General features: G+C 63.1%; 51 protein-coding genes, 1 tRNA gene, 1 pseudogene and 1 riboswitch (2 of these 54 running past the window's edge). Of the genes and pseudogenes, 29 read left to right on the plus strand and 24 right to left on the minus strand.

The window, feature by feature from the left end; translation table 11 throughout:
- The 3 genes from HJC04_RS09570 to HJC04_RS09580 all read left to right on the plus strand — a co-directional run.
- A protein-coding gene (locus HJC04_RS09570; protein WP_221145885.1) for an aspartate aminotransferase family protein crosses the window boundary here: on the plus strand, nt 1–450 show its 3' end. Its footprint begins 750 nt before the window's first position; 450 of the gene's 1,200 nt are visible here — the last part of the coding sequence; its start codon lies beyond the left edge, outside the window; it ends in the stop codon at nt 448–450.
- Between the two features lie 37 nt (nt 451–487).
- A complete protein-coding gene (argF, locus tag HJC04_RS09575) occupies nt 488–1,402 on the plus strand; it encodes an ornithine carbamoyltransferase (RefSeq protein WP_210629324.1) in 915 nt (304 codons plus the stop codon).
- Nucleotides 1,403–1,495: 93 nt separating this feature from the next.
- The gene (locus HJC04_RS09580; protein WP_221102936.1) at nt 1,496–2,488 is read left to right on the plus strand and encodes an Hsp33 family molecular chaperone; all 993 of its coding nucleotides are present in this window, start codon (nt 1,496–1,498) and stop codon (nt 2,486–2,488) included.
- A 183-nt stretch (nt 2,489–2,671) separates the two neighbouring features.
- On the opposite strand, the gene apaG is transcribed toward HJC04_RS09580, so the two are convergent.
- Both apaG and HJC04_RS09590 read right to left on the minus strand, forming a co-directional pair.
- Nucleotides 2,672–3,064: a Co2+/Mg2+ efflux protein ApaG gene (gene apaG, locus HJC04_RS09585; RefSeq protein ID WP_009988717.1), complete on the minus strand. Its 393-nt coding sequence runs from the start codon at nt 3,062–3,064 to the stop codon at nt 2,672–2,674.
- Between the two features lie 223 nt (nt 3,065–3,287).
- On the minus strand, nt 3,288–4,472 hold the full coding sequence (locus HJC04_RS09590; protein WP_221145887.1) for an O-succinylhomoserine sulfhydrylase: 1,185 nt from the start codon (nt 4,470–4,472) through the stop codon (nt 3,288–3,290).
- A 44-nt stretch (nt 4,473–4,516) separates the two neighbouring features.
- Nucleotides 4,517–4,595, minus strand: a riboswitch (SAM riboswitch).
- Between the two features lie 77 nt (nt 4,596–4,672).
- Between HJC04_RS09590 and HJC04_RS09595 the strand changes: the two genes are divergently transcribed.
- Together HJC04_RS09595 and HJC04_RS09600 are read left to right on the plus strand one after the other, a co-directional pair.
- Entirely contained in the window at nt 4,673–5,764 is a 1,092-nt protein-coding gene (locus tag HJC04_RS09595) for a 2'-deoxycytidine 5'-triphosphate deaminase (RefSeq protein ID WP_020920313.1), read from the plus strand.
- A 61-nt stretch (nt 5,765–5,825) separates the two neighbouring features.
- Nucleotides 5,826–5,899: transfer RNA gene (locus HJC04_RS09600), tRNA-Gly, on the plus strand.
- Between the two features lie 24 nt (nt 5,900–5,923).
- Here HJC04_RS09600 and HJC04_RS09605 read toward each other — a convergent pair.
- Complete coding sequence (locus tag HJC04_RS09605) at nt 5,924–6,202, minus strand: hypothetical protein (protein ID WP_210629321.1); 279 nt, start codon at nt 6,200–6,202, stop codon at nt 5,924–5,926.
- A 60-nt stretch (nt 6,203–6,262) separates the two neighbouring features.
- Between HJC04_RS09605 and HJC04_RS32220 the strand changes: the two are divergent.
- A pseudogene (locus HJC04_RS32220) lies at nt 6,263–6,343 on the plus strand (VOC family protein); the annotation flags it as partial.
- A 209-nt stretch (nt 6,344–6,552) separates the two neighbouring features.
- Here the strand turns inward: HJC04_RS32220 and HJC04_RS09610 are convergent.
- Entirely contained in the window at nt 6,553–8,571 is a 2,019-nt protein-coding gene (locus HJC04_RS09610) for a methyl-accepting chemotaxis protein (RefSeq protein ID WP_221145889.1), read from the minus strand.
- A 335-nt stretch (nt 8,572–8,906) separates the two neighbouring features.
- Between HJC04_RS09610 and HJC04_RS09615 the strand changes: the two genes are divergently transcribed.
- Complete coding sequence (locus tag HJC04_RS09615; RefSeq protein WP_210629319.1) at nt 8,907–9,782, plus strand: transporter substrate-binding domain-containing protein; 876 nt, start codon at nt 8,907–8,909, stop codon at nt 9,780–9,782.
- A gap of 9 nt (nt 9,783–9,791) precedes the next feature.
- Here HJC04_RS09615 and HJC04_RS09620 read toward each other — a convergent pair whose 3' ends face one another.
- The 5 genes from HJC04_RS09620 to HJC04_RS09640 form a co-directional block, all read right to left on the minus strand.
- On the minus strand, nt 9,792–10,205 hold the full coding sequence (locus HJC04_RS09620; RefSeq protein ID WP_210629318.1) for a tellurite resistance TerB family protein: 414 nt from the start codon (nt 10,203–10,205) through the stop codon (nt 9,792–9,794).
- An 88-nt stretch (nt 10,206–10,293) separates the two neighbouring features.
- Entirely contained in the window at nt 10,294–10,998 is a 705-nt protein-coding gene (locus HJC04_RS09625) for a thermonuclease family protein (protein ID WP_221145891.1), read from the minus strand.
- A gap of 11 nt (nt 10,999–11,009) precedes the next feature.
- Nucleotides 11,010–11,681, minus strand: a complete 672-nt coding sequence (locus HJC04_RS09630; RefSeq protein WP_221145892.1) for a helix-turn-helix transcriptional regulator — start codon at nt 11,679–11,681, stop codon at nt 11,010–11,012.
- 327 nt (nt 11,682–12,008) lie between these two features.
- A complete protein-coding gene (locus HJC04_RS09635; protein ID WP_221145894.1) occupies nt 12,009–12,656 on the minus strand; it encodes a response regulator transcription factor in 648 nt (215 codons plus the stop codon).
- An 89-nt stretch (nt 12,657–12,745) separates the two neighbouring features.
- A complete protein-coding gene (locus HJC04_RS09640) occupies nt 12,746–13,144 on the minus strand; it encodes a hypothetical protein (RefSeq protein ID WP_210629314.1) in 399 nt (132 codons plus the stop codon).
- Nucleotides 13,145–13,264: 120 nt separating this feature from the next.
- On the opposite strand from HJC04_RS09640, the gene HJC04_RS09645 reads away from it, so the two are divergent.
- Both HJC04_RS09645 and HJC04_RS09650 read left to right on the plus strand, forming a co-directional pair.
- Nucleotides 13,265–13,618: a DUF952 domain-containing protein gene (locus HJC04_RS09645; RefSeq protein ID WP_221145896.1), complete on the plus strand. Its 354-nt coding sequence runs from the start codon at nt 13,265–13,267 to the stop codon at nt 13,616–13,618.
- Nucleotides 13,615–14,703 carry a quinone-dependent dihydroorotate dehydrogenase gene (locus HJC04_RS09650; protein ID WP_221145897.1) on the plus strand — a complete coding sequence of 363 codons (1,089 nt, stop codon included), beginning with the start codon at nt 13,615–13,617 and terminating at the stop codon, nt 14,701–14,703. Before HJC04_RS09645 ends, HJC04_RS09650 begins: the two co-directional genes overlap by 4 nt.
- Here HJC04_RS09650 and HJC04_RS09655 read toward each other — a convergent pair.
- From HJC04_RS09655 to HJC04_RS09665, 3 genes are read right to left on the minus strand one after another with little or no spacing between them, the layout of a single operon-like run.
- Nucleotides 14,679–16,022, minus strand: a complete 1,344-nt coding sequence (locus HJC04_RS09655; protein WP_210629311.1) for an MATE family efflux transporter — start codon at nt 16,020–16,022, stop codon at nt 14,679–14,681. The genes HJC04_RS09650 and HJC04_RS09655 overlap by 25 nt on opposite strands.
- A gap of 8 nt (nt 16,023–16,030) precedes the next feature.
- Nucleotides 16,031–16,546 (minus strand): CAP domain-containing protein, encoded by a 516-nt coding sequence (locus HJC04_RS09660; RefSeq protein WP_221145898.1) that lies wholly within the window; start codon nt 16,544–16,546, stop codon nt 16,031–16,033.
- Nucleotides 16,547–16,548: 2 nt separating this feature from the next.
- Nucleotides 16,549–16,815 carry a DUF6460 domain-containing protein gene (locus tag HJC04_RS09665; RefSeq protein WP_064800579.1) on the minus strand — a complete coding sequence of 89 codons (267 nt, stop codon included), beginning with the start codon at nt 16,813–16,815 and terminating at the stop codon, nt 16,549–16,551.
- 143 nt (nt 16,816–16,958) lie between these two features.
- Here HJC04_RS09665 and HJC04_RS09670 point away from each other — a divergent pair, with 143 nt between their 5' ends.
- The 3 genes from HJC04_RS09670 (at nt 16,959) to HJC04_RS09680 (ending at nt 19,199) form a co-directional block, all read left to right on the plus strand.
- Complete coding sequence (locus tag HJC04_RS09670) at nt 16,959–17,891, plus strand: class I SAM-dependent methyltransferase (RefSeq protein ID WP_221145900.1); 933 nt, start codon at nt 16,959–16,961, stop codon at nt 17,889–17,891.
- A 210-nt stretch (nt 17,892–18,101) separates the two neighbouring features.
- Nucleotides 18,102–18,737, plus strand: a complete 636-nt coding sequence (locus HJC04_RS09675) for a YitT family protein (protein WP_221145902.1) — start codon at nt 18,102–18,104, stop codon at nt 18,735–18,737.
- 294 nt (nt 18,738–19,031) lie between these two features.
- Nucleotides 19,032–19,199 carry a hypothetical protein gene (locus HJC04_RS09680; RefSeq protein WP_210631717.1) on the plus strand — a complete coding sequence of 56 codons (168 nt, stop codon included), beginning with the start codon at nt 19,032–19,034 and terminating at the stop codon, nt 19,197–19,199.
- Nucleotides 19,200–19,250: 51 nt separating this feature from the next.
- Here HJC04_RS09680 and HJC04_RS09685 read toward each other — a convergent pair whose 3' ends face one another.
- Nucleotides 19,251–19,712: a carboxymuconolactone decarboxylase family protein gene (locus HJC04_RS09685; RefSeq protein ID WP_221145912.1), complete on the minus strand. Its 462-nt coding sequence runs from the start codon at nt 19,710–19,712 to the stop codon at nt 19,251–19,253.
- A 21-nt stretch (nt 19,713–19,733) separates the two neighbouring features.
- The gene (locus HJC04_RS09690; protein WP_210629306.1) at nt 19,734–20,234 is read right to left on the minus strand and encodes an Rrf2 family transcriptional regulator; all 501 of its coding nucleotides are present in this window, start codon (nt 20,232–20,234) and stop codon (nt 19,734–19,736) included.
- Between the two features lie 126 nt (nt 20,235–20,360).
- On the opposite strand from HJC04_RS09690, the gene HJC04_RS09695 reads away from it, so the two are divergent.
- From HJC04_RS09695 to pdeM, 3 genes are read left to right on the plus strand one after another with little or no spacing between them, the layout of a single operon-like run.
- Nucleotides 20,361–20,993, plus strand: coding sequence for a YitT family protein (locus tag HJC04_RS09695; protein ID WP_210629305.1), 633 nt, complete (start codon nt 20,361–20,363; stop codon nt 20,991–20,993).
- A 49-nt stretch (nt 20,994–21,042) separates the two neighbouring features.
- Nucleotides 21,043–23,562, plus strand: coding sequence for a ligase-associated DNA damage response DEXH box helicase (locus HJC04_RS09700; protein ID WP_221145914.1), 2,520 nt, complete (start codon nt 21,043–21,045; stop codon nt 23,560–23,562).
- Between the two features lie 23 nt (nt 23,563–23,585).
- On the plus strand, nt 23,586–24,311 hold the full coding sequence (gene pdeM / locus HJC04_RS09705) for a ligase-associated DNA damage response endonuclease PdeM (protein WP_210631697.1): 726 nt from the start codon (nt 23,586–23,588) through the stop codon (nt 24,309–24,311).
- 38 nt (nt 24,312–24,349) lie between these two features.
- Here pdeM and HJC04_RS09710 read toward each other — a convergent pair whose 3' ends face one another.
- Nucleotides 24,350–24,931, minus strand: a complete 582-nt coding sequence (locus HJC04_RS09710) for a transglycosylase SLT domain-containing protein (RefSeq protein ID WP_221145916.1) — start codon at nt 24,929–24,931, stop codon at nt 24,350–24,352.
- A 287-nt stretch (nt 24,932–25,218) separates the two neighbouring features.
- Nucleotides 25,219–25,776 carry a dihydrofolate reductase family protein gene (locus HJC04_RS09715; RefSeq protein WP_221145918.1) on the minus strand — a complete coding sequence of 186 codons (558 nt, stop codon included), beginning with the start codon at nt 25,774–25,776 and terminating at the stop codon, nt 25,219–25,221.
- 194 nt (nt 25,777–25,970) lie between these two features.
- On the opposite strand from HJC04_RS09715, the gene HJC04_RS09720 reads away from it, so the two are divergent.
- Both HJC04_RS09720 and HJC04_RS09725 read left to right on the plus strand, forming a co-directional pair.
- On the plus strand, nt 25,971–26,579 hold the full coding sequence (locus HJC04_RS09720) for a TetR/AcrR family transcriptional regulator (RefSeq protein ID WP_221145920.1): 609 nt from the start codon (nt 25,971–25,973) through the stop codon (nt 26,577–26,579).
- Between the two features lie 12 nt (nt 26,580–26,591).
- Nucleotides 26,592–26,879 carry a YciI family protein gene (locus HJC04_RS09725; protein WP_221145922.1) on the plus strand — a complete coding sequence of 96 codons (288 nt, stop codon included), beginning with the start codon at nt 26,592–26,594 and terminating at the stop codon, nt 26,877–26,879.
- A gap of 35 nt (nt 26,880–26,914) precedes the next feature.
- On the opposite strand, the gene HJC04_RS09730 is transcribed toward HJC04_RS09725, so the two are convergent.
- The 4 genes from HJC04_RS09730 to HJC04_RS09745 all read right to left on the minus strand — a co-directional run bounded on the left by HJC04_RS09730 (nt 26,915) and on the right by HJC04_RS09745 (nt 33,725).
- Nucleotides 26,915–27,715, minus strand: coding sequence for a TIGR02186 family protein (locus HJC04_RS09730; RefSeq protein WP_221145923.1), 801 nt, complete (start codon nt 27,713–27,715; stop codon nt 26,915–26,917).
- Nucleotides 27,715–28,638 carry a sulfite exporter TauE/SafE family protein gene (locus HJC04_RS09735; RefSeq protein ID WP_210629298.1) on the minus strand — a complete coding sequence of 308 codons (924 nt, stop codon included), beginning with the start codon at nt 28,636–28,638 and terminating at the stop codon, nt 27,715–27,717. Before HJC04_RS09735 ends, HJC04_RS09730 begins: the two co-directional genes overlap by 1 nt.
- Before the next feature lie 312 nt (nt 28,639–28,950).
- Entirely contained in the window at nt 28,951–32,703 is a 3,753-nt protein-coding gene (locus HJC04_RS09740) for a peptidoglycan-binding protein (RefSeq protein WP_221145925.1), read from the minus strand.
- Nucleotides 32,704–33,041: 338 nt separating this feature from the next.
- On the minus strand, nt 33,042–33,725 hold the full coding sequence (locus HJC04_RS09745; RefSeq protein ID WP_221145927.1) for a DNA-3-methyladenine glycosylase I: 684 nt from the start codon (nt 33,723–33,725) through the stop codon (nt 33,042–33,044).
- 241 nt (nt 33,726–33,966) lie between these two features.
- Here HJC04_RS09745 and HJC04_RS09750 point away from each other — a divergent pair, with 241 nt between their 5' ends.
- The 3 genes from HJC04_RS09750 to HJC04_RS09760 all read left to right on the plus strand — a co-directional run bounded on the left by HJC04_RS09750 (nt 33,967) and on the right by HJC04_RS09760 (nt 39,419).
- Complete coding sequence (locus tag HJC04_RS09750; RefSeq protein ID WP_221145929.1) at nt 33,967–35,763, plus strand: acyl-CoA dehydrogenase C-terminal domain-containing protein; 1,797 nt, start codon at nt 33,967–33,969, stop codon at nt 35,761–35,763.
- Nucleotides 35,764–35,934: 171 nt separating this feature from the next.
- Nucleotides 35,935–37,143 (plus strand): acetyl-CoA C-acetyltransferase, encoded by a 1,209-nt coding sequence (locus HJC04_RS09755; RefSeq protein ID WP_210629294.1) that lies wholly within the window; start codon nt 35,935–35,937, stop codon nt 37,141–37,143.
- 68 nt (nt 37,144–37,211) lie between these two features.
- A complete protein-coding gene (locus HJC04_RS09760; protein ID WP_221145931.1) occupies nt 37,212–39,419 on the plus strand; it encodes a 3-hydroxyacyl-CoA dehydrogenase NAD-binding domain-containing protein in 2,208 nt (735 codons plus the stop codon).
- Between the two features lie 314 nt (nt 39,420–39,733).
- Here HJC04_RS09760 and HJC04_RS09765 read toward each other — a convergent pair whose 3' ends face one another.
- The gene (locus HJC04_RS09765) at nt 39,734–40,234 is read right to left on the minus strand and encodes a MarR family winged helix-turn-helix transcriptional regulator (RefSeq protein ID WP_210629293.1); all 501 of its coding nucleotides are present in this window, start codon (nt 40,232–40,234) and stop codon (nt 39,734–39,736) included.
- A 58-nt stretch (nt 40,235–40,292) separates the two neighbouring features.
- Here HJC04_RS09765 and HJC04_RS09770 point away from each other — a divergent pair, with 58 nt between their 5' ends.
- Nucleotides 40,293–40,697 (plus strand): GFA family protein, encoded by a 405-nt coding sequence (locus HJC04_RS09770; RefSeq protein ID WP_221145933.1) that lies wholly within the window; start codon nt 40,293–40,295, stop codon nt 40,695–40,697.
- A 101-nt stretch (nt 40,698–40,798) separates the two neighbouring features.
- Entirely contained in the window at nt 40,799–41,242 is a 444-nt protein-coding gene (locus HJC04_RS09775; protein WP_221122733.1) for a nuclear transport factor 2 family protein, read from the plus strand.
- A gap of 15 nt (nt 41,243–41,257) precedes the next feature.
- On the opposite strand, the gene HJC04_RS09780 is transcribed toward HJC04_RS09775, so the two are convergent.
- The gene (locus HJC04_RS09780; RefSeq protein WP_221145935.1) at nt 41,258–42,454 is read right to left on the minus strand and encodes an MFS transporter; all 1,197 of its coding nucleotides are present in this window, start codon (nt 42,452–42,454) and stop codon (nt 41,258–41,260) included.
- A gap of 135 nt (nt 42,455–42,589) precedes the next feature.
- Here HJC04_RS09780 and HJC04_RS09785 point away from each other — a divergent pair, with 135 nt between their 5' ends.
- Nucleotides 42,590–43,147 carry a TetR/AcrR family transcriptional regulator gene (locus HJC04_RS09785; protein ID WP_210629290.1) on the plus strand — a complete coding sequence of 186 codons (558 nt, stop codon included), beginning with the start codon at nt 42,590–42,592 and terminating at the stop codon, nt 43,145–43,147.
- Nucleotides 43,148–43,156: 9 nt separating this feature from the next.
- Here the strand turns inward: HJC04_RS09785 and HJC04_RS09790 are convergent, their stop codons facing one another.
- On the minus strand, nt 43,157–46,660 hold the full coding sequence (locus HJC04_RS09790) for a PAS domain-containing hybrid sensor histidine kinase/response regulator (protein ID WP_210629289.1): 3,504 nt from the start codon (nt 46,658–46,660) through the stop codon (nt 43,157–43,159).
- Between the two features lie 222 nt (nt 46,661–46,882).
- On the opposite strand from HJC04_RS09790, the gene mscL reads away from it, so the two are divergent.
- The 6 genes from mscL (at nt 46,883) to HJC04_RS09820 (ending at nt 54,335) form a co-directional block, all read left to right on the plus strand.
- On the plus strand, nt 46,883–47,320 hold the full coding sequence (gene mscL / locus HJC04_RS09795; RefSeq protein WP_037143248.1) for a large conductance mechanosensitive channel protein MscL: 438 nt from the start codon (nt 46,883–46,885) through the stop codon (nt 47,318–47,320).
- Nucleotides 47,321–47,506: 186 nt separating this feature from the next.
- On the plus strand, nt 47,507–48,673 hold the full coding sequence (locus HJC04_RS09800) for a pyridoxal phosphate-dependent aminotransferase (RefSeq protein ID WP_221145944.1): 1,167 nt from the start codon (nt 47,507–47,509) through the stop codon (nt 48,671–48,673).
- A 202-nt stretch (nt 48,674–48,875) separates the two neighbouring features.
- Nucleotides 48,876–49,910: a UDP-glucose 4-epimerase GalE gene (gene galE / locus HJC04_RS09805; RefSeq protein ID WP_210629287.1), complete on the plus strand. Its 1,035-nt coding sequence runs from the start codon at nt 48,876–48,878 to the stop codon at nt 49,908–49,910.
- Nucleotides 49,911–50,026: 116 nt separating this feature from the next.
- On the plus strand, nt 50,027–51,988 hold the full coding sequence (locus HJC04_RS09810; RefSeq protein WP_221145947.1) for a bifunctional diguanylate cyclase/phosphodiesterase: 1,962 nt from the start codon (nt 50,027–50,029) through the stop codon (nt 51,986–51,988).
- An 83-nt stretch (nt 51,989–52,071) separates the two neighbouring features.
- Nucleotides 52,072–53,124, plus strand: coding sequence for an enoyl-CoA hydratase/isomerase family protein (locus tag HJC04_RS09815; RefSeq protein ID WP_221122735.1), 1,053 nt, complete (start codon nt 52,072–52,074; stop codon nt 53,122–53,124).
- A gap of 242 nt (nt 53,125–53,366) precedes the next feature.
- The gene (locus tag HJC04_RS09820; protein WP_221122736.1) at nt 53,367–54,335 is read left to right on the plus strand and encodes an MBL fold metallo-hydrolase; all 969 of its coding nucleotides are present in this window, start codon (nt 53,367–53,369) and stop codon (nt 54,333–54,335) included.
- Nucleotides 54,336–54,382: 47 nt separating this feature from the next.
- Here HJC04_RS09820 and HJC04_RS09825 read toward each other — a convergent pair whose 3' ends face one another.
- A protein-coding gene (locus tag HJC04_RS09825; protein ID WP_221122737.1) for an ATP-dependent helicase crosses the window boundary here: on the minus strand, nt 54,383–55,968 show its 3' portion. Its footprint extends 475 nt past the window's final position; 1,586 of the gene's 2,061 nt are visible here — the last part of the coding sequence; its start codon lies off the right edge, out of view; it ends in the stop codon at nt 54,383–54,385.

Raw genomic sequence — 55,968 nt, forward strand, 5'->3', positions numbered from 1 at the left:
TTCCCGCTCGGCGCCTGCCTTGCAACCGCCGAGGCCGCTTCCGGCATGAAGGCCGGCACGCATGGTTCGACCTATGGCGGCAATCCGCTGGCCATGGCGGTCGGCAGCGCCGTGCTCGACGTCATCCTCGCCGATGGCTTCCTTGAGCATGTGCGCGACGTCGCGCTCGTCTTCCGCCAGGGACTGGCCTCGCTCAAGGATCGTTATCCCGATGTGATCGAGGATATCCGAGGCGAAGGGCTTCTTCTCGGTGTCAAGGCTGCGGTTCCCTCGGCCGAATTGCTGCAGGCGATCCGCGCCGCGCATCTGCTCGGCGTGCCGGCCGGCGACAACGTCATCCGCCTTCTTCCGCCGCTGGTGGTCACTGCCGAGGAAGCCCGCGAAGGGCTTGTGCGCCTCGAGCGCGCCGCCGAGAGCATCCGCGCCGCCAAGATCAAGAAGACGGCTTGAAGGGATCGCCGCCTTCGGGCGCACGACAGGTAAGAACATGGCTCCTAAACATTTCCTCGATCTTTCGGCCGTCACATCGGCCGACCTCAGAACCATCATGAACGACGCGCTCGCCCGCAAGCAGGCCTTCAAGGCCGGCAAGGGCGACAAGCCGCTCGCCGGCAAGATGCTGGCGATGATCTTCGAGAAGCCGTCGACGCGCACCCGCGTCTCTTTCGACGTGGGCATGCGCCAGCTCGGCGGGGAAACGCTGTTCCTCTCTGGCACCGAAATGCAGCTCGGCCGCGCCGAGACGATCGGCGACACCGCCAAGGTGCTGTCGCGTTATGTCGATGCGATCATGATCCGCACCACCGAGCACTCGCGCCTGCTGGAGCTTGCCGAACATGCGACCGTGCCTGTCATCAACGCGCTGACGGACGATACCCATCCCTGCCAGATCATGGCCGATATCATGACCTTCGAGGAGCATCGCGGCCCGATCAAGGGCAAGACCATCGCCTGGACCGGCGACGGCAACAATGTGCTGCATTCGCTGGTCGAAGGGGCGGCGCGCTTCGGCTACCGCATGAACATGGCCGTCCCCCTTGGTTCGGAGCCCAAGGATCACTATCTGAACTGGGCCCGCAATGAGGGCGCCGAAATCATGCTCTGCCATGATGCCGACCGTGCGGTCGAAGGCGTCGATTGCGTGGTGACCGATACCTGGGTCTCCATGAATCAGGAACATCGGGCCCGGGGTCACAACGTCTTCCAGCCTTATCAGGTCAATGCGGCCTTGATGGCCAAGGCCGGCAGCGATGCATTGTTCATGCATTGCCTGCCCGCGCATCGCGGTGAGGAAGTGACGGACGAGGTGATCGACGGCCCGCAATCCGTGGTCTTCGATGAAGCGGAAAACCGTCTTCATGCGCAGAAATCGATTCTTGCTTGGTGCCTGGGCGCGATCTGAACCATAATCGGATGTTGCGAGTCATAAGCTTGCGGCCCGACTGCGCGAGCGCCGGACACTTTGGCCGCCGCTCCCGAAACTAGGAGTAAAGCCATGGCAGAAGCTGCAGCCGCCCTCGGCCAGTTCGATTTCGCCGGCGATGATCATGTCGTCCCCTTTCAGGTGGAGGGTCTGGATGTGCGCGGCCGCGCCGTCCAGCTCGGCCCCATGCTCGATGCCATCCTCGAGCGCCATCATTATCCCGCGCCCGTTGCCCGGCTGCTTGCCGAAGTCGTCGTGCTGACGGTGCTGCTCGGCACCTCGCTGAAGTTCGACGGCAAGTTCACCGTGCAGACCAAGGGCGACGGCCCGGTCGATCTGCTCGTCGCCGATTTCTCGACGCCGGAGAACGTGCGCGCCTACGCCCGTTTCGATCGGGCGCTGCTCGACCAGGCGATTGCCTCAGGCGAGACCGAGCCGGAGCAACTGCTCGGCAAGGGCGTGCTCGCCTTCACCATCGATCAGGGCAAGTTCGCCCAGCCCTATCAGGGTATTGTCGCGCTCGACGGCACCTCGCTCGAGGAGATCGCCGGCGTCTATTTCCGCCAGTCGGAGCAGATCCCGACGCGGGTGCGCCTGGCTGCGGCCGAACTCTTCGACCGTGACGATGCCGGCAAGCCGCGCCACCGCTGGCGGGCAGGCGGCCTCGTTGCCCAGTTCCTGCCGGAGGCGCCGGAGCGCATGCGCCAGCCCGATCTCCACGGCGGCGACGGCGATAACGGCGACCGTCCGCATGGCGAGGATGACGCCTGGACCGAAGCCCGCTCGCTGGTCGAGACCATCGATGCCGACGAGTTGACCGATCCGCAGGTCGGCACCGAACGCCTCTTGTTCCGCCTGTTCCACGAGCGCGGCGTGCGCGTCTTCGAGCCCCGCGCCGTCTTCGACCGCTGCAGCTGTTCGCGGGAAAAGATCGGCAACGTGCTGAAGGGTTTCACCGCCGAGGAGATCGAGGCCAGCCAGGAAAACGGCGAGATATCCGTCACCTGCGAATTCTGCTCGACCACCTACCGCTTCCAAGCAGCCGAGCTTCAGCCGGCGGAATAGGCTCAGTTAGCATTGAGAGCTGCCCCTCTCCCCGTAAATGGGGCGAGGGGACGTGCCCTGCGAGAGGTCGGCGGGGACAGATCGATCGCGGCATGGTCCCTTCGCCCCGTTTACGGGGAGAAGGTGCCGGCAGGCGAATGAGGGGCGGGTCTCGGCAATCTCTTGAGCGGGAGGAACTTGCCCTCAATTCAGCACGCGCAGCAGCCCCGGCGAGTCAAGCGAGAAGGCGGGGATGTCGACGTCGAACAGCTCGCCTTCATCCGTTTCCATTTGATAGTGGCCGAACATCAGGCCTGAGGGCGTGTCGAGCGGGCAGCCGGAGGAATATTCGTAGGTGTCGCCCGGGCTGAGCCGCGGCTGCTCGCCGACGACGCCGGGGCCGGTCACTTCGTCCACCTGTCCGTTCTGATCGGTGATGTTCCAGTAGCGGTTGATGAGGCGAACGGCGACGCCGGAATTGTTGCTGATGACAATCCGGTAACCCCAGACATAGCGGTCGTCCTCCGGATCGGATTGCTCCTCCAGATAGAACGGTTCGACCACGACTTCGATATCTCTTGTGAGGGCGCGATACATGCCTTGCACCATAGTCAAGATATGTTACCCGTATCTTATAAGAGGCCCGGTCCGTCAAGAAACGGAACGTTGATCAGCGGTCAAATAGTGATGATCATATGGTTTTCGATCATTAAGCCTAATCGTCAGCCTTAATTTTACTTCGCAACGCCGGCGCGGCTGACCTTGTTCCCGCGGATCGGCGGCCGGCTCCACATTGAAGTCCGGCCGCTATTCCAGTCGATCAAGCCGATACCTTGGAAAGCGCCTGCGCGAAATCCTCGATCAGGTCGTCCGTGTCCTCGATGCCGGCCGAAAGCCGCACCGTACCCGGAGAAATGCCGAGTTCGGCGCGCGCCTCTTCCGTCAGGTTCTTGTGCGTGGTCGTTGCCGGATGTGTGATCAGGCTTTTGCTGTCGCCGAGATTGTTGGAGATCTTGATGATCTCAAGCGCATTCTGCAATGCGAAGGCCGCCTCCTTGCCGCCCTTCAGCTCGAAGCAGACGAGCGTCGAGCCGCCGGTCATCTGCTTGGCGATGATGTCGGCCTGCGGATGATCCTTGCGGCCGGGATAGATCACCTTGGCGACCTTGCCTTGCTCGGCCAGGAAATCGGCGATCTTCGCCGCATTCTCGGTCTGCTGGCGCACGCGCAGCGGCAGCGTCTCGATCCCCTTCAGCAGCGTCCAGGCATTGAACGGCGACATGGCCGGGCCGGTATGGCGGAAATAGTCGTGCAGGTTCTCGTCGATCCATGCCTTGTCGGCGAGCACCACGCCGCCGAGACAGCGGCCCTGGCCGTCAATATGCTTGGTGGCGGAATAGACGACGATATGGGCGCCGAGCTCCAAGGGCTTCTGGAAGAGCGGGGTCGCAAAGACGTTGTCGACGATCAGCTTGGCGCCGACCTGGTTGGCGAGCCTGGCGACGCCTGCAATATCGACCACTTCGAGCGTCGGATTGGTCGGGCTTTCCAGGAAGAACACCTTGGTGTTCGGGCGGATCGCCTTTTCCCAGTTGGCGAGATCTCGGCCGTCGACCAGCGTGCACTCGACGCCGTATTTCGGCGCCAGCGTTTCTACGACCCAGCGGCAGGAGCCGAACAGGGCGCGGGCGGCGACGATATGGTCGCCTGCCTTGACCTGGCAGAGGACGGCGGCAGTGACGGCCGCCATGCCGGAGGCGGTGGCGCGGGCATCTTCGGCGCCTTCCAATGCGCACATGCGCTTTTCGAACATGTCGTTCGTCGGGCTGCCGTAGCGGGCGTAGATGAAGCCGTCCGTTTCGCCCTTGAAGCGGGCTTCGGCCGCTTCCGACGTGTCATAGACGAAACCCTGGGTGAGATAGATTGCTTCCGACGTTTCGCCATATTGCGAACGCAGCGTGCCGCCATGGACGAGTTGGGTTGCCGGGCGCCAGGTCTTGCTCATGCCATCACCTTCACATAACAAAAAAACCGGCCGCAAAAGCAGACCGGTTTCATAACCCGGTCTTTTTAGCCACTTGTTTAACGTGGCTGCAAGCCGACCGGCCAAATCACCACGGGATAATTCTGCAATACTGCTGTTGGCGGCTTGCGTCAATTCCCCGAGTTTGGTTTTGTCGGCGGCAAAATGATGGATGGGGCACGATGGCTCGCGAAACTGGAATTCTGGCGGATCGCGCGATTGCGGCGCTGTTCGAAACGGGGCGTCTGAACTCCGAGCGGGAGCTCGACCGCGATCAGATCCAGCCGGCAAGTCTCGACCTGCGCTTGGGAAGCAAGGCGTTTCGTGTGCGTGCCTCCTTCATGCCCGGTCCCTCGCATCTGGTCTCGGACAAGCTCGATCGGCTGAGCCTGCACGTGATCGACCTGTCCCAGGGCGCGGTGCTCGAAACCGGCTGCGTCTATATCGTGCCGCTGATGGAAAGCCTGGCGCTGCCGGCCGACATGTCGGCCTCGGCCAATCCGAAGAGCTCGACCGGCAGGCTCGATATATTCACCCGCGTCATCACCGACTACGCCCAGGAATTCGACAAGATCCCGGCAGGTTATTCCGGCCCGCTCTATCTCGAAATCAGCCCGCGCACCTTCCCGATCGTCGTGCGCCGCGGCTCGCGTCTGTCGCAGATCCGCTTCCGCGTCGGCCAGTCCGTGCTCGGGGAGCCGGAACTTTTGAAGCTGCATGAAAGCGAGACGCTGGTTGCCAGCAAGCAGCCGAACGTGTCGGGCGGCGGCATCGCGCTGTCGATCGATCTCACCGGCGACAAGGACGGCCTGATCGGCTATCGCGGCAAACACCACACCGCCGTCGTCGATGTCGACGAGAAGGATCAGCACGACATCTTCGATTTCTGGGAGCCGCTCTATAGCCGCGGCCGCAACGAGCTGATCCTTGATCCCGACGAATTCTATATCCTTGTCTCGCGTGAGGCCGTGCATGTGCCGCCGGATTATGCCGCCGAAATGACTCCCTTCGATCCGCTGGTCGGCGAATTCCGTGTCCACTATGCCGGCTTCTTCGATCCGGGCTTCGGCCATGCGCCGGCAGGCGGGCGCGGCAGCCGCGCCGTACTCGAAGTGCGCAGCCACGAAGTGCCCTTCATCCTCGAAGACGGCCAGATCGTTGGCCGCCTGGTCTACGAGCACATGCAGGAAAAACCGGCCAGCCTCTACGGCTCCGGCCTCGGCTCCAACTACCAGGCCCAGGGCCTCAAGCTTTCCAAACATTTCCGCATCTGACGCCGGCCTGACGGGCGGCGACTTGACAGCGGCCCCCATCTGTTGGAAATCTCAGCGCATCGCGGGTGTAGCTCAATGGTAGAGCAGCAGCTTCCCAAGCTGAATACGAGGGTTCGATTCCCTTCACCCGCTCCACTTCCCTCAGTGGCGCTGTGAAACTTAGTCCCGGAAAAACCGGATCGGCTTGTATCGCCGGTGCGCGATGATCAGGCTTCGGTCAGGCTGGATGATGTAGGTCTCCTCCACCTGCTGGCCATACTGGTCGATGAAATCATGCGGGAAGCTCGATCCGGGCGGGGATTTGGTGAGCTTGGTGCGCGGCTGGCCGGTATAGGTGATGCTGCCCGGGATGGGCTCCAGCCCCGGGCCGGTGTATGTCGTGGTGTTGCACCCCCCAAGAGCGAGAGTGCCGATGAGGCCGATGATCGCGGATTTCATGTCTATCCCCTCCGAAGCTCCGAACGTTCCAATCTTACTCTGGATTGGCTCCAACTCATTGCGCAAACGCGCGGCGGCTGGTCGTTTTAGTGCACGGCGCCTGGAAACATTCTTGTCGAGGCCGGCTGGCGGCCGGACTAGACGGCCCCGCAAAAAGTAAGGATGGCCGCTGCTTGCGTCTACCCGCCTGCCGGTCATCTCCGCGTTCTGAGCGGAGAAGGGGAGGTGCCGCACCCTCTCCGTCCCCGCTCATCGCAGGACACGTTCCCCGCGAGCGGGAGAGGGATAGGATGAGTGGTAGGCGTCAGTTCCACAGGCGTCAGTCTTGCTAGAGGTCGCGGAGCTTCTGCTTAGAATTCCGTCCAATCGCCATCCTGGCTCTTCGGCGTGCTGCCTGCGCCGAAGGCGTTGGCGAGTGTCTGGCCGAGCGCGCGCGCCGGTGAGGCGGCCGGCCGGGCGGTGCCTTCGCCAGCGATGCGGATCGATGTCTTGGCTGCCGTGCGTACCGTGGCTCGCGGTGCAGCGGAGTGCGGTGCTGCAGTCGGTGGTCGGGACGATGTCATCGGTGCTGCTGCGGCAAAGGCGCCGGTGCCGGTCAGACGGAACTGGCCGAGCAGCATGTTGAGCGCCGATGCTTCGCTGGCGAGGCTGTGGCTGGCGGCCGTCGATTGCTCGACCATTGCCGCATTCTGCTGCGTGCCCTGATCCATGGTATTGACGGCGGTATTGATCTCCTGCAGCCCGATCGACTGCTCGCGCGAGGCTTCGGCGATCGCGTGGACGTGCTGGTTGATTTCCTGCACTTCGGTGACGATCACGTCGAGCGCCTTGCCGGTCTCGCCGACCAGCGTGACGCCGGTCTGCACATGCATGCCGGAATTGGTGATCAGCGACTTGATCTCCTTGGCGGCATTGGCCGAGCGCTGGGCGAGCTCGCGCACTTCCTGAGCGACGACGGCAAAACCCTTGCCCGCCTCACCGGCGCGTGCCGCCTCGACGCCTGCATTCAGCGCCAAGAGGTTGGTCTGGAAGGCGATGTCGTCGATGACGCCGATGATGTTGGAAATTTCGCCAGAGGACTTTTCGATCTCATGCATGGCGGAGACGGCCTTGCGGACGATCTCGCCGGATCTTTCGGCGCCGAGGCGCGTGCGGGTGACGAGCTGGCTCGCCTCCTCGGCGCGCTTGGCGGCGTCGCGCACCGTCGTGGTGATCTCTTCCAGCGCCGCGGCGGTTTCTTCGACCGAGGCCGATTGCTGTTCCGTTCGCCGGGAAAGCTCGTCGGCGGAGGAACGAATCTCGTTGGCGCCGGCGCCGATCGCCCGGGCATTGGCCCCGACCGCCTGCATGGTCTCGTTGAGCTTCTCGATCGAGTGGTTGAAATCCTGGCGCAGCGCATCGAGATGGGCGACGAAGGGCTCGCCGATATCAGAGGCGAGATCGCCGGCGGCAAGGCGGCGCAGGCCATCGCCAAGAGCTGCGACGGCGCGTTCGAGTTCGGCTGCCTCGCGGGCTTTCTGGGCCTCGCGTTCGCGGCGCTCGCCGTCGCTGACGCTGCGGTCTGCCTCGGCGCGCGCCTGGATTTGACGACGCTCGATCGCGTTGTCGCGGAAGATCGAAACCGCCTTTGCCATGTGGCCGACTTCGTCGCGGCGATCGAGACCGCTGATATCGCTGTTGGTGTCGCCCTCGGCAAGCCGCGTCATGCGCAGGCTGAGATTCGTCATCGGGCCGGCAATGCCTTTTTGCGCCACGGCGACGGCGAAGCCGATCGCGGTGAGAACAGCGATGCCGATCAGGACGAAACAGAAGGTGATCCGGCCGTTGACGGACGCCGAAAGCGCGCCGCCGCCGTCGTTGAGCAATGCCATCATCGCATCGTTGTTGGCAATCATCTTCGGCGTCAGCGCATCGAGCTTGGCATTGATCAGCGCGACATTCGCGAGCGCACCGGTGCTGTCCCCGGCCCTGCTCTGTTCGATGATCTTGTTCGCCAGAGCTTCGATTTCATCGATGCCGGCCTCGATCTCGTCGATCGCTGCCTTACGGCTCGGGACCAGTGCGAGGGCCTGTTTCATCCGGTCGCGGGCCTGTGGCAGCTTGCTCGGTGTGGCAAGCGCCGTCTGGAAAGCCGGCGTATCGGGTTTCATGTCAGCCAGCAGGGTGACCTGCAGCACCGAGGCCACCACCGATGCGCTGGCGCGCGCGCTCAGCATCGATGCCTGCGCCTCATGATCGATAAAGGCGCTATAGGCGGCGTCGGCCTGGCGGAATTCGGAGATGACATAGGCCAGCCCCGCCATCGTGATAAGCCCGAGCAGCGCCACGACCGATATAATTTTGGTGCGGATTTTCAGATGCTTCAACATGGAAATGTCACCCGATCTGGCCGGGCGCGCCGCGCGTCCGGTGTTTGAAAATTGAATTTGTAAAGAGCGCTGCCTGAGTGTCGCGGCGCCGGAAAGGAAACTGACGCATGCATCATGCAATCGGCTGGCGGGGTCCGTATCGTCGCGACAAATAGAGGCGATATTCTTTAATTCCGCGCTAACGCGCAGGCGCAGGCGCACTCCTAATTTTGAGGGCAGGAGGTGCGCGCTATCGCTCAAGAGAGCCTCATCCGCTCCCCTCACTCCCATGGATATTCCCCGCCGGCCATGACTCTGTTACATCTCGGCGACCCCAACCCCGAAACTGGATCACCATGATTGAATTCCAGCAGGCATCCCCGACTCTCAGGGCTTTTCTGGCGATCGGCCTGTTTCTGGCAGCGCTGTTTTCGAGCTTTGAGGCATTCGCCCAGCAAGCTGCGCCCTCGCTGCCGTTGCTCTTCGATGCCCGCGAGCGTCTCGCCAGGCCGGATCTCTCCTCGCTGGTCCGCCTGCGCTTTCTGACGTCGGTCGATTTCCCGCCGTTTAATTTCACCGATCAGAACGGCAAGCTTTCCGGTTTCAACGTCGATCTCGCCCGCGAAATCTGCAGCGAGTTGGAGATTTCCGACAAGTGCCAGATCCAGGCAATGCCTTTTGCCGATCTCAAGGATGCGCTCGCCGCCTCGCAGGGCGATGCCGTCATTGCCGGCCTTGCGGTCACCCCGGAGCTGCGCCGGCAATTTCTCTTCTCCCGGCCATATCTGATGCTGCCGGCGCGCTTCGTGCGCAATCTTGGCGCCCCGCTCGATGGAAAGACCGCCGCCGCGCTCTCGAACCATCCGGTCGGCGTCGTCAAAGACACGGTGCACGAGGCGATGCTGGCAGCCTTTTTCCCGGCGCTGAAAGCGCAGGCTTTCGACACGAAGGACGCCCTGCTTGCGGCGCTGAAGGAGCGAAAGGTCGATGCCGCCTTCGCCGATGCGCTGCAGCTTTCCTTCTGGGTCTCTTCGGCGGCCTCCGACAAATGCTGCGCGCTGTTCGACGGCCCCTACCTCTCCGAACAATTCCTCGGCGAGGGCATGACGATCATGCTGCGGCAGAAGGACAGTGTGCTGACTTCGGCCATCGACCATGCGCTTGCGACGCTGTCGCGCAACGGCCGTCTTCAGGAAATCTATCTGCGCTATTTTCCTTACGGGCTCTATTGAAACTTGGGCTCAGCCCTTGCGGAAGCGGGCGATCGCGCTGCGCTCGATCGCCGCGCAGGTGAGCTTGTCGAGGCCGAGCCGGTCCCGCAGCAGGCTGAGCAGCCGCAGTTCCTCCGCCTTGACCGAGAGATCGGCGGAGGCCACTTCGACGGCAAGCGCATAGGCCGTGTCGTAGAGTTTTGCCGGCAGGGTGTCTCGTACGGTTTCGAGAACGACATCGAGGCCCTCGGGCCCGGCCAGCAGCGCGGCGCAGTCGCGTGCTATCGGAATGAGCTTGTCGTCATCGAAATCCTTGAAAACCGGCAGGAAGCCGATCAACTGGCCGATCCTTTCCATCTCCCTGTCGTTCATGGTGCTGTCGACGGCCGACGCCATCACCATCACGTAGATCAGCGCATCATGGGCGGAAAGCGGCTTGTTCATCTCTGATTCCTTGTTGATCAGCCCAGATTAGGAACTGGCGGCGGGCATTACAAGAGATCGGCAGCATCTCGCCCCGGCGGTCGGCTTGTCACTTGCGGCGCGGATCGCCGCCGTAAATACCTTTCTGCGCCTGCTTCGCCTTCTCGGCGACGGCTGCAAGCGACGAACCCGCCTCTGCCTCCGCCCAGCCGGTTTCGGCAAGCCATGCACCGAGATCCTGCGTGCCGAGCCGGCAGGCGGCGATCGCTGTTCCCTTCCATTCGGCCGTGTCGAGATCGCAGGTGATGCTGCGGTTGCGCAACAGCTGGCGCAGCGCCGTCTTTGCCAGCATGCCGCAGGGCCATTGCCGGCCTGCCGGCCCGCATATCCTGTCGGCCGGCGTGGGGACGATGCCGGCAAGCTGGAGCCGTCGCTCCCCGAAGGAAAGACTGCCCGCGTTCTCGACCAGCGGCCGCGGCAGCTCCAGCGCCTTTTTGCCGGCGGGACCTGCCGTTTCGCCGCCGACTGGCGCCGCTTGCTGCGCGATGATGGCTGGTTTGGGCGCCGCGCCATCAGCCGCAGGCGGCGGAGCCGCCGGCTCCGCCGAGCGGGCGATCATTTCGGCGCGTTCGTCGGATATCGTCGCCGGTCCGGCGGTCTCGGGGGCAACATCGGGCGCTGCGACCGCCGTTTCCTCTGCGGCTGCGGTTTCTTCCCCTGCCGTGCCGCCGCGAAGCCTCGCTTCGCCTGCCATCAGCAGGCCGACCACCACCGCCATCCCCGTGATACCTGTAACGACGGCGGCAGGGCGCATGGAATATCTTCCTACTGACTGGCCCAGATGATGCGGGCGATCCAATCGACATCGGCGAGATCGAGCGTGCGGTTGGGATGTTCGGGATTGAGCGACATCAGCTCGATCGACCGCGGGCTTCGGCGCAGCAGCACCTTGGCCATCACCTCGCCCGCGCATGTGCGCACGACGACGCGGTCATTGCGGCGCACCTGCGCCCCGGGCTCGACGATCAGCACATCGCCGTCGCGATAAAGCGGCATCATGCTTTCACCCTGCACCTCAAGCGCATAGACGCCGGATCGCTGCGACGGGTTCGTCGGAAACTCCACCACGTCCCAGCCATGACCGGCCGGAAAGCCGCTATCGTCGAAGAAGCCGCCGGCGCCGGCCTGGGCGAAGCCGAGCAGAGGAATGGCGCTGCCCGGCGGGGGGGCGGCACGCTCGCCGATCCGCTCTCCGGCGGAACTGGCGGCCGGTTGCATGAAGGCGAAAAACTGCTCCATGCTCGCCCCTGTCGCGTCGAGCACCTTGGCGATCGATTCCGTCGACGGCCAGCGCAGCCGCCCATCGGCCGAAAGCCGTTTCGACTTGTTGAACGAGGTGGGGTCGAGCCCGGCGCGGCGCGCAAGACCGGATGGCGTCAGCTCGTGCCGTTCGGCAAGCCTGTCGATCGCCTCCCAGATCTGCTTGTGTGACAGCATATGCGCCCGATTCCGTGCGGCCTGTTAGAGGCCGCGCTTTAGAGCAATTCCAGGAAAAGTGCGAAGCGTTTTCCGTCCGGAATTGCGTAAATCCAAAAAGCTAGAGCGGCTCTGCCTTTCCGTGAAAAGCTGAACCGCTCCAGCGCGCGCCGGGCGTCCGTTCGGACGCACAAAGGACGCTCTGACCCTTCAAATCTACGCTTCGGCCCGAAAATCGATTCCGATTTTCGGGCCGAAGCGTAGCCGGACGGAATAGTAACCGACCGTCCGGCGCCCGTAAAGGTAAAGGAGGAATAAAATCCTGCTGTCGACGGTTTCGGTCGACCCTCAGGCTACCATCGCCATATTGATCTTGCCGAGCTGGATGACCGCCTGTGTGCGGCTGTCGACATCGAGTTTCAGCAGGATTGCCGATACATGCGCCTTGATCGTCGCTTCGGAGACGCCGAGTTCATAGGCGATCTGCTTGTTCAACAGGCCCTCGGCCAGCATGGTCAGCACCCGGCTCTGCTGCGGCGTCAGCGTGTGCAGGCGGCGGATCAGGTCGGCGACGTCAGGATCCTGCTCCTGGCCGTCGCGATAGCTTTCCGGTGTGGCGATATCGCCGGCAAGCACCGTCTGGATGCCGCGGCGAATGTCTTCGATGCCCGAGGATTTGGAAATGAAGCCGGAAGCGCCGAGTTCCAGCGCCCGGCGGATCGTCGTGGCGTCGTCGCTCGCCGAAACGATGATGATCGGCAGGCTGGCGAATTCGGCGCGCAGCGCCATTAGGCCGGAAAAGCCGCTGACGCCGGGCATGGCGAGATCGAGCAGCATCAGGTCGGCGTCTGGATGGGTGCCGGCGGCGGTGCGTGCGGCTGCGAAATCGCCGGCTTCGACGATCGACTGGCGTCCCTCCATGCCGATCACCGCCTGGCGCAGCGCATCGCGAAACAGCGGATGATCGTCCGCAATGATGATGGTCTGTTCCTGCATCGAAAACTCCCTCCCAAGAGTCCGATCATGCCGCATGCGCGCCGTCCCCTCGGCGTTGCATGCAGGCATTCTGAAATGACTATATCAGATCATGTCTTCTGCGGAAGGGGATTGGCTTTTTCGTCAGCCTGGAACTCCTTCACCATCCCCATGAAACTCTTCATCATCCGCTCCATGATGCTGATCGAGCGGTCGATTTCCGCATCGCTCGGCAAAGCCCGCTGGATGAGGCCGCTTTGTTCCAGCTTGGCCACCCGTTCTGAAAGTCGGTCGAGCTCATCCTCATAGGCCGCCCGCTCATCGGCCGCCATACGGCAGACCAGGGCGCCGTCCTTGTCCTGGCAGATCGACATGGCGCCGGTCTGGCGATCGAGCCGGACGAAATGGTCGCCGCTCTTCTCCAACTGGAACCGGCCCGCATCTGCCTCGGCCGCCGCGGCCGCGAGCGGCAGCAGAACAGCGCCAAGTGCGAGAACCAAAATCTTCATCGTCTCATCCTCCGGATTTTGCCTGGGCTGGCCCCGCTTTTTGAGTGCCGGGGCGTGGACATCGCCGCCTCTTTCCGGCAAAGCGCTCATGACCCAAGGATCAGCAATCGCGAGGCCATGATGACCGTGCCACCGACCCTTTACAAGATCGTGACGGAAACGCTCTGGCAGCAAGCCAGACAAAGCGGTGTTTTTCATGGCGCCGGCGTCGATCTCAAGGACGGCTTCATCCATTTCTCCACGGCGGACCAGGTGAAACAGACCGCGTCCCTGCATTTTGCCGGCCAGCCCGGCCTGGTGCTGGTCGCCGTCGATGGCCGCGCTTTCGGTGACAAGCTCCTCTTCGAACCCTCCCGCGGCGGCGATCTCTTCCCGCATCTCTACGCCGATCTGCCGCTGGCGGCCGTGCTCTGGGAGGCGCCGCTGCCGCTCGATGAGAACGGCGTTCATATCTTCCCGGAGCTGCAGCCATGATCGATCCCTTCAAGCGCCTCGCCCGCAAGGGTCTCTTCCTGTTCGATCCGGAAACGGCGCACGGCATGTCGATCGCCGCGCTGAAGTCCGGTCTCGTGCCCGCCTGCCGGATCGCTCCCGATCCGCGCCTGCGCCAGACCGTCGCCGGCCTCACCTTCGAAAACCCGCTCGGCATGGCGGCCGGTTACGACAAGAATGCCGAGGTGCCCGAAGCGCTCTTGAAGCTTGGCTTCGGCTTTACCGAGATCGGCACGGTGACGCCGAAGCCGCAGGGCGGCAATCCGCGTCCGCGCATCTTCCGCCTCGTCGTGGATGAAGCCGTCATCAACCGCCTCGGCTTCAACAATGAAGGCCATGATGCCGCTTTCGAACGCCTCTCGGCACTGACGGGTGGCGGCATGATCGGCGTCAATATCGGCGCCAACAAGGATAGCGATGATCGCATCGCCGATTATGTCGCCGGCATCCGCCGCTTCTATTCCGTCGCGCGTTATTTCACCGCCAATATCTCCTCGCCGAATACGCCCGGGCTGCGCGACCTGCAGGCACGCGAAAGCCTGGCGGCGCTGCTGTCGGCCGTGCTGGCGGCGCGCGACGAAATGGCGCAGAAATCCGGCCGGAAGATCCCGGTCTTCCTGAAGATCGCCCCTGACCTGACCGAGGAAGGCATGGACGATATCGCGGCGGAAGCGCTCGCGCATCCGCTGGACGGACTGATCGTCTCCAACACCACGCTGTCTCGCGACGGTCTCAAGGATCAGCGCCAGGCGAAGGAGGCGGGCGGTCTTTCCGGCGCGCCGCTGTTCGAAAAATCGACGGCGGTGCTTGCCCGAATGCGCAAGCGAGTCGGCCCTGATCTGCCGATCATCGGCGTCGGCGGCGTCTCCTCGGCCGAAACCGCGCTGGAGAAAATCAGGGCGGGCGCCGATCTTGTTCAGCTCTATTCCTGCATGGTCTATGAGGGCCCCGGCCTTCCCGGCGATATCGTCCGCGGTCTTTCGGCGCTGCTCGACCGCGAAAAGGTGGGCTCGATCCGCACATTGCGTGACAGCAGGCTGGATTACTGGGCGGCGCGGAAGGTCTGATCGGCCCGCGGCCTGACCAGCATGGCGAGGAAGAAGCCACGGAACAGCAGGAAGGCGTTCATACCAAGCCACAGGCCGTGATTGCCGAAGAGCGGCACGAAGACGGCGAGCATGACGAGGTAGCCGGCAAAGGACATCAGCATCCGGTTGCGCATGTCGACCGACCAAGTCGCACCGATGAAGACGCCGTCCATCAGGAAGGCGAGCGCCCCCGTCAGTCCGGTAATGGCAGCCCAGGGCAGATAGGTTTCGGCCGCCTGCCGCACCTCCGGCGAGGTGGTCAGTACCGAGATCAGCCAGGGGCCGGCGAGAAAGAAGAAGCCGGAAACGAGGGCCGCCAATCCGAACGACCAGAAGGTGGTGAGCTTCAGCCCGCGCTCGAAGGCCGGCCGATAGCGCGCGCCGACGGCCCGGCCGGTGATCTGCTCGGCGGCGTTGGCAAGCCCGTCGAGATAATAGCCGGACAGCAGGAAGAAATTCATCAGCACGGCATTGGCGGCCAGCGTCACCGCCCCGAAGCCGGTGCCGATCCGCGTCATGATCGTGAAGGCGCCGATCAGCACGAAGGTGCGGATCAAGATGTCGCGGTTGAGGGCGAAAAGCTCCGCCAGCCGATGCCGGGAAAAGATCTCTGCCCAGGCCGGCCGCTCCGCCTTGGCAAAGCCGCGGAGCACGATAAAAAGCCCGGCGAGCGCGCCGGCCGTCTCACCGGCCATGGTTGCCCAGGCGACCCCGGCCACGCCCCAGCCGAGCGACAGGCCGAGATAGATGGAAAGCAGGATATTGATGCCGTTGATCAGTGCCTGCAGCACCAGCCCGACGCTGCCCTGTCCGCGCCCGAGGACGAAGCCGAGGATGGCGTAATTCGCGAGTGCGGCCGGCGCCGCCAGCATGCGGATCGAAAAATAGGTGCCGGTCGTCTCGGCGATCGCTCCTTCCGCGCCCATCAACCGCAATCCCGCCGTCTCGAGCAGCGGCGAAAGAAGGAGCAGCGCCAGCCCGCAGCCGAGGGCTGAAATAAGCGCTCGCCAGAAGACAGCCTGCTGCTCATGCCGGTCGCGCCGGCCATAGGCCTGTGCCGTCAGCCCCGTCGTCGAGGCACGCAGAAAGTTGAAACTGCCGAGGATCAGGTCGAAGAGCATCGCGCCGATCGCCAGCCCCGCCAGCGCTTCCGCGTTACCCATATGGCCAACGACGGCAGTGCTCGTCAGCCCGAGCAGCGGTGTCGTCATGAAGCCGAGTGTCATCGGAACGGCGATCGACAGCACCAGCCGATGCGTCACGTCGAAAGCGAGGGCGTTGTTGCTGCACGTATCCATGACCTGCCTCATATCGAGGCAGAATCGCCTCGGCTGGAAAGCACCATGGCCCAATAGGGGAGGTTCCTGGAAGCCGTATTATGGGCGACGGCGACGCCGAGGCCGTCATAACGACCGAGCATGTTTTCCAGGTGATGCGGCGAATTGATCCAGGCCGTCACCACGGCTTCGACGCTCTGCTGGCCGGACGCGATATTCTCGGCCGCCGGCAGCCGCACGCCGCTCGCCTTGACGCGGGCGCCGAAACTGTCGGTCATGCCCATGAGATGCGCCATCTTGCCGGCGCTCGCCATGCGCTTGGCCTGAAAAAGGGCGGCCGTCTGCGCCGCCGGATCGACCTCAAGCGGTGGCAGGCCGTTCTTGGCTCTCAGCTGGTTGACCAGCGGCAATACGCTCGCCGTCTCATCCTCGCCGTTCGAGGGCGTGTCGGCAATTTTCGGCGTCGTGGTGCAGCCGGCGACCGCGGCGAGTGCAAGTCCGGAAAGGCAGAGCAGGCTGCGCCTGGAAAGATCGATCGATTTCATGTTTACCGGCGATAGCTGAAAAGGCGAAGGATGACGAAGAGCGGGATGACGATCGTTGCCCCGAGGAGGAGATAGTCGCCGACGCGTCCGAGCGCTGCAAAGCCCCGGTGCCAGAGTTCCAGGATGAAGTCGCGGAATCCATAGATGATGTTCCACGGCGTCAGCCCGAACACAGTCATGACGAATCCGACGATCAGCGACACGACGACGAGTTTAATCAATGTGCGGCCGAGCGAATCGCCGAGGAACCTGTTCACCTGATCGGACATGCGCCATCTCCTGTTTGCCCCATGGAATAAGGTCGCGGCGCAACGCCCGCAAGCCCTTTCCGGAATTGGCCGCTTCGCCTCTGAATTAGGACTTGAGTTTTTTTGTGGCCGCCGCCAAATGCCAGCGAAACGATAGGTCCGTCATGCAGTCCCACCAGCTTTCCTCAGGCGATGTCATCGCCGACCGCCGCGCCGATTATGCCAGGATGCTCGAAGAAGGCGGCGAGGCGGAGGCAGCGGCCGAACTGATGGAACAGGCGCTCGAACTCGCGCCTGCCTGGGCCGCCGGCTGGTATCGGCTCGCCACCTATCTGGAAAAGGCGGGCAGGGGGGCAGCCGCGATCGAGGCCTATCGCCGGACGCTCGCCCTCGATCCCGAGGATATATTCGGCGCCACCCTCAAGCTTGCCCTTCTCGGCGACGCTGTGATCCCTGACCGGCCGCCGAGCCGCTATGTCGAGCGCCTGTTCGACGATTATGCCGACCGATTCGACACCGCCCTGGTCGACAAACTCGATTACAGCGTCCCGCAGAAGCTGGCGGCCCTCGTTTCTTCCACCGACAAGCGTTACGAATGCGCCGTCGATCTCGGTTGCGGCACCGGTCTGCTCGGCCAGGAGATCCGCGCTCTCGCCGGCCGCCTCGAAGGCTTCGACCTGTCGCAGAACATGCTGGCCAAGGCTTCCGACAAACGGGTCTATGATCACCTCGCCCAGGCCGATCTGTCGCTTGCGCCCGATCGCTCCTGCCTGTTCGACGATGCCGGGCGCCGGCGGGCCGACCTCGTGACCGCAGCCGACGTGCTGATGTATCTCGGCAACCTCGAGAGCGTCTTTGCGATCGCCGGCGAACTCGCCGCCGCCGGTGCGGACTTCGCCTTTTCCGTCGAGGATGCGGGCGACCGCGACGGCTTCCATCTTGCCCCGTCGCTGCGTTATGCCCATTCGGAAGCCTATGTGAGGCAGCTGCTTGCCCGCCACGGCTTCGAAATCCTCAAGATCGTCAGGACGGTCATTCGCAAAGATGGCGGAAAACCGGTTTCCGGCATTCTGTTCCTTACGCGCAGGGCAGTGTGAGCGAACATTTCTTGCTATTTTTTAATAGGTCAGCATTGCTTACCTATTTCGCTTGATGGCAATGGCAGAAGGCTGATATTGCAATGATATCCGCCAGAAGCGCGGCGATACAGGCAGGGCCTACCGGCTCATTTCACATTGGAAAAAACTCACCGCCTTCAGGAGTTCCTCCGAGGCGTTCGCGAACTCGTCTGCCATGGAGACTGGGATATGACACAGCGCATCAATGCCCTTGGCGTCTGGAACACCAGCGCGACGCGCCATACACCGATCGAAGACGTGCAGGGTATCTTCTCCGGCAGCCTGGTTGCCGCCCTCGGCCTTTATGTGCTCGCCAGCGCCGGCCTTCTCACCGGCAGCACCGCCGGTGTCGCCTTCCTCCTGCACTATGCCTTCGGCGTCAATTTTGGCCTCGCCTTCTTCCTGCTCAACCTGCCGTTCTTCTATCTCTCCTGGAAGCGCCTCGGCCTGGTCTTCACCCTCAAGACCTTTGTCGCCATCGGTCTGACCTCGGTGCTGGCTGAGGTGCAGTCGCGCTTCCTCTCGATTTCGAGCATCCACCCTGCCTGGGCCGCCCTTCTCGGCGGCCTGCTGCTCGGCTTCGGCCTGCTGGCGCTTTATCGCCACCGCGCCAGCCTCGGCGGCGTCGGCATTCTCGGCATCTACCTGCAGGAACGCTTCGGCATCCGCGCCGGTCTCGTCCAGCTCGCCATCGACATGTGCGTGCTCGCCGCCGCCTTCTTCGTCACCACGCCGCCCGTCGTCTTCTATTCGGTCCTCGGCGCCATCGTCCTCAACCTCTTCGTCGCCATCAACCACCGCGCTGATCGTTATATTGCGCTGTAAGGGTGGCTGCCTCATCCTAAGAGAAGTCCCCTCCCCACAAGGGGAGGGGCTTATATGCCGCTCTCGTTGCTTTCTATTTCACTCTTGCAGCCGCAGAAGCCTGACGTTTGTCTCAGTTGGTGCAACGCCTTAGCCCCTCCCCCTTGTGGTAGGGGTTGGGGAGGGGTCTCTTTCCTGGCGCCCACGGCCAAACTCAAACCTTACAAATCGGTAACCCACTCTAAACAAATCGTAACTTGCCTCAGATCAGCCCCGGCGCGACACTCCTGTCGCGCCGGATTGATGAGGTGAACCATGTCAGATCTGGAAAAACTCGTAAGACGCCGCATGCAGGAAGAATACGCCAAGGGCGCTTCCGCAGAGGAAATTACCAAGGTTGTCCGCGACATATTCAACAGCATAGACCTCTCCGGCAACGGCGCTGACGCCGTTGTCGCGCGGGCCGCTGCCGATCACCAATGATGAGATAATCGACCGACCCGAGATATTCGGGTCGGTTCCCGTGAATATCGCTTACGCGGCTTTCGTCACCTGGTCGATGGGATGCTGCGAGCGGAAGCCGACGGCAAGGCGGTTCCAGATATTGATCGCACCGATCGCCACCGTGATCTCGGTCATCTCCTTTTCGGAGAAATGCGCCTTCAATGCCTCGTAATCTGCGTCCGGCGCGCCTGTCTTGGCGACATTGGTCACCGCGTCGACCCAGCCGAGCAGCGCCCTTTCGCGCGCGTCATAGATCGGCGATTCCCGCCAGACGCACATCAGGTTGATCCATTGTTCGCTGAGCCCATCATGGCGGGCTTCCTTCACATGCATGTCGACGCAGTAGGCGCAGCCGTTGATCTGCGAGGCGCGTAGCTTGATCAGGTGGATGAAGCGGCGCTCCAGCCCGGAAGACTGGACATGTTGTTCGAGTGCGACCACTGCTTTGTAAGCATCGGGAGCGGCTTTGGCGAAGTTGAAACGCGGTTGCATGTCTTTCTCCTATGTTGTGGCTCAACGAGCCGTCTTGCGTTCATGGATTTCAAGGAAGGCGCAGCCCCGGGCTGCGATCGATCCGTCGTCGAGGGCGGCAAGTTCGATGCCGAGATCGGCAATGCTGGTCTTGGCGAGTTCGGCCCGGTAGACCCGCTCGGCCCGGAGCATCGCGGCGCTTATGTTGCAGGGCTTGGCGAAGAAGCGCTCGGAAACCGGGTTCGGTCCGCGCTGGCGGATTTCGGCACAGCGGAAGGCGGGCGCCGGCCCTTCGACCGCAAGCAATATGTCGAGCAGCGAAATGTCCGCTGGCGCCTTCGCCAGCCGATAGCCGCCCTTCGGCCCCGGCACGGTATCGAGGATGCCCGCGCCCGACAGTGCTTGCAGGTGTTTGAGCAGGTAGCTCGTCGAAACACCGTGGAATTCCGCCAGGGCAGCCGCCGAAAGCACACCGCCTTCGGAGAGGCCGGAGAGCATGGCGACGCTGTGAATGGCCTGCTCGACTCCATCGCTCATTTTCATCGATGCCATCTCCACTAATCATGGATAAAATATATCTATGATTATGTGCGCTGTCAAGGGCGTCGCTGGGCACTTGTCTTTATCCCTGCGCCGGATAGAAAACGGCAAAGCCGATAGGGGAACATCATGGCCTCCAATGCCTTCACGGGCCTTCTGAATTCCAGCGCCGATCGCCATTCGCTGTTCGACGACGCGCAGGGTATCGTCGCCGGCAGCATGCTCGCCGTGCTCGGCGTCTCGCTGCTTTCCGGCGCCGGTCTGCTGGCCGGCGGCACCGCGGGGCTTGCCTTCCTGGCCCATTACGCCACCGGGATCAGTTTCGGTCTCTGCTTCTTTGCCGTAAACCTGCCCTTCTATTATCTCGCTTTCCGCCGTCTGGGCCCGGCCTTCACCATCAAGACCTTCATCGCAATCGGACTGACCTCGGTCCTGTCCGAGTTCGCGCCTGGATTCATCGGCGTGACGCATGTCCATCCGGTTGCCGGAGCGCTGTTCGGCGGCCTCGTCATTGCCGCCGGCATGCTGGCACTCTTCCGCCACCGCGCCAGCCTCGGCGGCATCGGCATTCTCGCCCTCTATATCCAGGATCGCTTCGGCTGGCGCGCTGGCCTCGTCCAGCTCGGCTTCGACGGCATCGTGCTGGCGCTCTCCTTCTTCGTCGCCAGCCCCTTCATCATCGCCTGCTCCGTGCTTGGCGCCGTCGTGCTCAACCTGACGCTCGCCATCAATCACCGCAAGGACCGCTATATCGCGATGTAGGCGGCGGCCCTGCTCTTCTTTTTCGCCCGCTTTTCACTACCTTCAGGACGTGGACCAGATCGATTCCGACACCTTGCTGCCTGCCGCCTTTACCCGCTGGTTTGCGGAAAAGGGCTGGCGCCCGCGCGCCCATCAGCTGGAGCTGCTCGCCCGCGCCGAGGCCGGCCAGAGCACGCTGCTGATCGCGCCGACCGGCGCCGGCAAGACGCTGGCCGGTTTCCTGCCCTCGCTCACCGATCTCACCCGCCGCGGCAAAATTCCGCCCGGCTCCGCCTTCACCGGTATCCATACGCTCTACGTCTCGCCGCTGAAGGCGCTGGCGATCGATATCGAGCGCAACCTGATGAAGCCGGTCGAAGAGATGGGTCTGCCCGTCACGATAGAAAATCGCACCGGCGATACGCCGATTGCCAAGCGCCAGCGCCAGAAGCTCAATCCACCGGATATTCTGCTGACGACGCCGGAGCAGGTCGCCCTGCTTCTGGCCAACGGTGAGGCTGAGCGTTTCTTCAAGGACCTGAAATATGTCGTGCTCGACGAGCTGCACTCGCTCGTCACCTCCAAGCGCGGCCATATGCTGTCGCTCGGCCTTGCCCGCCTGCGCCGGCTTGCCCCCGACCTGAAGACGATCGGGCTTTCGGCGACGGTTGCCGAGCCGATGGACCTGCAGAAATGGCTGGTCGCCCAAAGGGAGGGCGGGGGGCAGGAGGGCAGGGAGCATCATGCCGGGCTCGTCGTCGTCGAAGGCGGTGCCAAACCCGATATCTCGATCCTGTCGACCGAAGAGCGGATCCCTTGGGCCGGTCATGCCGCCCGCTATGCCATTCCCGATGTCTACAAGCAACTGCTTGAACACAAGACGACGCTGCTGTTCGTCAACACCCGCAGCCAGGCGGAGATGCTGTTCCAGGAACTCTGGGCGATCAATGACGACAACCTGCCGATCGCCCTCCACCACGGCTCGCTCGATGTCGCGCAGCGCCGCAAGGTCGAGGCGGCGATGGCCGAAAACCGGCTGCGCGCCGTCGTCGCCACCTCAACCCTCGATCTCGGCATCGACTGGGGCGATGTCGATCTCGTCATCCATGTCGGTGCGCCGAAGGGTGCCTCGCGGCTTGCCCAGCGCATCGGCCGCGCCAATCACCGCATGGACGAGCCTTCGAAGGCGATCCTCGTGCCGGCCAACCGTTTCGAGGTGATGGAGTGCCAGGCCGCCCTCGACGCCAATTATATCGGCGCCCAGGACACGCCGCCCGTCGGCCGCGGCGCGCTCGACGTGCTCGCCCAGCACGTGCTCGGCATGGCCTGCGCCGAACCTTTCGACATGCTGGAACTCTACGATGAAATCATCAGCGCCTCGCCCTATGCCGATCTCAGCTGGGAGACCTTCGAGCGCGTCGTCGATTTCGTCGCGACCGGCGGTTATGCGCTTCGGACCTACGAGCGTTACGCCCGCATCCGCAAAACCAAGGAGGGGCGCTGGCGCGTCTCCAATCCGGCCGTCGCCCAGCAGTACCGCCTCAACCTCGGCACCATCGTCGAAAGCCCGATGCTGAACATCCGCATGGTCAAGCGCGGCGAGGGCGGCCGGATCGGCCGCGGCGGCGCCACGCTGGGCAAGGTCGAGGAATATTTCCTCGAGCAATTGTCGCCGGGCGACACCTTCGTCTTCTCCGGCAAGGTGCTGCGTTTCGAAGGCATCCGGGAAAACGAATGCCTGGCCTCGCAGGCCTTTTCGCTCGATCCGAAGATCCCCGCCTATAATGGCGGCAAGTTTCCGCTGTCGACCTATCTCGCCGAGCAGGTGCGGGCGATGATCGCCGATCCCGATCGCTGGCGCCACCTGCCGGATCAGGTGCGCGACTGGCTGGCGCTGCAAACCGACAAGTCGATGCTGCCGAAACGCGACGAGTTCCTGATCGAAACCTTTCCGCGCGGCAGCCGCGGCTATATGGTCGCCTATCCCTTCGAGGGCCGTCTCGCCCATCAGACGCTCGGCATGCTGCTCACCCGCCGGCTGGAGCGGGCGGGCGCCAAGCCGCTCGGTTTCGTCGCCACCGATTATTCGCTGGCCGTCTGGGGCCTGGAGGATATGGGGCTGATGATCGGCAATGGCCGGCTCAGCCTCTCCGACCTCTTCGATGCGGATATGCTCGGCGACGATCTCGAAGCCTGGCTCGCCGAATCCTTCCTGCTGAAGCGCACCTTCCGCAATTGCGCCGTGATTGCAGGCTTGATCGAGCGCCGCCATCCGGGCAAGGAGAAGAGCGGCCGCCAGATCACCGTCTCGGCCGATCTGATCTACGACGTGCTGCGCAGCCATGAGCCGGATCACATCCTGCTGCAGGCGACGCGCCAGGATGCGGCGACGGGACTTTTGGACATAAGTCGTCTTGGCGATATGCTGATGCGAATCAGGGGCCACATCACCCACCGGCCGCTCGACCATATTTCCCCGCTCGCCGTGCCGGTGATGCTGGAGATCGGACGGGAGGCGGTGCCGGGCGAGGCCCATGATGCGCTGCTCGCCGAAGCGGCCGACGATCTGATCGCCGAAGCTCTGGCTTGACGAATTTGGAAACGACGACAGTGATGAACCGCTTGGCGCTCGCGCGCGACATATCGGGACTGGCCGCAATACCGGGCATCGAGACATCGGTGAACGGTATTGCCGCCGTTTGCGATCCGCTCGGCGCCCTCTATCTGCCGGATGCCGGCCTGCTTGTCGTCTCCGACCTGCATCTGGAAAAGGGTGCCGCCTTCGCCCGCCGCGGCATGATGCTGCCGCCCTATGACACGCTGGCGACGCTGACCGTGCTTTCCGCCGTCATCTCGCGTTACGACCCGAAGCTCGTCGTCTCGCTCGGCGACAATTTTCACGATCGCATCGGCTCGAAGCATCTGCCGGACAATTTCCGCGCTTTGATCGTCGGCATGGCGCGTGGCCGCGAATGGATCTGGGTCAACGGCAATCACGATCCCGATGGCGTCGTCGATCTCCCGGGCGCCTGCGTCGACGAGGTGCACTATGCCGGCCTGACCTTCCGCCACGAGCCGAGAAACGGCTTACAGAGCGGCGAGATCGCCGGCCATCTGCATCCTTCGGCGACCGTGCGCCGACGCGAAAGATCGATCCGCCGCCCCTGTTTTGCCGCCGATGGCGCCCGCCTCCTGATGCCGGCCTTCGGGGTGATGAGCGGTGGTCTCGACCTCGGCCATCAGGCGATGAAGGGCCTGTTCGACAAAGCTTCGCTGATCGCGCACCTGTTGGGACGCGACAGGATCTATTCGGTCCGCTACGGGAATTTGCGGGGGTAGCGCCTGTCGATAGGGTGCCACACGGCACGCCTTTGAACTCAATCACACCCCTGCAACTGTTGCTGATACATCCCGGCCATGCGTGCGAACTTCTGCGCTGTCTGCTGCAATTGCCCGTTCGAGCGCCAGTCACCGCGCTTATATCCGGTCGGACCGGAATAATAGGCGAGATAGAGGTTATAGGCATCGTTCAGTGGAATGCCGGTGTCCACGCTGTTCTGGTAATGATACCAGCCGATGAAATCGATCGCGTCGGTAAAATTCGTCCGCCGCGCCGCCCAGTTCCCCGTCTGCGACTGATAGTGATCCCATGTCCCGTCGAGCGCTTGCGAATAGCCGTAGGCCGTCGACGGCCGGGTCCAGGGAATGAAGCCGAAGAGCTTGGTGCGCGGCGGCCGCGCATAGGGCTGGAAGCCGGATTCGGTGTACATCGTCGCCATCAGGATCGGTACGGGCACGCCGTATTTCTTCTCCGTCCGCTCGGCCGCCCTCTGCCAGCTGGAGAAAAGTCCTTCACGCTCGTCGAAGACGGCGCAGATGTTCCTCGTCTGCTTCGGCGCCGTCGCGCAGCCGGCAAGCAGCGCGAGACCCACGGCGGTCAGAACGATACGAGTACGCATAACAGAACCTCTCGTTTCCGAGAGATTACTAACTCGTAAATGTTAAAAACCGGTTTTTAGTCGAATACGAGCTTTTCCGAAGGGATGCCATTATGAAGACTCCTCCCCAATCCCTCCGCACAAGGGGAGGGGCTAAGGCGCTGCGCCAATTGGGCAGACGTCAGCCTTTCCGCAGATGCAAGGGTGATATGGAGAGCAGCGGGGGCGGCATATAAGCCCCTCCCCCTTGTGGGGAGGGTTGGGGAAGGGTCTTTTTCAGGAACTAGACAGCCAAGACCCACGGGCCGCTACGCCTCGACCGGCTCGTAGCGCAGGATCACCGCGCCACTTTGCGTGGTCGAGGATTCGATGAGCTTCAACGGCACTTGGGCCTCGTTCGCTTTGAAAAGGGGATTGCCGCCGCCGAGAATGACCGGCACCACGCAGACCCTGATCTCATCGATGAGGCCGGCCTTCAGCAGGCTGTCGGCAAGCACGGCGCTGCCGAAGATGAAGATGGTCTTGCCGTCTTCCTGCTTCAGCCTCCTCAACTCGGGGATAGGATCGCTGACGACACGCGCATTGTTCCAGCCGGGATCGGTCATCGTTCGAGAGACGGCGATCTTGGGAGTGCCGTTCATATAGGCCTTGATCTTGTCTTCGTCCTCCGCGGTCGGCCAGTAGGCGGCCATGCCTTCATAGGTCTTGCGGCCGAAGACCAGAAGATCACCTTCCTCGCCGAACTGCTCGGCATAGCGCTTGAGCTCCGGTCCCCAGGCGAGATTGTGGAAGTCGATGTCCCACGGTTTCGTTCCCTCGAAATAGCCATCGAGCGTCATCAGGTTCCACACGACAAGCTTCCGCATTTTTATCCTCCTCGAAAAACCGGTTTCAATAAGCAACTGGTTCACGATAGTACAACTGATTGCGAAAGGCAAGTGGTTCGAAAGGCTCCATCGACAAGGGTCTCGGCGCTTGACTCTTCTAGGTCGGTTGTCCAAATTCCGTCTAGGTCAAATGACCTACGAGTCGTAGCCTTCGCGGACAGAGGGAGAATATAATGGTCGCTGCGGCCACCCGACAGCAGATAGTGGAAGCCGCCGACGGGCTTTTCTATGAAAGAGGCTTCGAAGCAACGTCCTTTGCCGACATTGCGGGAGTAGTCGGACTCTCGCGAGGCAATTTTTATTATCACTTCAAGACGAAGGACGAGCTTCTCGATGCAGTGATCACCCATCGCCTCCGCAAGACCAGGTCAATGCTCGATGGGTGGGAAGCGAAAACCGAGGCGGCTGAGGAGCGCATTCTCAGCTTCGTCAATCTCCTCATCGTCAATCAGGCGAAGATCATGGCCTATGGTTGCCCGGTCGGCACGCTTTGCGGCGAACTCGCCAAGCTCGATCACATTGCCAAGGGCCGCGCTGCCGAACTTTTCGATCTGTTTCGCCATTGGCTCTCACGTCAATTCAGCGCATTCGGCCGCGAGGCTGAAGCCGATGCGCTTGCCATGCACATTCTAATGCGAAGCCAAGGTGTTGCGACGCTCGCGGCCGCCTATCACGACGAAATCTTTGTTCGAAACGAGGTGGAAAACATGCGCGCCTGGCTGTCTGCGCAGCGGCCCGGAACACCCGTCTTTCCCGAAACCTATTCCCGACAGCATTGCTAAAGGAGCCCTTGGATGTTTTTCATTACGCTGAAGTTTTCTGATGGCAAGGCCAAAGCGCCCGTTCTGATGGAGGCGCACAATGCCTGGCTCAAACGCGGCTTCGACGATGGGATTTTTCTTCTCGCCGGCGGCCTTCAGCCGAACGCAGGTGGAGCGGTCGTCGCCCACAACACCTCGCGCGCTGAACTCGAAACCCGGATCCGGCAGGATCCTTTTGTAGCGGAAGGCGTCGTCAGCGCCGATATTCTGGAAATTGCCCCCGCCCGCGTCGATGAGCGGCTCGCCTTCCTGAAGACATAAGACAAGGGCGCGATGATTTTGCCGTCGGCGCCGGATCATTCCTTGCGGAAGATCAGGCTGGCGCCCCAGCCGGTGACGACGGCGAGCGCCACGGCCGCAAAGCCGTAGAGGATCGGCTGATCATGGGCCGCATCGGTGATCGTCTGCTCGATCCCCGTCTTGATGACGCGCAGCGGCAGCGATTTATCGGTGATGAGATTGCCGCTCTTGAAGAGATAGGCACGCACCGTATGCACCCCGTTCGGAATATTTGCCGGCAGGCGCAGGCTCGCCTTGAAGAGGTTCGATGAAACGAACCGCACGCCGCTCGGGTTGCGGTCATAAAGCGCGCCGCCCTGCTGCAGTCGGAGGAAAGCCTGACGGAATTCGCCGAGATTGCTGCCGTCGCCGACGAAGCCGACCGGCGTCAGCGGAATGTGGTCGATGCCGATCCCCTGATCGGTGAGTTCGAGCGGCGTCGTCAGATCGTCGATCATGCGCGAGCTCGACATCGAATAGGAATGCGGCACCGCCTCGAAAGTCATCGAGCGCCTGTTCACCCAGATGCCGAAGACGCGTTCCTTCTTGCGCACCGTTGCGTCCTCGCGCGGGCCTTCCAGCACCACCACCACGTCATACTGGCCAATGGCGAGCAGCAGCTGGTCGGTGTTCGAGAGCGCCCCGAAGATCGTCAGATCCGCGCCATGGAAATCCGAAGTGATGGCGATTTCGCTGGTCGATGTGCCGATCTCGAGCCCCTCGCGCACCGCTTCCGTTGCCTGCCCCGGCAGCCACTGCGCTCCGGCAACCGCCGGCTGCAGACACAGGAGCAGGAGGATCGAGGCAAGCAGGCGCATCAGTTGCCGGTCCCCATCACCACCGAATAGACGTCCGCCGGCGTGACCACCAGCGCGATCGCCAGACGCAGGCCGACGGCCAGCACCAGCAGGCCGAGCAGGGCGCGCAGCTGTTCGCCGCGCAGCTTCTGGCCGACGCGCACGCCGTATTGCGCCCCGACGACACCCGCCACCATCAGGATGAAGGCAAGCACGATGTCGACGGAGAAGTTCGTCGCCGCCTGCACGATCGTCGTATAGGCGGTCACGAAGATGATCTGATAGAGCGAGGTGCCGACCACGACATTGGTTGGGATGCGCAGGAGGTAGATCATTGCCGGCACCATGATGAAGCCGCCGCCGACACCCATGATCGAGGTGAGGATACCGATCGCAAAGCCGAGCGCAATGATCGGAATGACGCTGAGGAAGATCTTCGATTTCTTGAAGCGCACCTTGAGCGGCAGCTTGTGCACCCAGTGCTGGTGGCCCGGCTTGCGCGGTACAGGCGGCTCATTGCGTGCCGCCCGCCGCATGGCATTGATGCTTTCGAGCAGCATCAACCCGCCGACCGTGCCGAGGAAGACGACATACATCAGCGAGATGATCAGATCGAGCTGGCCGATGGCACGCAGCAGCGAGAAGATCCAGATGCCGACGGTCGCCCCTGAAAGACCGCCGACCAGAAGCACCGTGCCGAGCTTGACGTCGAGCGTGCCGCGTCGGAAATGGGTGATCGCGCCCGAAATCGACGACGCCACGACCTGGTTGGCACCGGTGGCGACGGCGACGACGGGCGGGATGTTGTAGAAGATCAATAGCGGGGTGATGAGAAAACCGCCGCCGACGCCGAACATTCCAGACAGGAATCCGACGGCCGCCCCCATGCCGAGAATGATGAAGATGTTCACCGACAATTCTGCGATTGGCAGATAGATTGTCACAACCGACCCCGAATGATGACCGCTCCTGCCGGGCGGTTCCTGTCATGTCCCCGTTCGAATGCACACCATACTGTGAAATCGTTGCCAGAGGCTTTCGATCGGCCTGATGGATGGAGATCGATGGCAGGGATTCGGCGATGCGCGGATCGATATGTCCGCCATAATCGGGCTTTTTTCAGGTTTTGTGACGACCGTTGGAAAAATTCGGAAAAGCTTGCGGCAAAGCGCCGCGGGGCCGGCGAAGACCCTCCCTAACCCCCTTGTGGGGAGGGGCTGGCGAGGGGTCTTAGGCTCGGCCTTCGTCGACGCGCCTCAGATCGCCTTGGCGACCTGCTTGTTGCGTTCGAGCAGCGCCTTGACGGTCGCGTCGCTCACCTTGCCGTCCGGCTCCTGGCCGATCGACTTCTGGAAGCTCTTGATCGCGGCGACGGTTTTCGCCCCCATTTCGCCGTCCGGCACGCCGGCGTCGAAGCCGTTATTGTTGAGGATCGCCTGGATGTTGCGGATCGCCTTCTTCATGTCGACGGTTGCCGTCTTCATGCCCGTGCCCGCCCATTCGTCGGGAATGTCGATGCCGTTGGCGCGATGGTCGAGCGGTTCCGGCTTCCAGAGATCGGCCTTGGCGCGCGCCCGTTCGAGCTGGTCGGCCTTCATGGCGTTGGCCACTTCGTCGCGCTTCTGCGCTGCATCCTTGTCGCCGGCCTTGGCGGCGATCGCGAACCACTTGTAGGATTCTTCCAGATCCGCCGGAACGCCGTTGCCCCTCGCGCAGAGGATTGCCAGGTTGAACTGGCTATCGGTGATGCCGAGATTGGCGGCCTTGGTGAACCACGACGCCGCCGTCGCATAATCCTGCTGGCCGAGTGCGCCGGAGGCGTAGAGAACGGCGAGATTGTGCATGGCGCTGGCATTGCCCTGGGTCGCCGCCTGCTCGTAGAAGCCCTTCGCCTTGGCGATGTCGCGTTCGACGCCGTTGCCCTTCTCATACATGCTGCCGAGCCGGTATTGCGCCGGTGCAAAACCCTTGTCGGCCGAAAGCTGGTACCAGCCTGCGGCCTGTTTCTGATCGACGCCCATGCCGTTGCGGCCGTCCGAATAGCGCGCACCGATCTCGAACAGCGCCAAGGCGTCGCCGCCCTGCGCCGCATCGGCAAGTGATTTCGGCTGCACGCTGTCGGGGATGGCGATCGCTGCCTGCGGCGCGGCCGCCGCTGCGGTCGGGCTGTTCGGAGTGAAGCTCGAGGTTTCCTGCGTAGCCGCGGACGAGCCGGCGGGGGCCAAGGTTGCAGCCCCTTCGCCGTCGAGCGGGGTTGCATCGGTCAGATGATCGCCGGCGGCAGCCGGGGCTTTTTCCGGCTGCGCCTGATCGATGGCCGGCGCGCGCTCCGTTGCAGGGGCGTTCATATCGGCAGAGCCGGTGTCCGGCTTGGCGGGTGTTGCCTCAGGCAGGACCGGCTGCGGGTTGTCCGTCACCCCCGTCAGTGCCGAGACCTCCGCCGGCGGCTGCGGTGCGGGTTCGCCGCTCGTCAGCGTCCGGGCCAGCGGAAAGGCCATGATGGCGAGCAGCACGGCGCCGACGGCGAGAAGAATTGGCCGGCGGTAGCGCGAAAAGGCGCTGGTTTTGCCCGCCTTGCCGGCCTTGTCGGCATTCGCGGCCTTCTTCTCGGCCTTGACTGCCGCCTGCTTCGGATTGGCGTCCACTTCCATTGCGGCTGCCTGCGCCGCCCGGCGCGCAGCGGCGATGTAATCGGCGCGATCGGTCTCGACGGCAGGTTTGCCGCGTTGGGCATTCTGGCTGGCGCGCACCCGCTCGAGAATCTTCTTGACGTCGGGCGCGCCCGAACCCGGCTCGAGCAGTTCGTTCGCGGCATCCGTTGGAACCACGTCGGCGGGATCGATCGACGGCGCCGGGTCGATCACCGGTCGCTCGTTCGCCTGCGTCTCGGCTTTCTTGGCGGGCCGCAGCCGCTTGCCAAGGCTGGCGAGCAGGCTGGTTCTTACCGGTGCCGGCGTCGGGGCCTCCGGCGGCCGCGTTGCGGCTTCGATGGCGATTGCGCTCGTCGCGCTCATCGCCGTAGCCTGGGCGACCGGTTCGGCTGCGACCTCTGCCGTGCGGATGACCGGAGAGGCCTTCGCCGCCAGGACCGCCTCCGGTGTCTGGGCGGCTTCGGTCACCAACAGCGCGTAGGGGTCGACATCGAAATCGACGTCGGCCACCGGCATCTGAGCGATCGGCCGTCCGCGCTCTTCCATGCTGTCGAGGCGCTCGGCGATATGGACCAGCGTCTCGTGCAGCGCCTTGAAGGTCTTGTGCGTGCGCTCCTCGCTGTCGCGGCTGATATCCTCGAGATGGCGCAGATCCTCGGCCAGCGCCGTCAGCGCCGACAGGTCGGCGGCGGGCACGCCGCCCTGCAGGCCGCCATTGCGCGAATAGGCCTCGACGACGGCTTCCGCCGCCTGGCGCGCCGCCTCGATGATATATTCGTCGCTTGTCGCCATATAGTCTTCGATCGCGCCCATGCGCCGGTCGAGATCGGCCGGAATTGCGGCGCCTTCGCGCGGCTCGCTCATCAGCGCCGAAAGATTGGCGATCTGGTCTTCGAGGTTCTTCAGCGCCCGCGGATCGGTTGGCGGCGCCGCTGTGGTCTCTTCCAGCCGGGCGGCGATGTCGCTCAGCCGGCCTTCGAGACGCTGGAAGGCTCTGTCATCGATCGCCGCGGCAGGTGCGGGTTGCTGATGGGCCATCTCGTCGATCCGCCGGGCGAGATAATCGAGCCGCTGAGCCAGCACGTCGTTGACGGCGCCGTTCTCGAGCGCGTCGATCTTGCGGGAGATGTCGGAAAGCGGTCCGGTGAGGTCGGGTTGCGCGGCCGCCATCTGGGTGCGCTCCAGCAGGTAGGAAAGATGTTCCAGGCGCTCGTCGAGCCGCGACGTCGCTTCCGCCTTGGTCAGCTCCTCGACACGCTCCGTCAGCGCCTCAAGCCGCATCGCCAGCTCGTCGGCCGGGTTTGCGCGGCTGGCCGCGTCATGGCTCATCAGGTCGATCTGGTCGGCGAGCGACGAGAGGCGGCTTTCCAGCCGCTGCATCAGCGTCGGATCGTTGCCGGCGGCCGCGCGTCCGCTGGCGGCGATCGCCCGGCTGATCTCATCGAGCCGCGTGTCCATGGCCGCGAACTGCTCGGACATGACCCGGTCATGCGGCTGGATCATGTTGCCGAACTGCTCCATCGCCGTGGCGATGGCGATCAGCTTGTCTTCCAGTGCCCGCACCGCCGGGCTTTCGCCCATGCCGCCGATATGGCGCTTGATATCGTCGAGCCGGTAGGCCAGCGAAACGAGCTCTTCCTGCAGCCCCTCGGTATCGAGTGCGGCAAGCCGGCTCTCGACGCCGTCCCAGCGGTTTTCCATGTGGCGCAGCGAATCCTCGCGCGCCAGTCCGTCCATCAGCGAGCGCAGCTCCTCGAACTCCTCCCGCAGGCCGGCGGCCTCGGGGCCGCTCGAGCGGCCGGTCAACTGGCTGATGCTCTGGGCAAGACGGCCCATGTCGGCGCGGATGTCGTCGGCGAAGCGGCTGTCTCCGGCAGTAGCCTTGATCTCGCGGAGTTCGGCGCGCAGCGCGCTCATCTCGCGGGACACGCCCTCGGAAATGTCGCGCTTCAGGTCTTGGCGCAGGTTGACGAGCGCCTGGGCGATCTCGGTCATCGTGTCGTCGCCGGCGCGCAAGGCAGGGGCGGCGAGTGGCGCCGCGGCGCGGGGTGCGGGGTCGCGCAGCTGAGCGGCCTGCTCGCGCCCATAGGAGCGTTCGCGGCCCGCTTCCAATGCGCGCTGGCGCTGGCGAATTTCCGCCAGCGGATCCGGCCGCGGCTCGAGCGGCGCCCTTGCCGGCCGCGGCGCATGGGGGGCCGCATAAGGATCGCGCTCGGCCGTTGGCGTGCGCGGCCGCTGATCGCGTCCGCTGCCCATCAGCCCTTCGATGCGCGCCTCCAGCCCTTCGATCGTGCGGTTCAGCGCATCGAGCGAGGTCCTGTCGGACTGTCGGGAAGGATTTGATCGCGATCCGTTCATCTTCTTGCTCGCTTCGACTGTTCGACCTCTCGTCAGAGCTCGATCCGTGGCTTTTCCGTCTATGGCCCGCGCCTGTCACGGACCGGAGCGCCTTCATCCATGAGAAGATAGTCAATTAGACTTTCCTCGCGCTGAACGATGTAGCGGCATCCTTGGGAAACGCGAGACGGGGAAAAGGAATGCGGATCACTACGGCTCAATCCGCACCTTTCACGAAACGTGGTAAACAAGCCGTTAAGATCGATGAGAATTTTTTAACGTTTGCATCCGAAAGGCCATTTTAGACGGCAATTGCCGTGAAATTCGCCGGATCGAATGGACATCATCCGATCGGAATTTCAGCGCGCCGCGTCGATCGAATAGGCGCTGATGCGCGAGAGATGGATGAAGGAAAGCCCGGTCTCCTCGGCCCAGTCGTTGAAGGCCTGCTGGATCAGTTGCTGGTCCTTCTTCGCAGTGCCGGAGGAGGAGAGCGGCACGCCGGCCGATCTCAGGCAGGCGAGCACGTCGAGCGTGGCGACGAAGCCGTCGCGGCCGATGCCGCGCAGGAAATACTGGCCGGTCATGCCGCCGAGCCGGCTGCCGCGTTTGCTCAACAGCTCGAGAAGGCCGATCTGGTCCTCCCGCGGCCAGTCGGCGAAGAAGGCGCCGGCGCTGCCATGTTCCCTCGCCAGCTCTCTGACGAAGGCGGCATTGGCGCGAACCGACATGATCTTCGCGCCATTGCGGATGATCCGCGCGTCCGATGTCAGCTCATGCCAGTAATCGTCGGGCGCGATATTCAGCGCCGCCGGATCGAAGCCGGAAAACGCCGCCTCAAAGCCTGGCCATTTCGCATCGATCACCTTCTGCACGAAGCCGCTGTAGAAGATTCGGCGGGTCATGTCGGCCAGGATGCGGTCGTCCGGCATCGCGCGCAGCCGGTCGTGATCCGGCCGGTAATTCTGCAGCAGGGCCTGGAGGCCTGCCGCTCCGCCTTTTCGTTCTTCCGCGCGCTGCCTTATCGCCTCGAAACTGATCATGCCGACCCACCTGATGCATAGTGAAAGACGCTTGCGCTTATAAGCCATTCCCCAATGGACAAGGAAGATGAGATGACGTCTCCTGCCTCCGCATCAACGGCTTGCGGATTCGCGCTCTCCAATTTTTTCATGAAAAGGCGATCGAGAGGCAGGATTTGACGTTTACGCAAACGTCAATATTTTGTAAGACGATGACCAAGGCCGGCGCGATCCGGTTATTTGAATGGGAGGAATTTGAGAGATGCCAGTCTACAAGGCCCCGGTGAACGATACGCTTTTCGTTCTGAACGACGTGCTGGGCCTCGAACGCTACAACAATCTTCCCGGTTTTGCCGATGCGACGCCCGATATGATCGAGGCGATCCTCGGCGAGGCGGCCAAGGTGGCCGAGGAAGTTCTTTTTCCGGTCAATTATTCCGGCGACCAGGAAGGCTGCAGACGCCAGGACGACGCCAGTGTCTCGACGCCGAAAGGCTTCAAGGAAGCCTATAAGGCCTATCGTGAAGGCGGCTGGATCGGCCTTGCGGTGCCGGAGGAATTCGGCGGGCAGGGGCTTCCCTATACGCTGCATGCCGCCGTCGGCGAATATACCTCCGCCGCCAACATGTCGCTGATGATGTATCCCGGCCTGACCCAGGGGGCGATCGCCGCGATCCTCGTCCATGGCACGCAGGAACAGAAGGAAACATATCTGCCGAAGATGGTCGACGGTTCCTGGTCCGGCACGATGAACCTCACCGAGCCGCATTGCGGCACCGATCTCGGCATGCTGCGCACCCGTGCGGTGGCGCAGGCGGACGGTAGTTACAAGATATCTGGCCAGAAGATCTTCATCTCCGCCGGCGAGCACGACCTGACCGACAACATCGTCCACCTGGTTCTGGCCCGCATCGAGGGCGCACCGGAGGGCACCAAGGGCATCTCGCTGTTCATCGTCCCGAAATACCTGGTCGGCAAGGACGGCACCCTCGGCGACCGCAACCCCGTCACCTGCGGCGCGATCGAACACAAGATGGGCATTCACGGCAATGCCACCTGCGTCATGAACTACGACGAGGCGACCGGCTTCCTGATCGGCGCCGAAAACCGCGGCCTCAACGCCATGTTCGTGATGATGAACGAGGCCCGGCTGATGGTCGGCCTGCAGGGCATCGCCATTTCTGAGATCGCCTATCAGAATGCGGCGAACTACGCCCGTGACCGCATCCAGGGCCGCTCGCTGTCCGGCGTCAAGGCGCCTGATAAGAAGGCCGACCCGATCATCGTCCATCCCGACATCCGCCGGACGTTGATGACCATTCGCGCTTTCAACGAGGCTGGCCGCGCCTTCCTGCTCTGGACCGCGCTAAAATCCGATATCGCCCACCGCGCCACCGACGAGAGGGAGCGACAGACGGCGGACGACATTCTCGGCCTCGTCACCCCGATCCTCAAGGGCGTGATGACCGACAGGGGCTTCGACCACGCCGTCATGGCCCAGCAGGTGTTCGGCGGCCACGGCTATATCGAAGAACACGGCATGAGCCAATATGTGCGCGATGCCCGCATCGCGATGATCTACGAAGGCGCCAACGGCATCCAGGCGCTCGATCTCGTCGGCCGCAAGCTCGCTCTGAACGGCGGCCGCGCCGCCATGGCGCTGTTCAAGGAGATCGGCGATTTCTGCGAGGAGAACCGCAGCGACGAGAAGCTCTCGTTCTTCACCAAGCACCTGAAGAAAGGCTTGAACGACGTCCAGGGCGCGACCATGTGGTTCATGCAGAACGCCATGGCCAAGCCCGACAATGCCGGCGCCGGCTCGACCGATTACATGCATCTCTTCGGCCTCGTCGTTCTCGGCTATATGTGGGCGAAGATGGCGAAAGCCGCTGAGGAGGGCCTTGTGTCAGGCGATGCGAGCCGCGAGGATTTCCTGAAGAACAAGCTGGTGACCGCCCGCTTCTTCATGGAACGCATCATGCCGGAAACCGCCCTGCGCAAGGCCCGCATCGAAGCCGGCGCCGATACGATGATGGAGTTGGCCGCGGAAGCGTTTTGAGCCGGTTCTCCCTCCCCCTTGTGGGGAGGGTTGGGGTGAGAAGCGGTCGGCGCAGCCGACGAAACGATCCGGTGAATCGTTTCGAGCGCCGAACGCCCTGAGTTTATACGAAGGGCTATTTGGTCTTCGCAGATTTTGAAGGCGCGTCGGCGCCGCCAGGGAGACGAGACAATGACCGAGGTTTTCATTTACGATCACGTCCGCACGCCGCGCGGCCGCGGCAAGAAGGACGGCGCCCTGCATGAGGTGCCTTCCGTCCGCCTCGCGGCCAAGACGCTGGAAGCGATCCGCGACCGCAACGGGCTCGATACGACAACCGTCGACGACATCATCATGGGCTGCGTCGATCCGGTAATGGATGCCGGCGCCGTCATCCCCAAGGCTGCCGCCTTCGAAGCCGGCTATTCCACCCGCGCGCCCGGCATGCAGATCTCCCGCTTCTGCGCCTCCGGCCTCGATGCCGTCAATTTCGCCGCCGGCAAGATCGCCCAGGGCGCCGACGACATCGTCATCGCGGGCGGTGTCGAAAGCATGTCGCGCGTCGGCCTGGGCATGTCCGGCGGCGCTTGGTTCATGGACCCTTCGGTGAACTTCCCGGCCTATTTCATGCCGCAGGGCGTTTCGGCCGATCTCATCGCCACCAAATATGGCTTCAGCCGGATCGATGTCGACGCCTACGCCGTCGAGAGCCAGAAGCGCGCCGCCCATGCCTGGGAGCAGGGCTGGTTCGACAGGTCGGTCGTGCCCGTCAAGGATCAGAACGGCCTGACGATCCTGGATAAGGACGAGCATATGCGCCCCGGCACCGACATGCAGGCGCTCGCCTCCCTCAACCCGTCCTTCCAGATGCCCGGCGAGATGGGCGGCTTCGAGGCCGTCGGCATCCAGGCCCACCCCGAGATCGAAAGGATCAATTATGTCCACCATGCCGGCAATTCCTCCGGCATCGTCGACGGCGCCGCCGCCGTGCTGCTCGGCTCGAAAACCGGCGGTGAAAGCATGGGGCTGAAGCCGCGCGCCCGCATCAAGGCTTTCGCCAATATCGGCTCCGACCCGGCTTTGATGCTGACCGGGCCGGTCGACGTCACCGAGAAGCTTTTGAAACGGACCGGCATGAGCCTGTCCGACATCGACCTCTTCGAACTGAACGAGGCCTTTGCCGCCGTCGTGCTGCGCTACATGCAGGCCTTCGACATCAGTCACGACAGGATCAACGTCAATGGCGGCGCCATCGCCATGGGCCATCCGCTCGGCGCCACCGGCGCCATGATTCTCGGCACCGTGCTCGACGAGCTGGAACGCCGCGACCTCAACACCGCGCTGGTAACGCTCTGCATCGGCGCCGGCATGGGCACGGCAACCGTTATCGAACGCGTTTGATGGGATCGGAACCCTCCCTTTGAGGGGACGGGCTTTACCGCAAGAGAATTCAGGGAGAGGAATTCCCAATGAGCACCTACACCAATTTCACGCTCGAAACCGACGCCGACGGCATCGCTCTCGCCACCTGGGACATGCCCGGCAAATCGATGAACGTCTTCACCGCCGAGGTAATGGAAGAGCTCAACGCCATCATCGATGCGACCACGGCTGACGCCGCCGTCAAGGGTGTCGTCTTCACATCAGGCAAATCCTCCTTCTCCGGCGGCGCCGATCTGTCGATGATCAAGTCGATGTTCAGCTCCTATCAGGACGAGAAGGCAAAGAGCCCGGAAAAGGCGGTGCAGACGCTCTTCGGTCTCGTCGGCCGTATGTCCGGCCTGTTTCGCAAGCTCGAAACCTCGGGCAAGCCATGGGTTTCGGCGATCAACGGCACCTGCATGGGCGGCGCCTTTGAACTGTCGCTCGCCTGCCACGGCCGCATCGCCTCCAATGCCAAGAGCGTCAAGATTGCGCTGCCCGAGGTCAAGGTCGGCATCTTCCCCGGCGCCGGCGGCACCCAGCGCGTGCCGCGGCTCGCCAACGCCCAGGACGCGCTGCAGATGATGACGACGGGCCAGTCGCTGAGCGGCTCGCGCGCCAAGGCGATGAACCTCGTGCATCAGGTGGTCGACCCGGATCAGCTGATCCCCGCCGCCAAGCAAATGATCAAGGATGGCCTGAAGCCGGTCGCGCTCTGGGATGAGAAAGGCTTCAAGCTGCCGGGCGGCGGCATCTGGACGCCGGCATCAGCCCAGCTCTGGCCGGCCGCGCCGGCGATCCTGCGCCGCGAGACCTCGGGCAATTATCCGGCGGCCCTCGCCATCCTGAAATGCGTCTATGAAGGCCTGCAGGTGCCCTTCGATACCGGCCTGAAGATCGAGCAGCGTTATTTCACCGAGGTGCTGCAGACCCGTGAAGCCTTCTCGATGATCCGCTCGCTGTTCATCTCGATGCAGGAACTCGGCAAAGGCGCCCGCCGCCCGGCCGGCATCCCCAAGTCCGAACTCAAGCATGTCGGCGTCGTCGGCGCCGGCTTCATGGGCGCTTCGATCGCCTATGTCACCGCCGCTGCCGGTCTCCCGGTGACGCTGATCGACCGCGACATGGAAGCTGCCGCCAGGGGCAAGGCCGTGTGCGAGGGCCTCGTCAAGGATTCTGTCGGTAAGGGACGATTTGCGCAGGACGAGGCTGCAGCCCTTCTCTCCCGCATCACTCCTTCGGCCGACTATGCCGGGCTCGCTACTGCCGATCTCGTCATCGAGGCGGTGTTCGAGGATCGCGAGGTGAAGAAATCGGTCATCGAGGCGGTTGAAGCCGTGCTGCCGGAAGGCGCGATCTTCGCCTCCAATACCTCGACGCTGCCGATCACGGGACTGGCGAAGAATTCCAAGCGCCCGTCCAATTTCATCGGCATCCACTTCTTCTCGCCGGTCGAGAAGATGATGCTGACCGAGGTCATCCTCGGCAAGGAGACCGACGACAGGGCTCTGGCCGTCGCGCTCGATTATGTCGCGGCGATCAAGAAGACGCCGATTGTCGTCAACGATACCCGCGGCTTCTTCGTCAATCGCTGCGTGCTGCGCTACATGTCGGAAAGCTACGATATGCTGATCGAGGGCGTGCCGCCGGTCATGATCGAGAATGCCGCCAAGATGGCCGGCATGCCGGTCGGTCCGCTGGCGCTCAACGACGAGGTGGCGATCGACCTGTCGCTGAAGATCCTCAAGGCCACCGTTGCCGATCTCGGCGAAAAGGCGATTGACCCCAGGCATATGGAGTTGATCTCCCGCATGGTCGAAAAGGAGGGCCGCTTCGGCCGCAAGAATTCCAAGGGCTTCTACGACTATCCGCCGAAGCCGGCGAAGAAATCGCTCTGGCCGGAGCTGAAGAGCTTTTACCGCCAGAAGAACGCCGACGAGGTCGACGTCGCCGTTCTCAAGCAGCGCTTCCTCGTCACCATCGCGCTCGAAGCCGCCCGCACGGTGGAAGAAGGCATCGTCGCCGATCCGCGCGAAGCCGATGTTGGCTCGATCCTCGGCTTCGGCTTCGCGCCCTATACCGGCGGGGCGCTCAGCTATATCGACGGCATGGGTGTGGAGGCTTTCGTGGAACTGACTGAAAAGTTGGCGGTAGCTTACGGAGAGCATTTCAGACCGACGCCGCTGCTGAAGGATATGGCCGCCATGGGCGAGACATTTTATGGGCGGTTCGATCCCTATGCTGCAGCGAAGTAAGCCGCTTCTGCGATCTTGATCCGAAGGCGGCCTGTTTTAAAAAGGGCTGTCTTTGTCGTCGAGCAGTGTGGCACCCCCTCTGGCCTGCCGGCCGTCTCCCCCACAAGGGTGGAGATCGGCTGGGCGCGAGGGCTTCCCCAAACAACTAAGGGGAAGGTGAGTGTTGCTGCCGTTCGAGAGGGAGCGATAGCCAAGCCTCCGCCGATCTCCCTCCTTGTGGGGGAGATGCCCAGCAGGCCAGAGGGGTACCACACGGCACACGGTTAAGAGACAACTCTCCACCGCGAGCACAACCCGGAAGCATCGCCAGCAATTCAGCCGCGAGCCTCCTCCTTGGCCTCCAATATCTCCATCACCCGCGCCATCACCGCCCGCGCTGATTCAAGCTCCGCTGCCGTAAACGCCGCGCTCACCCCGTTCGCCCATTCCGCCTGCGCCACCTCGATCGCACCAAGCCGCTCCGCTCCATCCGCCGTCAGCAGCACCAGCTTGGCGCGCTGATGCTGCGGGTTATCGGCATAGGCGATCAGCCCTTCACCCTCCAGCACATCGGCAAGCCGCTGCACGCCCTGGCGGGCGAGGCCGAGCGTGCGGGCGATCTGCGCCACCGAAAGCTCGCCGCGCCTTGCCGCTGCCAGCACCTGCCAGCGCGCGCTAGTCTGTCCCGCCGGTTTTGACAACCGGTCGCCGGCGGCCGTCAGGTGACCGGCCAGACGCAGCGCTGTGATCGCGAAAGCGGAGAAGGCATCCCCTTCCATCGTTCGCTCCGGTCGATTATGTTTGACAATATGCTGTCTATTTCGTATCTCGTTCATGGTGACAACATATTGTCATATCCAAGTGTCTGATGCAACGTCGAAGGAGGTGCGCGCCATGAAGAAGACCTACCGGGGAAGCTGCCATTGCGGCAAAGTGCGTTACGAAGTGGATATGGACCTCGAGGCCGGGACCGGCCGCTGCAATTGCTCGATCTGCGCCAAGCGGCGTTATTGGGGCGCCAACGTCAAGCCGGAGGATTTCCGGCTGATGTGCGATGAGGCGGAGACATCAGACTACCAGTTCAACACGATGAGCGGCCATCACCGCTTCTGCCGCACCTGTGGCGTGCCGGCCTATGGCGACGGTTATGTCGAGGCGATCGGCGGCGCCTATGTCTCGATCAATATTGCCTGCCTGGATAATATTACGCCCGAGGAACTGGCGGCGCTGCCGGTTCGTTACGCCGATGGCAGGCACGATGCCTGGTGGAACGAGCCTGAAGTGACGAGTTATCTCTGAAGCAATTCCAGCAAAACGCGGAATGCCAAGATTGAATGCATCATTGTCGGATCGTCCTCCTGCCGCGCGTCCTCTGTCCATAACGGAGAAGGAGAACGGCCGTGAAAGACGAAGCAAATGTCAGGCACGAGGAAGAGGCGGTCATCGCCATGCTGATGATGCGGGCCAAGGCGCTGGGGGAAAAGAACGCCGAGGAGGCGCTTTCCTACGAGGCCGAAGATTCCGTGGAATTTTCCCTTGCGCCGCCGCTGGTCATGAACGGCAAGGACAAGGCAGGCCTGCAGGCCTGGTTCGACACCTGGGAAGGTCCGATCGGCGGCGAGGTGCGCGACGCCAAACTGACGGTCGGCGAGGGTGTCGCTTTCTGGAGTGGCCTCACGCGGATGACCGGGAAGAAGACCGATGGCACCGAAGTCGATCTCTGGTTCCGTCAGACCCTCGGCCTCGTCAAGCAGGATGGCCGCTGGCTGGTCGCCCACCAGCACGCCTCGGTGCCTTTCGCCATGGATGGCAGCGGCCGGGCACTGCTGGATCTCCAGCCGTGAACACTCCCTCCGGAATCAGGCGGCATTCTCCGCCGTCTTTCCGGCGCGAAGGGCCACGATCCCGACGCCCAGCAACAGCAGGATCGCCGTCGCATAAATGTCCGTCGTCACCTGATAGCCGGCGGATTTCGCCAGGAAGCCTGCCAGAATCGCCGGCAGGCTGAAGGCGAGGTAGCTCTGCACGTAGAAGGCCGACAGCAGTCCGGCCCGCTCGTCCGCTTTGGCGAGCGGCATGATGGTGCCGAGCGAGCCGAGGAAATTGGTGCCGAAACCGGCGCCGGTCAAAATCGTGCCGATCAGCAGCAGCGGCACGTTTGCGAGATGCACGCCGGCAACGACCGTCAGGATACCGAGGGTCTTCGCCGATACGCCGAAGCCGAGATTGGCCTGGGCCGTCTTGCCGCGCCTGAGATAGACGGCGATCGCTCCGCTCGCCGTCAGTGCGGCGACGACCGCCCCGCCCGTCAGCGGCGCGGTGCTGCCGGTCGTGCTGGCGACCAAGGATGGGACCAGCGAAAGGTAGAAGCCGCCGAGCGTCCAGTTGGCGATATTGATCGGCGTCACCAGCGAGAGCGGCCGCTTCGCCTGCGGCGGAATGGAAACCCGCGGTATCAGAGAACCGAGCGCACCCGGCCGCGCGCCGCCGGTCTCGGGGATCAGCCAGATCGCGGCGGCCTGCAGCGCAAAGGCGACGAAGAGCAGCGCATAGACGAGATGCATTGGGAAGGGGCCATACTGGATCAGGGCGCTCGTGCCGACCGCACCCACCGCCATGCCGCAAAGCGGCGCAATCGAATTGACGATCTGGCCCTTCGCCCGGTCGACATCGACGAGGGCTGCTCCGAGCGAGGCGCCGGCGATGCCGGTGGCAATGCCCTGGACGATCCGCGCCGCGATCAGCCAGCCGGGACTGCTGGCGGCGACGAAGAGAACCATGGCGACGAGTTCGAGCAGCAGGGCAGAAAAGATCACCGGCCGGCGGCCGAGATGATCGGAAATCGAGCCGGCGGTCAGCAGCGCCGCCAGGAGCGCAAAGGCGTAGACTGCGAAGATCACCGTGATCAGCACCGGCGAGATGGAAAAGTTCTCCTGATAGATCCGGTAGAGCGGCGTCGGCACCGATGAGGCGCCGAAGAAGGTGGCGAGCGTCAGCGCGTGAAAACCGATCGAGGAACGCGGCGCATTCTCTGTGGATTTGGCGGCAGCGAACATATATAAGTCCCTTAAAGCTAACCCGTTGCGTTAGCTCCATGTAGGGTGAATGAGGCGCAAAGGCAAATTATTTGCGTTTATGCTCCTGTCAAAGATTTTGAACCATCAATGTCAGGACGAGGTCGGATTGCAGGCATGGCAGTGAAAGAGAATCTCCGTCCGGGCGGACGAAGCGCTCGGGTCCAGGCGTCGGTGCACAAGGCGGCGCGCGATCTGTTGGTCGAGATCAATCGCACGGAGGTGACGATCCCGTTGATCGCCGCCAGGGCGGGCGTGACGCCGTCGACCATCTATCGCCGCTGGGGCGATCTGCAGGAGCTTCTCGCCGACGTCGCCGTCGAGCGGCTGCGGCCGGATATGCAGCCGGTCGACGCCGGCAGCGGCAGCGCCGATCTTCAGGCCTGGGCCGAGCAATATGCCGAGGAAATGTCCTCCGGGCCGGGCCGCGAGATGATCCGCGACGTGTTGGCCGCGCAGGCCGGCGCCAATGCCTGCAAGTGCTGCGAATATACGCGTCAGCAGATCGTCGTTATCGCCGACAGGGCAAAGGCGCGGGGCGAAACCTTCCCGGACGTCGATCTCGTGATGGATCAGGTTGTGGCGCCGATCATGTACCGCATCCTGTTTGGCGAGGTGCCGGATACTGCGCGTGTACGCGATCTCGTCGCTCGCGTCATCAGCCCGGCCGGCTGAGCTTGCCGGCTATTCCGCAGCCGCGCGTTTGAGGCCGGCTATCTGGGTGATATAGGCGCGCAGCGCCGCCGGCCGCACCGGCTTGTGTTGAACGGCGATGCCGTAGCGCTCGGCCTCGCTGCGCACTTCAGGCGTGCGGTCGGCGGTAACAAGCAAGGCGGGGAGGTCGATGCCGAACTGCCGGCGCAGATGCAGGATTGCGGCAAGCCCGGTGCCGTCGTCGAGATGATAATCGGCGATGGCAAGATCCGGCGGCCCATCCCGGCCGTCCATGGCGATCACCTCGGCAAGGCAATCCACCGCCGTCACCTCGCAACCCCAGCCGCTGAGCAGCAACCGCATGCCTTCCAGGATCTTCGGCTCGTTGTCGATGCAGAGGATTTTCAGTCCCTTGAGCGGCTGCCCCGGGCGATCGGCGGGGCTGACGGCTGCCGCAGCCTCGGCCGGACGTGAGACGTCGAGCGGCATGGAGATGCGGAATTCAGTGCCTCTGCCATGCGTCGAGAGCAGCTCGACCGGATGGTTGAGCACGCGGGCGATACGGTCGACGATCGAAAGGCCGAGCCCGAGGCCGGAAGCAGTCTTGGCGCCTTCGTCCAGCCGCGCGAATTCCTTGAACACGGTACGGAATTTCGATGGCGGAATGCCGATGCCGGAATCGATCACCTGAATGATCACCTGGTTGCCGCGCCGCCGCGCCCCGACCAGCACCTTCCCGGTGATCGTGTATTTTATGGCGTTGGAAACGAGGTTCTGCACCAGGCGGCGCAGAAGATTCGGGTCTGAGCGGACGCGCAGCGATGTCGGCATGACCACCAGCTTCAGCTGTTTCTCCCGGGCGATCGGCGCAAAATCGGTCTCGATCCGCTCCAGGAGATCGGAAAGCGCAACCGAGGCAAGCCGCGGCCGCATGGCGCCGGTATCGAGCCTGGAGATGTCGAGCACCGCGCCCAGAATGGTTTCGACCGATTCCAGTGCTGAATCGATGTTGCGCACAATCGGGCTGTTGTCGGATTGCGCCATACGCTCGACCAGCGCCGAGGAATAGAGCCTGGCGGCGTTGAGCGGCTGCAGGATGTCGTGGCCGGCGGCGGCGAAAAAGCGGGTCTTGCCGATATTCGCCTCGTCGGCAGCCGCCCGCGCTTCGGCCAGTTCGTGGTTGACGCGGGTGAGTTCCGCCGTGCGTTCGGCAACGCGTTGCTCCAGCGTCTCATTCGCCTGTTTCAGCGCCTGGTCGGCGCTGACGCGTTGGGTGATATCGGTGAAGGTGGCGACAATGCCTTTGTCCGGCATGGCGTTGGAGCGCACCTCGATGATCCGCTCACCGCCGCCGAGCACCAGCGCGAAGGGTTTGTCGAGCGTGAGGAAATGCCGCACCGTCTGCTGCAGATCGCCCGGCGCGATGTCGCCGCGCTGGCTGAGGATATTGACGATCTCGGAGAGGGGAAAGCCGACCTGGCCGGCATTCTCCGGCAGGTCGAGCAATTGCCGGAAGCGGCGGTTCCAGATTGTCAGCCGGTTGGAACTGTCGAAAACGGCAATGCCCTGATCCATCTGCGATAGCGCCGTCTGCAGCATGTCCTGGTTATATTGCAGCGCTTCGCTTGCCTGATCGAGCAGCCAGGCGGTGTCGGACGAAGCATCCTCGATCTTCTGCAGGATCAACGACAGCACCAGCCTTGCCGAGGACGAGCCGATGGCGCTGCCGAGCAGCTGTTCGCTGAAATGGATCAGCGCCATGTCGGCCGGCTGCTCGTCCTCCAGCTTGCGGCCGGAGCTTTGCTCATAGGTCGTCAACGAGCGCTGCATGCGCTCCTCGCCAAGATAGCGCGAGATCGCCGCCTTGAGGTCGCCGACGCTGATGCGGGTTTTCCAGCCCCGCGTGGCAAATTGCGAGCGTGAATGCCGTTTGACGAAAATGCCGGCCTGGATGCGTTCCAGCGGCCTGGCATTGCGGGTGAGCGATCCGACGATGACGAAAGCGGTGTTGACGAGCAGGCTCATCACGGTCGCATTGACCAGCGGGTCGGCGTCGGGCGCGGTAAACAGCGTGGCGCCGGGGAAGATGAAGCCGAGCACTACGCTTGCCACATGCGAATAATCGGGGCCGCCGAGCGACGGCAGGAACAGCAGGTAGACCCAGATGACGAAGCCGGACGTCAGCCCGAGGATGGCGCCGCGCGCATTTGCCCGCCGCCAGATTAGTCCGACGAACAGGGCAGGGGCGATCTGCGCGATCGCGGCGAACGAGAGAAGGCCGATCGAGGCCAGCCCCGCCGTGCTGTCGGTCGAGCGGTAGTAGGCGTAACCGAACAGCAGCACGGCGAAGATCGCGCTGCGGCGGATGTTCAGCAGCGTCTTGGCGAAATCGTCGCGCTGGCCGGTGCGGCCGGCGAGTTTGCGCCTCAGGAAGATCGGCATGATGATGTCGTTCGACACCATGATCGACAGCGCCACGGAATCGACGATGACCATCGCCGTTGCGGCGGAGAAGCCGCCGATGAAGGTGATCAGCGAAACCACCGGCATCTCGCCGGCAAGCGGCAGCGACAGCATGTAGAAGTCGGCATTGCCGGCGCCGCCGAAGGTCAGCAGCCCGCCGATCGCCACCGGCAGCACGAAGAGATTGATCGCGACCAGATAGAAGGGAAACAGAAAGCCGGCGAGTTTCAGCTGTTTCGCCGTCCGGTTTTCCACGACCGTCACGTGAAATTGCCGCGGCAGCATGATGATCGCGAAGGCCGACAGTGCGATCAGGGTGATCCAGCGGCTGATCGGCGTATGATAATTCAGCGCCGACATCACCAGGCTGTTTTCGACGGTCTTCTGCCAGAGGTCGGTCGGACCGTCGAAAAGAAACCAGATGACGCAGATGCCGGCCGTCAGGAAGGCAACCAGCTTGACCACCGATTCCATCGAAACGGCGAGGATCAGGCCGTCCTGGTGCTCCGTCGCATCGGTATGCCGCGTCCCGAACATGATGGCGAAGCAGGCAAGCACCAGCGTCGCGACGAGCGGCAGATCGAGAAAATAGAGATTGCCGCTGCCGATACCGTAATCGGACGGGTTGACCATGGCGCTGACGGTGCTGGAGATCGCCTTCAGCTGCAGCGCGATATAGGGAATGGTGCCGATCAGCGAGATCAGCGCGACGATGGTGGCGACCGTCGGGTTCTTGCCGTAGCGCGCGGCGACGAAATCGGCGACCGAGGTGAGCTTCTCCGCCTTGGCGAGCTCGATGATGCGGCGAAGCAGCGGCATGCCGAACGTGAAGACCAGGATCGGGCCGATATAGATGCCGGCAAATTCCAGGCCGCGCTGCGCGGCAAGCCCGACGCTGCCGAAATAGGTCCAGGAGGTGCAGTAGATCGCCAGGCTCAGCGCATAGACGACCGGCCATCCGCCTTCCAGCGAGCCCGGGCCGCGGTTCTTGCGGTCGCCATAGCTTGCCACGGCGAATAGCAGCAGCAGATAGCCGAAGGCAGACGCGAATATGACCCAGCCTGGAAGCATTGACCCTCCGCCGGTGACAGGTGCCGGCACCTCCCGCAATGCAGGTGAGCTTAAGTCATTTCAGGAGCCTTGAAAATTCCTGCCCGTCTAAGCCTTAAGTCAAAGACTGCACGCAGTCCTTTGCGGGATTATTGCGATTTGCAATTGATTAATTGCAGTGAAGATGTAGCTAGTGAAAACAACTGCATATCTCTGAAATGGGATCGAAGGGAGACGGATCCGATGCTCAATGAGTTCAAGGCCTTTATCGCCCGCGGCAATGTCATGGATCTTGCAGTCGGCGTCATCATCGGCGGTGCCTTCGGCGGCATCGTCAAATCCCTGGTCGACGACCTTATCATGCCGATCGTCGGCGCCATTTTCGGCGGCTTCGATTTTTCCAATTATTTCCTGCCGCTCTCGTCGGCCGTCAACGCGCCGACACTGGCCGCCGCCCGCGCCCAAGGGGCGGTCTTCGCCTATGGCAGCTTCCTCACCGTCCTCATCAACTTCCTGATCCTTGCCTGGATCATCTTTCTGATGGTCAAGGGCGTGAACTATCTGCGCATGCAGGTCGAGCGCCAGGAGAAGGCGGCACCGGAAGAACTGCCCCCGCCGCCGGCGGACGTCCAGCTGCTGACGGAGATCCGCGATCTCCTCGCCAAGCGCCCGGCGGTCTGATCGGAGCTGGGGCCGGCGGCTCAGGCTGGCGTGTTGAGGCAAGTCGTGGTGGCTCCACAATGGCTCCGCCCGCCCTCAGCACGTCGGCCGCGCCGGCCATCCATCACGAAAATCGATATGCCATCACTGGATATCATGGGATTTGCGGTCGCAAATCCTCTATGAAGGCGAAAACCGGAGATCTGCATGTCGATCATGAACAGCCTCAGCCCGCGCGCCGTGGCGGCGCCCGAAAGCGGGATCGTCGAAGTCGTCAATTATGCCCGCGGCCGCGAAGGCCTGCTGCCGCTCTGGGTCGGTGAAGGCGATCTGCCGACGCCCGATTTCATCAGCCGGGCGGCGATGGAAGCGCTGGCCGCCGGCGAGACCTTCTACACCTGGCAGCGCGGCATTCCCGAGCTTCGCCGGGCGCTGTCGGATTATTATGTCAGGCATTTTTCCGTCCGGCTGCCGGTCGAGCATTTCTACGCCACCGGCTCCGGCATGCAGGCGATCCAGCTCTGCGTGCAGGCGCTGACTTCGCCTGGCGACGAATTCGTTTATCTCACCCCCGCCTGGCCGAATATTGCCGCAGCCCTCGAAATAGCAGGTGCGCGCTCCGTCGGCGTCACGCTGCAGTTCGAAGGCGGCAAATGGACGGTCGATCTCGAGCGCGTCGAAGCCGCCATCACATCCAAAACCAGAGGCATCTTCATCAACACCCCTTCGAACCCGACGGGTTGGACCGCGACGAAGAAAGATCTCGGCAATATCCTGGCGCTCGCCCGCAAACATGATCTCTGGATCATGGCGGATGAAATATACGCGCGCTATTACTTCGCCGGCGGCCGCGCGGCCTCGTTCCTCGACGTGATGGAGCCGGACGACAAGATCGTCTTCGTCAATTCCTTCTCGAAAAACTGGTCGATGACCGGCTGGCGCGTCGGCTGGATCGTCGCCCCCCCAGAGATGGGCCAGGTGCTTGAAAACCTCGTCCAATATTCGACATCCGGCGTGGCGCAGTTCATGCAGAAGGGCGCCGTCGCAGCCCTTGATCAAGGCGATGATTTCGTTGCGGCCAACATCGCCAAGGCGGCGCGGTCGCGCGATATCCTCTGCGATGCGCTGATTGCCACCAATCGCGTCGAGACGCTGAAGCCGGACGGCGCGATCTATGCGTTCCTGAAGATCGACGGCGTTGCCGACAGCCGCAGCGCCGCCATCGACATCGTCGACAAGACGGGCGTCGGCCTTGCTCCCGGGGCTGCCTTCGGCGCCGGCGGCGAGCTCTTCCTGCGCGCCTGTTTCCTGCGCGATCCCGCCCAGGTGGCGATCGCGGCCGAGCGTCTCTGCGACTATATCCTCAAGCGCTGAGAGGGCGCGGGGCACGCCCGTGCGGGACGATTTCGTGCCGGAATCGCCTGATCGATAAAACTGTAGCGAAGAGCGAAATTAGCCTCTAACCACGACTCCAAACATACCCGTTCAAACGCCTTACAACGGCGCCGTGATAAGAAAATTGGAAAGAAAACCGGCGCCTGATGCCCCTGCTTATAAATTGAGGCGGGGTGTGGGAATGGCGGTTTTGGTGACGGGCGGCGCCGGATACATCGGCAGTCACATGGTTTGGGCGCTCATCGATGCCGGCGAGGATGTGGTCGTGCTGGACCGTCTCTCCACCGGCTTCCGCTGGGCGGTGGCGCCGGCGGCGCGTTTTTATCTCGGCGACATCGCCGATGCCGATATTCTGAAGAAGATCTTCATCGAAAACGACATCGAGGCGATCATCCATTTCGCCGGCTCCGCCGTCGTGCCGGTGTCGGTTGCCGATCCCCTCGCCTATTACGACAACAATTCCGGCAAGACCCGGACGCTTCTTTCCGCCTCGATCAGGGCCGGCATCCGCAATTTCGTCTTCTCCTCGACGGCCGCCGTTTACGGCCAGCAGCAGACGGACCTGCCGGTGAAGGAGACGGCTCACCTCAATCCGGAAAATCCTTACGGTCAGTCGAAGCTGATGACCGAGCTTATGCTGCGTGACGCCGCCGCCGCCTATGATTTCAACTATGTCGCGCTTCGCTACTTCAACGTCGCCGGCGCCGACCCGCACCACCGCACCGGCCAGTCGACTTCGGGCGCCACGCACCTCATCAAGGTTGCCTGCGAGGCAGCGCTCGGCAAGCGTGACAGCGTCCATGTTTACGGCATCGACTATCCCACCCATGACGGCACCGGCGTGCGCGACTACATCCATGTCACCGACCTCGCCGATGCGCATCTGAAAGCGCTGCAGCACCTGCGCAGGGACAAGGGCCCGCTCGTCGCCAATTGCGGTTATGGCAGCGGCTATTCCGTGCTCGACGTCTTGAATATGGTCACCCGCCTGCACGGGCATTCCTTCAAGATTCACATGGCGCCGCGGCGCGCCGGCGATTCGGCCAGCGTCGTCGCCGATCCTTCGCTCGCCCGGCAGGTGCTCGACTGGAAGCCCCGCTACGATTCGCTTGAGACCATCGTCCAGAGTTCGCTCGATTGGGAACTCTTCCTGTCGAACAGAAACGTCGACGACCTGCACAGCATCCACCGGGCACTTGCCGCCGCATCCTTCTGAGCGGTGTCCGGCGGCGGCTGCCGTTTACACCAGCGCCCGCGGGCTTCGAATGACGTGACGTGAATAAGGAAACATCAAGCTTTCGCTGCCTGGCTCTGGCCGACGGATAAGAGAAGATGAAGAACTTTCTGGCTTCATTGCAGCTGCAAAGAGACAATCCGACGCTTCTGATGGCGCAGTTCCAGGCCCTGTCGTCGCAGATCCCCATTCTCTATATCCTGCTGATCATCAATGCGCTGGCGGTGGCGATTACCCATCTGAAATCCGCGCCGCTGTGGCTGTCGCTCTATATTCCGGTGGCGCTCAGCGTCGTCTGTATGTTCCGTCTCTGCTGGTGGGAGATCAGGGGCAAGGAAAGCATCACTGCCGAGCGGGCCTACCGGCTGATGAAGGTGACGATATCGGGCGCCGGAATCCTGACCGTCGCTTTCGGCAGCTGGTCGGTCGCGCTTTACCAATATGGCGATGCGTCGCAGCAGGGCCAGATCGCCTATTTCCTCGTCGTGACCGGCATTTCCTGCATCTTTTGCCTGATGCATCTGCCGATGGCGGCGGCGATGACCACGGTCATTACCTTCTCCGCCATGATCACCACCTTCATGTTCTCGGGCAATCCCGTTTTCGTGGCGACCGCCGTCAGCGGGCTCTTCCTCATCCTGCCCTTCCTCCGGGTGATCAACAGCTATTTCCAGAATTTCGTCGGCCTGGTGCAACTGACCGAGGAGTTGAAGAAGAAGCAGGCGGAGGCCGAGGAGTTGAACCTCGTCAACAGCCGCAACGCGCTGCATGATCAACTGACCGGCCTTGCCAACCGCCGCAGCTTCTTTCTCTCCCTGGAAGAACGGTTGCAGAAGAATCCGTTCTCGACGCCCGTTCTCGGCATTATCGATCTCGACGGCTTCAAGCCCGTCAACGACGTTTTCGGCCATGCCGCCGGTGATCTCGTGCTCAAGGAAACGGCGCGACGCTTCACCGCTTTGGTCGGCGAGGAGGGTATCGTCTCCCGTCTCGGCGGCGATGAATTCGGCATCATTTTCCCCTCATCGATGACGCGCCAGGCGGTCGCCGATCTCGGTCAGGCGCTTTGCGCCGCCGTCCGTGATCCCATCGAAATCCCCGATGGCTCGGTCCGCGTCTTCGGCTCCTGCGGCATCGTCTATCCCGATCTCGGCGAATACACCGCCGAAGACCTCTACGAGAAGGCCGATTTCGCCCTCTACCAGGTCAAGAGCAAGCGCAGCAGCGGCGTCGAATTCTTCTCCGCCGAACACGAAAAGATCCTGACGCAGCGCTACCTGATCGAACTCGAGTTGCAGGCAAACGATTTCGCCGGGGAATTGAAACTCGACTACCAGCCGATCGTCGAATTGAAGAGCGGCCGCGTCGTCGCTTATGAGGCGCTCGCCCGCTGGGACAGCGCCCGTTTCGGACGCATCAGCCCCACAGCCTTCATTCCCGCCGCCGAGCGCACGGCGGTGATCGGCCGCATGACGCGCATCCTCTTTGCCCAGGCGCTCGAAGCGCTGGCGATCATTCCGCGCCATCTGAGGCTCTCCTTCAACCTCTCGGCACGGGATATCTGCGATCATGAGACCTCGATGGCGCTGCTTGCCATGATCACCCGCTCCGGCATCGACCCGAAGCGCATCGAATTTGAAATTACCGAAACCGCATTGCTCTCCGATTTCGACACGGCCGACCGGGTGATCACGATGCTGCGCGCCGCCGGCATCTCGATCGCCCTCGATGATTTCGGCACCGGCTTTTCCAGCCTCAGCCACATTCATCGTCTGGCCTTCGACAAGCTGAAGATCGACAAGGGTTTCGTGATGAATTTCGATCGCGACGCCCGTTGCATGAACATCACTCGATCGGTCGCCAACCTCTGTCAGAATCTCGGCATCGCCTCGGTCGCCGAAGGTGTGGAAAGCGAAGCGATCGCCGAGGGATTGAAGGCGATGGGTGTCCGTCTGGCGCAGGGCTATTATTTCTCGCGGCCGCTGCCGCTGGAACTCGCCATCGAATATGCGGACCGCTGCGAAGCCGCAGCGTCAGCCCGAGACGCCCTGTCGGCCTGAGCAATCGCTTGGTCCCGGCCCGCAAATACTCTGGAGCGATGCCGCATCCTCGTCTATGCATGGTTCAACAGACGAGGTGAACCATGCAGCACGGCGAAGTGATCATCGAACGGCGGGGCACTGCCGGCATCATCCGGCTCAACCGGCCGCGGGCGCTGAACAGTCTGACGCTGCCGATGATCCGCGCGCTCGCGGAGGCCCTTCATGGCTTTGCCTCCGGATCCGATGTGGCAAGCGTTGTGATCACGGGCGAAGGCGAACGCGGCTTCTGTGCCGGCGGTGATATCCGTGCGCTGCATGAAAGCGCCCGCGCCGGCGATGGTCTCGCCGGAACCTTCTGGCGCGAGGAATTCCGCCTCAACCATATGATCGCCTCCTATCCCAAACCCTATGTCGCGCTGATGGACGGCATCACCATGGGCGGCGGCGTCGGCCTGTCCTCGCACGGCCGCCACCGCATCGTCACCGAGCGCACGCGGCTTGCCATGCCGGAGACCGGCATCGGCTATGTCCCCGATGTCGGCGCCACATGGCTGCTGCCGAAGGCGCCCGGCGAGGCCGGAACATGGCTCGGCCTGACCGGGCTCGATATTGGTGCTGCGGACGCGATCTATGCTGGTCTCGCCGATCTTCAGATCGCTTCGGCGCGGCTCGACGCGGTGATCGATGGCCTTTGCGACCTGCCGCGCACCAGCGCGTCGACGGAAGTCGATGCCCTGCTGCAGGGATTTTCCGAACCGCTGGCGGAAAGCCGGTTGCGGCAGAATGTCGATGTGATCGACCGCGCATTTTCCTTCGACGGCGTCGAGGAAATCCTCGCGGCTCTCGCCAAAGAAGAGGGCGACTTTGCAGCCGAGACGCGCCGGGTATTGCTCAGCCGGTCGCCGACCAGCCTGAAACTCGCTCTGCTGCTGCTGAGGGCGGGCCGGCGCAGTGCCTCGCTCGCCGAATGTCTTCGCCGCGAACTCGGCGCCTGCCTGCAGATGCTTGATAATCCCGATTTCTTCGAAGGCATCCGCGCCGCTGTCATCGACAAGGACCGCAATCCGAAATGGTCGCCGGCATCAGTCGAGGCGGTGACGGCGGAAACGGTCGAGCGCTTCCTGAAACCGGCTGAGCCGCCGCTTTCGCTTTGATGTCGTAACTCCTGCGTTGCTGCGAGCGAGGGCACCGCCTGCCGGGCGGGACTCTGCGTCCTTTTGCTGGTCGCTCCACGCCAAATCTGCACTGCACCACGGCGAATCCATAGGCGGGCCTGTCCTAAAGCCTAGCCTTCCCTCTCCCTTGACCTGATCGACCGCCAAACGCGCTCCGGCATAGTCTCCGCTTCGTGATCATCGACCCGACATCTTTCGATCATGCAACACAGGAGCGCATCATGTCACAAGCAGAAGCAAGACCCCGTACGGCTGGCCAGCAGGAGACAAACATCAACCTCAACAGTACCTCGCAGCCCGGCAGACCGCGGCCGGATGAGCTGGTTCCGTCGCGCTACGCGGTGCGGATCGGCGAGATTGAAGTTCTGATCATCAGCGATGGTGTGCTGCCGCTCCCAACCGCGATGCTGGGGCACAATGTCGATGCGGCTGACAGGGCAGCGTGGCTGGGGGATATGTTCCTGCCGCCGGACGCTTTCGACTGGGCGCTGAACGTGGTCCTGGTCCGCAGCGGCGGGCAGACCATCCTCATCGACGCCGGGCTGGGGCTGGACCCGGACTTGAACTTGCCGCGGGCCGGGCAGCTGATCAGGAGGCTGGAGGCTGCTGGTATCGATCTTGCGGCGGTGACCGACGTGGTGCTGACCCACCTGCACATGGATCACATCGGCGGGCTGCTGGTTGATGGGGTGAAGGACCGACTGCGTCCGGACCTCAGGATTCACGTGGCGGCTGCCGAGGCGAAGTTCTGGGAAGCGCCCGATTTCAGCCAGGTGTCCATGCCGCCAGGCTTCCCTGACGCGCTTCGGGCGACCGCAAAGCGGTTCCTCGGCGAGTACGCCAGCCATCTTAGGCTATTCGACGAGCAATCCGAGGTGGCGCCGGGTGTGGTCGCCCAACGCACCGGCGGCCACACTCCCGGACACAGCGTTGTTCGCCTGGCATCGGGCAGCGACCAGTTGACATTCGCCGGCGACGCCATCTTTGCGGTCGGGTTTGAGCACCCCGACTGGTACAATGGTTTCGAACACTATCCCGAAGAAGCGGCTCGTGTGCGCCGCGATCTTTTGCGGGAGCTGGCGGCGACCGGTGAACAGCTGGTGGCCACCCACCTGCCGTTCCCGTCCGTCGGCCGGGTGGCGGTAGACGGCGAAGCCTTCCGCTGGGTGCCGGTCTTCTGGGACTATTGAGCGCCGAACCAAAGAGCGTTGCATGGAGCCGATCTATGCAACGCACTCTATCGCCACATGCCGCGCATGCGGGCGCCGACGTCGATGCGCACCTGCCGCGCTTGCGCCTGGGCGGCGGCTTCCGATTTCACCTGCGGCCAGCTGCAGGCCTCGAAGAACTGCAGCAGCGTCGCGGGAATGAAACGGCTGCGCGCGGCATAGACGTGCCGATCGCCTTGGGCGTTCTGCCCATAGGTGAAGAAGCGTTGCGGCACGACAAGGTCGAGACCGTCCCGGGCGCGCGTCATCGCCACATAGAGCAGCCGGCGTTCCTCCTCGATTTCGGCGCTGGCGCCGACGGCAAGATCGCTCGGAATACAGCCGTCGACGACGTTCAGCATGAACACCCTCGTCCACTCCTGGCCCTTGGCCGAATGGATGGTCGAGAGGACGAGATAATCCTCGTCGAGCAGCGGCACGCCGGCCTGGTCGCTGGTCGCATCCGGCGGATCGAGGGTGAGCTCGGTGAGGAAGCGCTCGCGCGAGGCATAGCCGCCGGCAATCTGCTCGAGCTGCAGGAGATCGGCCTGCCGCGTCGCCGCGTCCTCATGCAGCCGTTCCAGATGCGGCGCGTACCATTGCCGCGCCAGCCCGATTTCAGCCGGCCAGCCGGCCTTGCCGGATTTCAGCTCCTGCAGCATCGAAACGAAGGCGGTCCAGTCCTCGCCGGAGCGCGGCGGCGCCGGCATGGCGGCCAGCGCCGACAGCGGGCTTGCATCCTCGGCCATCAGATCGAGCGCCTTCTGCGCCGTCGACGGTCCGACGCCTGGCAGGATCTGCATCAGCCGGAAGCCCGCCACCCGGTCGCGCGGATTTTGCGCAAAGCGAAGGGCGGCCAGCATGTCCTTCACATGCGCGCTGTCGAGAAACTTCAAGCCGCCGAACTTGACGAAGGGAATATTGCGCCGGGTCAGCTCAACCTCCAGCGGCCCGCTGTGATGGGCGGCGCGGAAGAGCACGGCCTGCTGCTTGAGCTTCAAGCCTTCTTCGCGATTGTCGAGCACCTTTTCGGCGATATAACGCGCCTGCTCGGCCTCGTCGCGCACCGAAACGAGGCGCGGCCGTTCCGCCGATTGCCGCTCGGTCCAGAGATTCTTGGTGAAGCGCTCCGAGGCGAGATCGATGACGGCATTGGCCGCGGCCAGGATCGGCTGCGTCGAGCGGTAATTGCGATCGAGCGTGACGATATTGGCGGCCGGGCTGAAGGCGGCGGGAAAATCGAGGATATTGCGAACCGTCGCCGCACGGAAGGAATAGATCGACTGCGCGTCATCGCCGACGACGGTCAGCCCCTGGCCCTCAGGCTTCAGCGCCAGAAGGATCGAGGCCTGCAGCCTGTTGGTGTCCTGATATTCGTCGACGAGCACATGGTCGAAGCGGCTGCCGATATCCTCGGCAATCACGTTCTCGCCGACCATCTGCGCCCAGTAGAGCAGGAGATCGTCGTAATCGAGCACGTTCTGAGCCTGCTTCGCCTCGACATAACAGGCAAAGAGTTCGCGAAGTTGTTGCTCCCACGCTGCGCACCAGGGAAAGGCGTCGCGCAGCACCTGATCGAGCGCCGTCTCCGAATTCACTGCCCGGGAATAGATGG

Source organism: Rhizobium sp. NLR8a, assembly GCF_019685235.1.
In the GTDB taxonomy this organism is placed as follows: Bacteria; Pseudomonadota; Alphaproteobacteria; order Rhizobiales; family Rhizobiaceae; genus Rhizobium.

Coding starts and splice junctions, on each gene's coding strand:
- HJC04_RS09635 (WP_221145894.1), bottom strand. CDS start 12,656: ATGCAGGAACAGACCATCATCATTGCGGACGATCATCCGCTGTTTCGC.
- pdeM (WP_210631697.1), top strand. CDS start 23,586: ATGAACCGCTTGGCGCTCGCGCGCGACATATCGGGACTGGCCGCAATA.
- HJC04_RS09755 (WP_210629294.1), top strand. CDS start 35,935: ATGACCGAGGTTTTCATTTACGATCACGTCCGCACGCCGCGCGGCCGC.
- HJC04_RS09675 (WP_221145902.1), top strand. CDS start 18,102: ATGACACAGCGCATCAATGCCCTTGGCGTCTGGAACACCAGCGCGACG.
- HJC04_RS09820 (WP_221122736.1), top strand. CDS start 53,367: ATGTCACAAGCAGAAGCAAGACCCCGTACGGCTGGCCAGCAGGAGACA.
- HJC04_RS09790 (WP_210629289.1), bottom strand. CDS start 46,660: ATGCTTCCAGGCTGGGTCATATTCGCGTCTGCCTTCGGCTATCTGCTG.
- HJC04_RS09760 (WP_221145931.1), top strand. CDS start 37,212: ATGAGCACCTACACCAATTTCACGCTCGAAACCGACGCCGACGGCATC.
- HJC04_RS09720 (WP_221145920.1), top strand. CDS start 25,971: ATGGTCGCTGCGGCCACCCGACAGCAGATAGTGGAAGCCGCCGACGGG.
- HJC04_RS09715 (WP_221145918.1), bottom strand. CDS start 25,776: ATGCGGAAGCTTGTCGTGTGGAACCTGATGACGCTCGATGGCTATTTC.
- HJC04_RS09630 (WP_221145892.1), bottom strand. CDS start 11,681: ATGCTGTCACACAAGCAGATCTGGGAGGCGATCGACAGGCTTGCCGAA.
- HJC04_RS09810 (WP_221145947.1), top strand. CDS start 50,027: ATGAAGAACTTTCTGGCTTCATTGCAGCTGCAAAGAGACAATCCGACG.
- HJC04_RS09740 (WP_221145925.1), bottom strand. CDS start 32,703: ATGAACGGATCGCGATCAAATCCTTCCCGACAGTCCGACAGGACCTCG.
- HJC04_RS09655 (WP_210629311.1), bottom strand. CDS start 16,022: ATGGATACGTGCAGCAACAACGCCCTCGCTTTCGACGTGACGCATCGG.
- HJC04_RS09590 (WP_221145887.1), bottom strand. CDS start 4,472: ATGAGCAAGACCTGGCGCCCGGCAACCCAACTCGTCCATGGCGGCACG.
- HJC04_RS09800 (WP_221145944.1), top strand. CDS start 47,507: ATGTCGATCATGAACAGCCTCAGCCCGCGCGCCGTGGCGGCGCCCGAA.
- HJC04_RS09680 (WP_210631717.1), top strand. CDS start 19,032: ATGTCAGATCTGGAAAAACTCGTAAGACGCCGCATGCAGGAAGAATAC.
- HJC04_RS09770 (WP_221145933.1), top strand. CDS start 40,293: ATGAAGAAGACCTACCGGGGAAGCTGCCATTGCGGCAAAGTGCGTTAC.
- HJC04_RS09645 (WP_221145896.1), top strand. CDS start 13,265: ATGACCGTGCCACCGACCCTTTACAAGATCGTGACGGAAACGCTCTGG.
- HJC04_RS09725 (WP_221145922.1), top strand. CDS start 26,592: ATGTTTTTCATTACGCTGAAGTTTTCTGATGGCAAGGCCAAAGCGCCC.
- HJC04_RS09605 (WP_210629321.1), bottom strand. CDS start 6,202: ATGAAATCCGCGATCATCGGCCTCATCGGCACTCTCGCTCTTGGGGGG.
- mscL (WP_037143248.1), top strand. CDS start 46,883: ATGCTCAATGAGTTCAAGGCCTTTATCGCCCGCGGCAATGTCATGGAT.
- HJC04_RS09625 (WP_221145891.1), bottom strand. CDS start 10,998: ATGCGCCCTGCCGCCGTCGTTACAGGTATCACGGGGATGGCGGTGGTG.
- HJC04_RS09650 (WP_221145897.1), top strand. CDS start 13,615: ATGATCGATCCCTTCAAGCGCCTCGCCCGCAAGGGTCTCTTCCTGTTC.
- HJC04_RS09695 (WP_210629305.1), top strand. CDS start 20,361: ATGGCCTCCAATGCCTTCACGGGCCTTCTGAATTCCAGCGCCGATCGC.
- HJC04_RS09580 (WP_221102936.1), top strand. CDS start 1,496: ATGGCAGAAGCTGCAGCCGCCCTCGGCCAGTTCGATTTCGCCGGCGAT.
- HJC04_RS09815 (WP_221122735.1), top strand. CDS start 52,072: ATGCAGCACGGCGAAGTGATCATCGAACGGCGGGGCACTGCCGGCATC.
- HJC04_RS09610 (WP_221145889.1), bottom strand. CDS start 8,571: ATGTTGAAGCATCTGAAAATCCGCACCAAAATTATATCGGTCGTGGCG.
- HJC04_RS09780 (WP_221145935.1), bottom strand. CDS start 42,454: ATGTTCGCTGCCGCCAAATCCACAGAGAATGCGCCGCGTTCCTCGATC.
- HJC04_RS09750 (WP_221145929.1), top strand. CDS start 33,967: ATGCCAGTCTACAAGGCCCCGGTGAACGATACGCTTTTCGTTCTGAAC.
- HJC04_RS09745 (WP_221145927.1), bottom strand. CDS start 33,725: ATGATCAGTTTCGAGGCGATAAGGCAGCGCGCGGAAGAACGAAAAGGC.
- apaG (WP_009988717.1), bottom strand. CDS start 3,064: ATGTATCGCGCCCTCACAAGAGATATCGAAGTCGTGGTCGAACCGTTC.
- HJC04_RS09710 (WP_221145916.1), bottom strand. CDS start 24,931: ATGCGTACTCGTATCGTTCTGACCGCCGTGGGTCTCGCGCTGCTTGCC.
- HJC04_RS09595 (WP_020920313.1), top strand. CDS start 4,673: ATGGCTCGCGAAACTGGAATTCTGGCGGATCGCGCGATTGCGGCGCTG.
- HJC04_RS09660 (WP_221145898.1), bottom strand. CDS start 16,546: ATGAAATCGATCGATCTTTCCAGGCGCAGCCTGCTCTGCCTTTCCGGA.
- HJC04_RS09765 (WP_210629293.1), bottom strand. CDS start 40,234: ATGAACGAGATACGAAATAGACAGCATATTGTCAAACATAATCGACCG.
- HJC04_RS09670 (WP_221145900.1), top strand. CDS start 16,959: ATGCAGTCCCACCAGCTTTCCTCAGGCGATGTCATCGCCGACCGCCGC.
- HJC04_RS09615 (WP_210629319.1), top strand. CDS start 8,907: ATGATTGAATTCCAGCAGGCATCCCCGACTCTCAGGGCTTTTCTGGCG.
- HJC04_RS09620 (WP_210629318.1), bottom strand. CDS start 10,205: ATGAACAAGCCGCTTTCCGCCCATGATGCGCTGATCTACGTGATGGTG.
- galE (WP_210629287.1), top strand. CDS start 48,876: ATGGCGGTTTTGGTGACGGGCGGCGCCGGATACATCGGCAGTCACATG.
- argF (WP_210629324.1), top strand. CDS start 488: ATGGCTCCTAAACATTTCCTCGATCTTTCGGCCGTCACATCGGCCGAC.
- HJC04_RS09685 (WP_221145912.1), bottom strand. CDS start 19,712: ATGCAACCGCGTTTCAACTTCGCCAAAGCCGCTCCCGATGCTTACAAA.
- HJC04_RS09730 (WP_221145923.1), bottom strand. CDS start 27,715: ATGCGCCTGCTTGCCTCGATCCTCCTGCTCCTGTGTCTGCAGCCGGCG.
- HJC04_RS09665 (WP_064800579.1), bottom strand. CDS start 16,815: ATGTCCGATCAGGTGAACAGGTTCCTCGGCGATTCGCTCGGCCGCACA.
- HJC04_RS09785 (WP_210629290.1), top strand. CDS start 42,590: ATGGCAGTGAAAGAGAATCTCCGTCCGGGCGGACGAAGCGCTCGGGTC.
- HJC04_RS09690 (WP_210629306.1), bottom strand. CDS start 20,234: ATGAAAATGAGCGATGGAGTCGAGCAGGCCATTCACAGCGTCGCCATG.
- HJC04_RS09640 (WP_210629314.1), bottom strand. CDS start 13,144: ATGAAGATTTTGGTTCTCGCACTTGGCGCTGTTCTGCTGCCGCTCGCG.